General features: G+C 45.4%; 56 protein-coding genes (2 of these 56 running past the window's edge). 3 read left to right on the forward strand and 53 right to left on the reverse strand.

Annotation, left to right across the window (positions count from 1 at the left end; all coding sequences use genetic code 11):
* From QNI08_RS13320 to QNI08_RS13535, 44 genes are all read right to left on the reverse strand, one after another.
* On the reverse strand, positions 1–39 hold the 5' portion of the coding sequence (locus QNI08_RS13320) for a YwmB family TATA-box binding protein (RefSeq protein ID WP_285767910.1). Its footprint begins 711 nt before the window's first position; the window shows 39 of its 750 coding nt (coding positions 1–39); it begins with the start codon at positions 37–39; its stop codon lies off the left edge, out of view.
* Between the two features lie 161 nt (positions 40–200).
* Positions 201–443: a DUF1146 family protein gene (locus QNI08_RS13325; protein ID WP_061465671.1), complete on the reverse strand. Its 243-nt coding sequence runs from the start codon at positions 441–443 to the stop codon at positions 201–203.
* Positions 444–592: 149 nt separating this feature from the next.
* Positions 593–2,119: an NADH-quinone oxidoreductase subunit NuoN gene (nuoN, locus tag QNI08_RS13330; protein WP_285767911.1), complete on the reverse strand. Its 1,527-nt coding sequence runs from the start codon at positions 2,117–2,119 to the stop codon at positions 593–595.
* 3 nt (positions 2,120–2,122) lie between these two features.
* Positions 2,123–3,646 carry a complex I subunit 4 family protein gene (locus QNI08_RS13335; protein WP_285767912.1) on the reverse strand — a complete coding sequence of 508 codons (1,524 nt, stop codon included), beginning with the start codon at positions 3,644–3,646 and terminating at the stop codon, positions 2,123–2,125.
* Positions 3,643–5,514 carry an NADH-quinone oxidoreductase subunit L gene (gene nuoL, locus QNI08_RS13340; protein WP_285767913.1) on the reverse strand — a complete coding sequence of 624 codons (1,872 nt, stop codon included), beginning with the start codon at positions 5,512–5,514 and terminating at the stop codon, positions 3,643–3,645. The genes QNI08_RS13335 and nuoL overlap by 4 nt, the downstream gene beginning before the upstream one ends.
* A gap of 34 nt (positions 5,515–5,548) precedes the next feature.
* Positions 5,549–5,863: an NADH-quinone oxidoreductase subunit NuoK gene (gene nuoK, locus QNI08_RS13345; RefSeq protein ID WP_064467120.1), complete on the reverse strand. Its 315-nt coding sequence runs from the start codon at positions 5,861–5,863 to the stop codon at positions 5,549–5,551.
* Positions 5,860–6,378 (reverse strand): NADH-quinone oxidoreductase subunit J, encoded by a 519-nt coding sequence (locus tag QNI08_RS13350; RefSeq protein ID WP_285767914.1) that lies wholly within the window; start codon positions 6,376–6,378, stop codon positions 5,860–5,862. The genes nuoK and QNI08_RS13350 overlap by 4 nt, the downstream gene beginning before the upstream one ends.
* Positions 6,375–6,794, reverse strand: a complete 420-nt coding sequence (gene nuoI, locus QNI08_RS13355; protein ID WP_057911921.1) for an NADH-quinone oxidoreductase subunit NuoI — start codon at positions 6,792–6,794, stop codon at positions 6,375–6,377. Before nuoI ends, QNI08_RS13350 begins: the two co-directional genes overlap by 4 nt.
* A gap of 33 nt (positions 6,795–6,827) precedes the next feature.
* Complete coding sequence (nuoH, locus tag QNI08_RS13360; RefSeq protein ID WP_285767915.1) at positions 6,828–7,835, reverse strand: NADH-quinone oxidoreductase subunit NuoH; 1,008 nt, start codon at positions 7,833–7,835, stop codon at positions 6,828–6,830.
* The gene (locus tag QNI08_RS13365) at positions 7,836–8,933 is read right to left on the reverse strand and encodes an NADH-quinone oxidoreductase subunit D (protein WP_285767916.1); all 1,098 of its coding nucleotides are present in this window, start codon (positions 8,931–8,933) and stop codon (positions 7,836–7,838) included.
* A 5-nt stretch (positions 8,934–8,938) separates the two neighbouring features.
* Positions 8,939–10,063: an NADH-quinone oxidoreductase subunit C gene (locus tag QNI08_RS13370; protein ID WP_285767917.1), complete on the reverse strand. Its 1,125-nt coding sequence runs from the start codon at positions 10,061–10,063 to the stop codon at positions 8,939–8,941.
* Positions 10,064–10,540, reverse strand: coding sequence for a NuoB/complex I 20 kDa subunit family protein (locus QNI08_RS13375; protein ID WP_285768114.1), 477 nt, complete (start codon positions 10,538–10,540; stop codon positions 10,064–10,066).
* Between the two features lie 26 nt (positions 10,541–10,566).
* Positions 10,567–10,941 (reverse strand): NADH-quinone oxidoreductase subunit A, encoded by a 375-nt coding sequence (locus tag QNI08_RS13380; protein ID WP_285767918.1) that lies wholly within the window; start codon positions 10,939–10,941, stop codon positions 10,567–10,569.
* 343 nt (positions 10,942–11,284) lie between these two features.
* Entirely contained in the window at positions 11,285–11,686 is a 402-nt protein-coding gene (locus tag QNI08_RS13385) for a F0F1 ATP synthase subunit epsilon (RefSeq protein ID WP_285767919.1), read from the reverse strand.
* A 25-nt stretch (positions 11,687–11,711) separates the two neighbouring features.
* Positions 11,712–13,109, reverse strand: coding sequence for a F0F1 ATP synthase subunit beta (gene atpD / locus QNI08_RS13390; protein ID WP_061141276.1), 1,398 nt, complete (start codon positions 13,107–13,109; stop codon positions 11,712–11,714).
* A gap of 87 nt (positions 13,110–13,196) precedes the next feature.
* The gene (locus QNI08_RS13395) at positions 13,197–14,057 is read right to left on the reverse strand and encodes a F0F1 ATP synthase subunit gamma (protein WP_285767920.1); all 861 of its coding nucleotides are present in this window, start codon (positions 14,055–14,057) and stop codon (positions 13,197–13,199) included.
* Positions 14,058–14,094: 37 nt separating this feature from the next.
* Positions 14,095–15,603, reverse strand: a complete 1,509-nt coding sequence (gene atpA, locus QNI08_RS13400; RefSeq protein ID WP_061141278.1) for a F0F1 ATP synthase subunit alpha — start codon at positions 15,601–15,603, stop codon at positions 14,095–14,097.
* A 24-nt stretch (positions 15,604–15,627) separates the two neighbouring features.
* Complete coding sequence (locus QNI08_RS13405) at positions 15,628–16,164, reverse strand: F0F1 ATP synthase subunit delta (RefSeq protein WP_285767921.1); 537 nt, start codon at positions 16,162–16,164, stop codon at positions 15,628–15,630.
* Complete coding sequence (gene atpF, locus QNI08_RS13410; RefSeq protein WP_285768115.1) at positions 16,161–16,679, reverse strand: F0F1 ATP synthase subunit B; 519 nt, start codon at positions 16,677–16,679, stop codon at positions 16,161–16,163. The genes QNI08_RS13405 and atpF overlap by 4 nt, the downstream gene beginning before the upstream one ends.
* A 152-nt stretch (positions 16,680–16,831) precedes the next feature.
* Positions 16,832–17,056 (reverse strand): F0F1 ATP synthase subunit C, encoded by a 225-nt coding sequence (atpE, locus tag QNI08_RS13415; RefSeq protein ID WP_061141280.1) that lies wholly within the window; start codon positions 17,054–17,056, stop codon positions 16,832–16,834.
* A 74-nt stretch (positions 17,057–17,130) separates the two neighbouring features.
* Positions 17,131–17,847, reverse strand: a complete 717-nt coding sequence (gene atpB / locus QNI08_RS13420) for a F0F1 ATP synthase subunit A (RefSeq protein WP_285767922.1) — start codon at positions 17,845–17,847, stop codon at positions 17,131–17,133.
* 22 nt (positions 17,848–17,869) lie between these two features.
* Positions 17,870–18,238 carry an ATP synthase subunit I gene (locus QNI08_RS13425; protein WP_285767923.1) on the reverse strand — a complete coding sequence of 123 codons (369 nt, stop codon included), beginning with the start codon at positions 18,236–18,238 and terminating at the stop codon, positions 17,870–17,872.
* Positions 18,239–18,524: 286 nt separating this feature from the next.
* On the reverse strand, positions 18,525–20,762 hold the full coding sequence (locus QNI08_RS13430) for a S8 family serine peptidase (protein ID WP_285767924.1): 2,238 nt from the start codon (positions 20,760–20,762) through the stop codon (positions 18,525–18,527).
* 465 nt (positions 20,763–21,227) lie between these two features.
* The gene (gene wecB, locus QNI08_RS13435; protein WP_285767925.1) at positions 21,228–22,367 is read right to left on the reverse strand and encodes a non-hydrolyzing UDP-N-acetylglucosamine 2-epimerase; all 1,140 of its coding nucleotides are present in this window, start codon (positions 22,365–22,367) and stop codon (positions 21,228–21,230) included.
* Positions 22,368–22,391: 24 nt separating this feature from the next.
* Entirely contained in the window at positions 22,392–23,021 is a 630-nt protein-coding gene (gene upp, locus QNI08_RS13440) for a uracil phosphoribosyltransferase (RefSeq protein WP_285767926.1), read from the reverse strand.
* 234 nt (positions 23,022–23,255) lie between these two features.
* On the reverse strand, positions 23,256–24,497 hold the full coding sequence (locus QNI08_RS13445; RefSeq protein ID WP_285767927.1) for a serine hydroxymethyltransferase: 1,242 nt from the start codon (positions 24,495–24,497) through the stop codon (positions 23,256–23,258).
* Positions 24,498–24,955: 458 nt separating this feature from the next.
* Entirely contained in the window at positions 24,956–25,549 is a 594-nt protein-coding gene (locus QNI08_RS13450; protein WP_285767928.1) for a TIGR01440 family protein, read from the reverse strand.
* 55 nt (positions 25,550–25,604) lie between these two features.
* On the reverse strand, positions 25,605–26,051 hold the full coding sequence (gene rpiB / locus QNI08_RS13455; protein ID WP_285767929.1) for a ribose 5-phosphate isomerase B: 447 nt from the start codon (positions 26,049–26,051) through the stop codon (positions 25,605–25,607).
* A 126-nt stretch (positions 26,052–26,177) separates the two neighbouring features.
* Positions 26,178–27,467 carry a methyl-accepting chemotaxis protein gene (locus QNI08_RS13460; RefSeq protein ID WP_285767930.1) on the reverse strand — a complete coding sequence of 430 codons (1,290 nt, stop codon included), beginning with the start codon at positions 27,465–27,467 and terminating at the stop codon, positions 26,178–26,180.
* Between the two features lie 22 nt (positions 27,468–27,489).
* Positions 27,490–27,933 (reverse strand): low molecular weight protein arginine phosphatase, encoded by a 444-nt coding sequence (locus QNI08_RS13465; protein WP_285767931.1) that lies wholly within the window; start codon positions 27,931–27,933, stop codon positions 27,490–27,492.
* A gap of 122 nt (positions 27,934–28,055) precedes the next feature.
* A complete protein-coding gene (locus QNI08_RS13470) occupies positions 28,056–28,622 on the reverse strand; it encodes a manganese efflux pump MntP (RefSeq protein WP_285767932.1) in 567 nt (188 codons plus the stop codon).
* A 76-nt stretch (positions 28,623–28,698) separates the two neighbouring features.
* A complete protein-coding gene (locus QNI08_RS13475; RefSeq protein WP_285767933.1) occupies positions 28,699–29,751 on the reverse strand; it encodes an L-threonylcarbamoyladenylate synthase in 1,053 nt (350 codons plus the stop codon).
* Positions 29,752–30,042: 291 nt separating this feature from the next.
* Entirely contained in the window at positions 30,043–30,927 is an 885-nt protein-coding gene (gene spoIIR, locus QNI08_RS13480; RefSeq protein WP_285767934.1) for a stage II sporulation protein R, read from the reverse strand.
* 124 nt (positions 30,928–31,051) lie between these two features.
* Positions 31,052–31,921 (reverse strand): peptide chain release factor N(5)-glutamine methyltransferase, encoded by an 870-nt coding sequence (gene prmC, locus QNI08_RS13485; protein ID WP_285767935.1) that lies wholly within the window; start codon positions 31,919–31,921, stop codon positions 31,052–31,054.
* Positions 31,914–32,984, reverse strand: coding sequence for a peptide chain release factor 1 (gene prfA / locus QNI08_RS13490; RefSeq protein ID WP_285767936.1), 1,071 nt, complete (start codon positions 32,982–32,984; stop codon positions 31,914–31,916). Before prfA ends, prmC begins: the two co-directional genes overlap by 8 nt.
* A gap of 164 nt (positions 32,985–33,148) precedes the next feature.
* Positions 33,149–33,604 carry a hypothetical protein gene (locus QNI08_RS13495; RefSeq protein WP_285767937.1) on the reverse strand — a complete coding sequence of 152 codons (456 nt, stop codon included), beginning with the start codon at positions 33,602–33,604 and terminating at the stop codon, positions 33,149–33,151.
* Positions 33,605–33,794: 190 nt separating this feature from the next.
* Entirely contained in the window at positions 33,795–34,400 is a 606-nt protein-coding gene (locus QNI08_RS13500) for a thymidine kinase (RefSeq protein WP_285767938.1), read from the reverse strand.
* Positions 34,401–34,538: 138 nt separating this feature from the next.
* Entirely contained in the window at positions 34,539–34,739 is a 201-nt protein-coding gene (rpmE, locus tag QNI08_RS13505) for a 50S ribosomal protein L31 (protein ID WP_285767939.1), read from the reverse strand.
* Between the two features lie 150 nt (positions 34,740–34,889).
* A complete protein-coding gene (rho, locus tag QNI08_RS13510) occupies positions 34,890–36,179 on the reverse strand; it encodes a transcription termination factor Rho (RefSeq protein ID WP_285767940.1) in 1,290 nt (429 codons plus the stop codon).
* 324 nt (positions 36,180–36,503) lie between these two features.
* Positions 36,504–37,466: a class II fructose-bisphosphatase gene (gene glpX / locus QNI08_RS13515; protein WP_285767941.1), complete on the reverse strand. Its 963-nt coding sequence runs from the start codon at positions 37,464–37,466 to the stop codon at positions 36,504–36,506.
* A 99-nt stretch (positions 37,467–37,565) separates the two neighbouring features.
* Positions 37,566–38,849: a UDP-N-acetylglucosamine 1-carboxyvinyltransferase gene (locus tag QNI08_RS13520; RefSeq protein ID WP_285767942.1), complete on the reverse strand. Its 1,284-nt coding sequence runs from the start codon at positions 38,847–38,849 to the stop codon at positions 37,566–37,568.
* 208 nt (positions 38,850–39,057) lie between these two features.
* Positions 39,058–39,708: a fructose-6-phosphate aldolase gene (gene fsa / locus QNI08_RS13525; RefSeq protein ID WP_285767943.1), complete on the reverse strand. Its 651-nt coding sequence runs from the start codon at positions 39,706–39,708 to the stop codon at positions 39,058–39,060.
* A 186-nt stretch (positions 39,709–39,894) separates the two neighbouring features.
* Positions 39,895–40,752: a class II fructose-bisphosphate aldolase gene (locus QNI08_RS13530; protein WP_285767944.1), complete on the reverse strand. Its 858-nt coding sequence runs from the start codon at positions 40,750–40,752 to the stop codon at positions 39,895–39,897.
* Positions 40,753–40,997: 245 nt separating this feature from the next.
* Complete coding sequence (locus tag QNI08_RS13535) at positions 40,998–41,369, reverse strand: response regulator (protein WP_061465740.1); 372 nt, start codon at positions 41,367–41,369, stop codon at positions 40,998–41,000.
* A 280-nt stretch (positions 41,370–41,649) separates the two neighbouring features.
* On the opposite strand from QNI08_RS13535, the gene QNI08_RS13540 reads away from it, so the two are divergent.
* Positions 41,650–42,183 (forward strand): DUF2529 domain-containing protein, encoded by a 534-nt coding sequence (locus QNI08_RS13540; RefSeq protein WP_285767945.1) that lies wholly within the window; start codon positions 41,650–41,652, stop codon positions 42,181–42,183.
* Positions 42,184–42,421: 238 nt separating this feature from the next.
* Complete coding sequence (locus tag QNI08_RS13545; protein WP_285767946.1) at positions 42,422–42,586, forward strand: hypothetical protein; 165 nt, start codon at positions 42,422–42,424, stop codon at positions 42,584–42,586.
* A 70-nt stretch (positions 42,587–42,656) separates the two neighbouring features.
* On the opposite strand, the gene QNI08_RS13550 is transcribed toward QNI08_RS13545, so the two are convergent.
* The 9 genes from QNI08_RS13550 to QNI08_RS13590 form a co-directional block, all read right to left on the reverse strand.
* Positions 42,657–44,264: a CTP synthase gene (locus tag QNI08_RS13550; protein ID WP_285767947.1), complete on the reverse strand. Its 1,608-nt coding sequence runs from the start codon at positions 44,262–44,264 to the stop codon at positions 42,657–42,659.
* 398 nt (positions 44,265–44,662) lie between these two features.
* Positions 44,663–45,244: a DNA-directed RNA polymerase subunit delta gene (gene rpoE, locus QNI08_RS13555; protein ID WP_285767948.1), complete on the reverse strand. Its 582-nt coding sequence runs from the start codon at positions 45,242–45,244 to the stop codon at positions 44,663–44,665.
* Between the two features lie 430 nt (positions 45,245–45,674).
* Positions 45,675–48,941 (reverse strand): fused isobutyryl-CoA mutase/GTPase IcmF, encoded by a 3,267-nt coding sequence (gene icmF, locus QNI08_RS13560; protein WP_285767949.1) that lies wholly within the window; start codon positions 48,939–48,941, stop codon positions 45,675–45,677.
* 11 nt (positions 48,942–48,952) lie between these two features.
* Positions 48,953–49,603: a TetR/AcrR family transcriptional regulator gene (locus QNI08_RS13565; protein WP_285767950.1), complete on the reverse strand. Its 651-nt coding sequence runs from the start codon at positions 49,601–49,603 to the stop codon at positions 48,953–48,955.
* Between the two features lie 113 nt (positions 49,604–49,716).
* Positions 49,717–50,856: an acyl-CoA dehydrogenase gene (locus tag QNI08_RS13570; protein ID WP_285767951.1), complete on the reverse strand. Its 1,140-nt coding sequence runs from the start codon at positions 50,854–50,856 to the stop codon at positions 49,717–49,719.
* 30 nt (positions 50,857–50,886) lie between these two features.
* On the reverse strand, positions 50,887–52,017 hold the full coding sequence (locus QNI08_RS13575; RefSeq protein ID WP_285767952.1) for an acyl-CoA dehydrogenase: 1,131 nt from the start codon (positions 52,015–52,017) through the stop codon (positions 50,887–50,889).
* 37 nt (positions 52,018–52,054) lie between these two features.
* A complete protein-coding gene (locus QNI08_RS13580; RefSeq protein WP_285767953.1) occupies positions 52,055–52,906 on the reverse strand; it encodes a 3-hydroxybutyryl-CoA dehydrogenase in 852 nt (283 codons plus the stop codon).
* Between the two features lie 29 nt (positions 52,907–52,935).
* Positions 52,936–54,126 carry an acetyl-CoA C-acetyltransferase gene (locus QNI08_RS13585; RefSeq protein ID WP_285768116.1) on the reverse strand — a complete coding sequence of 397 codons (1,191 nt, stop codon included), beginning with the start codon at positions 54,124–54,126 and terminating at the stop codon, positions 52,936–52,938.
* Positions 54,127–54,300: 174 nt separating this feature from the next.
* Positions 54,301–56,430: a (Fe-S)-binding protein gene (locus QNI08_RS13590; protein WP_285768117.1), complete on the reverse strand. Its 2,130-nt coding sequence runs from the start codon at positions 56,428–56,430 to the stop codon at positions 54,301–54,303.
* 299 nt (positions 56,431–56,729) lie between these two features.
* Here QNI08_RS13590 and cls point away from each other — a divergent pair, with 299 nt between their 5' ends.
* Positions 56,730–57,671, forward strand: the 5' portion of a protein-coding gene (cls, locus tag QNI08_RS13595) for a cardiolipin synthase (protein WP_285767954.1). The gene runs 261 nt beyond the window's last position; 942 of the gene's 1,203 nt are visible here — the first part of the coding sequence; its start codon is at positions 56,730–56,732; its stop codon lies beyond the right edge, outside the window.

Here is a 57,671-nt window from a genome sequence, read left to right on the forward strand (position 1 = left end):
TACTATGTATACCAACATTTTTTTGTTTATATTATACATGTTAAATCCCTCCCCTTTTATGCATTATTGCCATAAGGAGAGAAATCATACTTCGAGTTTTCCGACAATCACTTCTGCCTTCAGCTGCCCATTGCAAGAAGAAGACTTGGCGAATAAAAGAATAGGATCATATTTTGCTATAAACAGAGTCTTACAGCTTGTCAGTCATCACTGAACATATACGGAAGTTGGTTTGCAAATCCCAGGTAGTCAAGGAAGAAATTACTCACAACCGAACCGATGGCAACCGTCAATAAAATATATAAAACCCTGGCCTTGATGACCGAATTCGATCTTAAGATTTTATCGAAATGTAATGCCTGTAAAGCCCACCAGGTAACTGCAATGAAAAACAAATGTGCAATGATCCCTGTTAAAGCCTGCTGTCCCATTGCTGAAAACATGTACATACCTCCTAAAAGACACCCGTCCTCTATTCTAACACAAAACACCCTCATATTTGGAATATAAAAGGAAGAATTGCAAATATCTTTTTAAAAACTGTAAATAGGGGCTTGATCCAATGGAACAAGCCCCTATCTATGGCATTATATCATTTACTCGAGATAAAGTCTGTAAAATCACCAAATTGTTCATGAATAAAATCGAAGGCAATATTTGGAGCAATCCCAAAAATGACGGTGCCAATCGCACAAATGATCAAAACTGCTGAAACGCCCGGGCGAATCTTTATCGCACCCTCGAAATGAATCGGCCGGAAAAAGACCTGGACCAATAGCCCGAAGTAATACACATAAGAGACGATGGTTCCGGCAATCATGATACCGGCAAGGACGAAATGGCCAGGCTCAGTAATGAACGTACCCAGGAAAATGTTCAGTTTGCCAATAAAGCCGGTCGTTCCCGGAATCCCAGCCAAGGAAAGGATATAGATGGTAAATGCAAGTGCCAGGAGAGGAGATTTCCTTCCGAGGCCCGCTAGCATCCCAATATCCTCTGTACCGCTTTGACTGGAAAGAAGCTGGATGACCGCGAATGCGCCGATGTTCATCAATACATATGCCAATAAGTAATACCAGACTGTATCGATCAGGAAATATCCTCCGCCCAATGTAGCCACAGCGACAAGGAGGTACCCTGCATGGGCAATGCTTGAGTAGGCGAATAACCGCTTTACATTTTGCTGCCTTAACGCAATCACATTTCCAATGATGATTGTCAGCCCAGCCATTGTTGCTATATAGCCATCATTTTTTTCCAAGAAGTCTAAGGCCCCGAACACATCACCCGGAGCGGTCAGGAACAAGGAAAGGAAAATGCGCAGCAGGATGACAAAACCCGCCATTTTTGAAATGACGCTCAAGAAGGACGCCACAGGTGTCGGCGCACCCTCATAAACATCCGGTGCCCACATATGAAAGGGAGCGGCGGCAATTTTAAAGGATAAACCGACAAAAACCATGAAGAAGGCGAGACCGATGATATATTGCAGCTGGCCGTCCGTCATCCCTGCCATCGTCCGGCTCATGTCGCCTAGGTTGACTGAACCTGTCACCCCATATAAATAGCTCATCCCGAACAAGGTGATAGCCGTGGAAATCCCGCCGTTTATCACATACTTCATCGAGGCTTCATTGGAAGCTCGGTCGCGTTTGCGGATTCCGACCAATATATAAGATGAAAGTGAAAGCAATTCCAGTCCGACAAACAGGGTTATCAAATCCCCGCTTGAGGACATGATCATCGCTCCAAGCAAGGCAGTCAGGAACAGATAGTAAAATTCCCCACGGTGTTCACGCAATCCTTCTTTCGGTTCATAGCCTTCGGCGAGAAGGATGATTAGCCCCGCGCCGACTAATAACAGGAGCTTGAAGGCTTTTGCAAATGAATCCAAGCGAAACGTATCGGACAGGATACTGACTGTCTCAAAGGATAATAGGCTTATCAGCGACAATCCTGCCAAAATGATGCCGGTTAACGCGAGCCACGCCAATTTCCTTCGATTAAAGTGCACCGGCCAGAACAAATCCAATATCGATAAAGCCATGGTTGTGCCAAGGATGATGAATTCAGGCATCATCGCTCCCCAATTATAAGAAAGCATCGTGTTCCAATCCATCTATCATCGCCCCCCTAGAGCAAGCATCACGGCTTCAATCGTACTTTGAATGGGCCCGCCTAACAAATTTGGATATACGCCGATCGCAATGATCAATCCGAGAAGCACCAATGCCGGTACCAACTCCCAGCCTTCAATATCCCGCTTCTCTTTCTCTTCCAAACTATCATTCTTGCCGAACGTCATCAGCATGACTGCCCGCAGTATATAGATAGCTGTGAAAATAAGCCCGATCACCGCTATTGCCGCAAGCAAGGGCTGACCTTTGAATAAGCCGAGAAATACCATGAATTCACTGATGAAGCCCGACATGCCTGGCAAACCGAGCGAGGCCAAACCGCAGGCCAGCAAAAACCCGGAAAAAACCGGCATCGACCTCGCTAACCCTCCAAGATTGGGGAGCATCGTGCTCCCTGTTCTCTCGTATAATGCACCCACCAGGAAAAATAGCAGTGCAGCGATCAAGCCGTGTGAGATGACTTGGAAGACCGCCCCCTGAAGCCCTGCTTCGTTCAAGGCCCCGAGCCCCATCATGACGATCCCCATATGTGAGATTGATGAGTAAGCCAAAACAAGCTTGAAGTCGGTTTGCACCATTGCCAGCCATGCCCCATATAAAAAGCTGATGACTCCCATCAATACAAGGGCAAGCGCCAAGCTTTCATATTGTTCAGGAAAGATCCCCATTGCAAACCTGATGATTCCGTATGCCCCGATTTTCAATAAAACACCTGCATGGACCATGACGATGGATGGATGTGCCTCTGCATGAACCCGCACCATCCAGCTATGAAACGGAAATACGGGAAGCTTTATCGCAAATGCAATCAGAAAGGCGAGGCATAAGCCATATTTCATCGAACTGGAAATCGGAGCGAACAGCGACACACCGCCCATTGTCATCATTTGTGTCAGAGCCGCAATGTTCGTTGTACCTGTTCGGGCAAACAGAATCAAAATGGCAACCAATAAAACGGCAGAACCAATGCCGTTATAGATCAAAAAATAATAAGACGCCTTTTCCCGCTCCAGAAAGCCCCATCTGCCAATTAAAAAGAAGGCGGGAACCAGCGTCATTTCAAAAAAGATGAAGAAAAGGATCAGGTTTTCTGCCGTAAAGACGCCGAGCATCCCGATCTCAAGGATCAAAAACAACAAGTAATACCCTTTCCAGCCCTGCTTTATATATATCGAGGCCATTGCCGCCAGTGAGGAAACGATGGTCGTCAGCAATATGAAGCTGAGGCTCAATCCATCCAGCCCCAACTCATAATTGACGGCAAATAGTTTTGGATCGTACATCTCCAAATTCCCGAACCGGATCCAATCCACCTTTATGCTGAAGGCGGAAAGAGCAACGCCGGAATAATATTGACTGCATAAAAAGAATGAGAGGATCAACGGGGGAAGCGTTCCGAAAAAGCCAAATTGCTTGATGGTCCTTTCCTCTTTTTTCGGCATCAGGGAAATCATCAAAATTCCCAGTAATGGTGAAAAAACTAAAAGCGAGAGCAAATAGACATTCATCTTAAATACCCCCCAGTTAAAGCAAAAATGACCAACAATACCGCAAGACCCAGAAACGCAATCATCCCATACTGCTGTACCTGCCCCGATTGCAGTTTAGATCCTATTTTCCCCAACCCTTCTATTGAACCGGTTACAGTCGTCACCAATCCACCAATAATGAACCTTTCCACATAGGATAGGAATAAGCCAATGCCTTTGATCAATTGAACTATAGTAAAATAATAAATTTCATCAATATAAAACTTATTTTCCAAAATCCGATATAACGTGGAGTCCTTTTTGACGAGCCACTCCCGAGGCAGCTTCGTTTTAGCGTATATCATATAAGCAAGGAATATCCCTGCAAGCGCTATTAGCACGGCAAGGAGCATGATCCAAACCGGCCCTTCACTGTGCCCGGAACCAAGCACGGCCTCATTCCCCTCTACAAGCCACTCACCAAGGAAGGTTCCGAACCATGGAGTCTGGATATACCCACCGACCACAGCAAGTATCCCCAAAACAAGCATCGGAAGCAGCATGATCGCAGGAGATTCCTTGACCTGTTCTGCTTGAATGCGAGATTCTCCTGCAAAGATCATGAAAAATAGCCGGAACATATAAAAGGCAGTTAAAAACGACGTGATCACTGCGAGAGAAAATAAGAAATAGTTACCATTCGCCCAGGCAGCCATCAAGATTTCATCTTTACTGAAAAAGCCCGAGAGCAAGGGAAACCCCGATATTGCCAGGGTGCCAGCCAAAAACAGCGGACCTGTCCATTTCAGCCTTCCCCATAACCCGCCCATCCTTTCTATATCCTGTGTATGTATTGCGTGAATGACACTGCCCGCAGCCAAAAACAACAGAGCCTTAAAAAAGGCATGGGTCATTAGATGAAACACACCGGCAACATAACCCGCAGTGCCCAAAGCTAGCATCATGAAACCAAGCTGGGAAATGGTCGAATAGGCCAACACCCGCTTGATATCCTTTTGCACCGTAGCGATGCTCGCGGCAAAGATGGCTGTGAATCCGCCTGTTACGGCAACAACCTGCATGGCCGCATCGCTAGCGAGGAATAACGGGAACATCGTAGCTACCAGGTATACGCCCGCGGCCACCATGGTTGCTGCATGAATCAATGCAGATACCGGCGTAGGGCCTTCCATTGCATCAGGAAGCCATGTGTGAAGCGGAAATTGCCCAGACTTCCCAACAGCACCAATGAAAATGAGGATGGCAATCAGCGTTATGCTTCCATCCGGGATCACACCCGCTTGAACGGCTTGAAAAATCTCTTCATATTCGAAGCTGCCCGTTTCCCAGAATAGGAGGATAATCCCGATCAATAGCCCTACATCCCCGATCCTGGTCATGATGAAGGCCTTTTTCGCTGCATCCTTAGCTTCCTGTCTATAGAAATAAAACCCGATCAAAAGGAAGGAGCCGACACCGACCAATTCCCAGAAAAAATAGAGCTGCACTAAATTCGGCGCCATGACCAGTCCTAGCATGGCAAAGGTGAAGAAGCCCAGATAAGCATAAAAAGTGGAGAATCGCTCTTCACCCTTCATGTATCCCAACGAATAGATTTGGACAAGCAGGCTGACAAAGGATACAATCACAAGCATCAAGGCATTGAGTTGATTGATCTCGAATCCCGCCGTAAGCTGCGTCCCTCCTATTGAAAGCCAATCCATTGTTGTTTTATAAGTGGGTGCCGTCAACCTTTCGACCAAGGCAAGCACCGATAAAACAAATGAAGCCAAAGTAAAGATTATTCCTATATATGCCCCCCGCTCCCGTAACCGGCCACCTGATAGAAGCAGAACCAAAAACGTGACGAGTGGAAAAATCGGAATGAGCCAAGCGTTCTCCATCATCGTATCAAATCCCCTTCTTCGTTCAATTAAACCTTCAATGCTTCATGATATCCATTTCATCGACATTGACCGTCTTCCGATTGCGGTAAAGGGACATTAAAATCGCCAACCCTACAGCCGCCTCGGCTGCAGCGATAGTGATCGTGAATAGTGAAAACACTTGGCCCGTAATCGATGGCGTTACCCCGAATTTACTGAAGGCAACCAAATTGATATTGGCCGCGTTCAGCATCAGTTCGATTGAAATCAAAACGATGACCGCATTCCTTTTCGTCAGAGCCCCATACAGCCCTATACAAAAAAGAACGAGTGCCAATACGAGATATGCCGACAAGGGGACTCCCGTCATGAACGATCTCCCTCCTCATTATCCTTTTTAGCCAATACGATGGCCCCGACTAAGGCCACAAGCAGGAGTACCGACATTACTTCAAACGGAATCACATACTTAGAAAAAAGCTCGATCCCTATTTGTTTAGTATTTTCCTCATGCAAGGCGGTTGGCTGTACCGGTATATCTAGATCATAGATTCCCAGATAAACCGCGACGGCAAATCCAGCAATCGCCAACAGCAAGGAGAATTTCCTCCAGCCCCCTTTTGACGGTTCATCGTTTTCCCGATGCTTCGTCAGCATGATTCCGAATAACATCACGATCGTAATGGCCCCAGAGTAAATCAGGATTTGCACAATGGCGACAAATTCCGCCGAAAGCAGCAGATAAATGCCCGCAATGCTCAAGAATGTAAAAACGAGAGCAATGACCATGTGCACCACTTTCGTTAATGTGATTAGCAGCACCCCGCCCAGTATGGCGACGAGTGCCACACCAAAAAAGGCAATCAATTCGCCGGATACACTCATACTTTATTCACCTTCCGGATATTTTCATCGTTTTCATCTAGCCACTCCAAGTTTTTAAATAAATGATCACGGCTATATTCCGCCAGTTCAAATTGATTCGTCATGACGATCGCTTCAGTAGGGCAGACCTCCGTGCATAGATCACATAAGATGCATATCTCGAAGTTAATGTCATACGTGTCGATGATCTTCCCCTTTTTGGAAGGGTCGGGATGTTTCTTTCCCGTCAACTGAATACAATCGGTTGGGCAGATCGTCACGCATTGATTGCATACGATGCACTTTTCAGGGTAAAATTTTTGGATCCCGCGGAATCGGTCAGGGAGCGGCAGCGGTTCATTCGGGTAGTCATACGTCACTTTCTTCCGGGTCAAGTTCTTTAATGTATAGCTTAAACCTTTAGCTAAACCAAGCATGTAACCCCTCACTTTCCGGTCAGCTTACCTCTTTTAAAAAAGGCTGACGATTTCTTTTATGATTGCAGTCAAGAATATATTGGCCAATGCAACCGGAAGCAGCACCTTCCAACCGAACTCCATCAATTGATCGGCCCTTATCCGCGGAAAGGTCACCCGAATCCAGACCAAAATATAGAACACCGCACTGAACTTGAGGCCGAACCAAATGGCACCCGGAATAAAATCCAAAAACGGAATTGAATTCCATCCTCCTAAAAATAATACAGTGGTTAACGTGGCCATTGCAAACATATACACATATTCCGATAACATAAAGAACGCCCAGCGAAATCCAGAATATTCAACATGATACCCTGCCACAAGCTCGGATTCCGCTTCCGGAAGGTCAAAAGGGATCCGGTTCAGCTCAGCCACCGACGCAATCATAAAGACGATGAAAGCAATCGGCTGAAGAAAAATGAACCAAACCTTCTCTTGGGCAGCCACGATATCGTTCAGGTTCAGGCTGCCTGTCAAAAGGACGATGCCCACTAACGACATCACCAAAGGAATTTCATAAGAGATCATTTGTGCGGCTGCGCGCATTCCGCCGATCAACGAATATTTATTATTGGATGCCCAGCCCGCCGTGACGATGCCGATCGTTGAAATGCCGGAAATCGCCACATAATACAGCAACCCTACACCAATATCGGCAAATTGGAACGCATCGGTGAACGGAAGGGTGGCCAGGACCATGAACGCAGGAGCAAAAGCAATGACCGGGGCCAAAATATAAAGCGGCCTGTCGGCTTTTTTCGGTATGGTATCTTCCTTGATCAGAAGTTTCAAAACATCGGCAACGGTCTGCAAAAGCCCCCACTTCCCGCCAATCTGGTTCGGGCCGATCCTCAGCTGCATGAACCCCATGATTTTCCGTTCCGAAAGGATTCCATAGGTGACGAATCCCAAGACCGCGAGTAAAAGCAGGACGGCCAAACCAAAATAGACGCCGAAGTTCAGCAGGCTTGGAGCGGAATGGAGTAAATCCTTGATCATTTATCCATCCACCTCCCCCAAAACGATATCGATGGCACCCAATATGGTTATCAGGTTCGCCATATTCTCCCCTTCCAATAGTTTGGGAAGAATTTGCAGATTATAAAATGACGGCCGGCGGAACTTCAAACGATATGGCTCCTTTTTCCCTTCACTCGCAATATAACAGCCAATTTCCCCTCTTGGTGATTCAATTCGCACGAAGGCCTCTCCCTTCGGGACCTTAATGATTTTCGGAACCTTGGCAAGCACCGGCCCTTCTGGAAATTGCTCAACTGCCTGCTCAAGGATTTTCAAAGATTCTTCGATTTCTTCCATTCTGCAGTGATACCGTGAAAAGGCATCGCCCTCGTCACGAGTGGGGACATCAAAGGTGAACCGGTCATAAATGGAATATGGTTCGTTTTTCCGCAGATCCCATTTGACCCCCGTACACCTTAAGTTGGCACCGCTAAGTGAATACTGAAGCGCTTCCTCTCTCGTATAAATGCCTACCCCTTTTACCCGGTTCACAAAAATTTCATTGCCTGTCACCAGCTCGTGGTAACCGGCAAGCTGCTCCCTCATATAAGGGATGAACTCGGCAACCTTTGCGATCCAGCCTTCGGGGGCATCCCATTTCACGCCTCCCACTCGCATATAATTGAATGTAAGCCGCGCACCTGACAATTCAGTCAATAAATTGACGATCATCTCCCGCTCGCGAAAGGCGTATAAAAAAGGGCTCGTCGCTCCTATATCAAGCAGGTACGTTCCCCACCAGACAAGATGGCTTGCCACCCTGCCCAACTCCATGACGATCACCCGCAAGTATTCAGCCCGATCGGGGATTTCCAACCCCATCATCGTTTCGACAGCATGACATAACACATAATTGTTTGTCATGGCCGCCAGATAATCAAGCCGATCGGTATATGGGATGATTTGTGTATATTGCAGGTTTTCCGCCAGCTTTTCCGTGCCCCGATGCAAGTATCCAATAACAGGGGTGGCCTTTTTTATAATTTCACCATCGATTTTGATGACGAGCCGAAAAACACCGTGTGTGCTCGGATGCTGAGGCCCGACATTGAGAAGCATTTCTTCCGTCCTTAACATTGGGGTTACACCTCCACATCATAAGGCTGATAATCTTTCCTAAGGGGATATCCTTTCCAATCATCACCGAGTAATATTCGCTTTAAATCAGGGTGATCACGGAAAACGATGCCCAATAAATCATATGCCTCACATTCCGGCCAATTGGCCCCGCTCCATAAAGGGACCAGCGAGGGAATGGCAGGAGCCTCTCTATTCAGCTTCACCTTAAGTGCAACTGATTGGTTCATGTCGAAGGAATGCAAGTGTACATAGATTTCCATATGCGTCTCAAAATCCGTGCCGTGAAGCTCCGATAAGTACGAAAAATTAAGCTGTGCATCATAACGAAACAATTCAGCTATTGAGTAGTATGTATCAGGATTTGCCACTACTGTAGGTACATCCTTTGATAGTTTATTAATATAGTGATCTAGTAGTGCATCTTGTCCTACATGCCTTTCAATAGCGGATACAATTTGATTGAGTACTGGCTGGTTTGGGGAGGGTTCGTTCTTTATGTCATTTTCCGGAATTTCCTCCGCTGGCGCTTTGGCCCTTGCAGCTGCTGCAGCTTTCGCCTTGGCCCTTGCAGCTGCCGCTGCCTTCGCCTTCGCTTGTTCAAGGTCTCCTTCATCACCTGGGGATTTCTGCTTTCGCGCGAGTGCTGCCGCTTTTGCCTTCGCCGCTGCGGCTGCCTTTTGCTTCGACAGGTCGTCTTCTCCTGACGGTTTACCCGGTCCTTCCTCCTTCGCTTGCTTTCGCGCGAGTGCTGCCGCTTTTGCCTTCGCCGCTGCGGCTGCCTTTTGCTTCGACAGGTCGTCTTCTCCTGACGGTTTACCCGGTCCTTCCTCCTTCGCCTGCTTTCGCGCGAGTGCTGCCGCTTTTGCCTTCGCCGCTGCGGCTGCCTTTTGCTTCGACAGGTCGTCTTCTCCTGACGGATTACCCGGTCCTTCCTCCTTCGCCTGCTTTCGCGCGAGCGCTGCCGCTTTTGCCTTCGCCGCTGCGGCCGCCTTTTGCTTCGACAGGTCGTCTTCTCCTGACGGATTACCCGGCCCTTCCTCCTTCGCCTGCTTTCGCGCGAGTGCTGCCGCTTTTGCCTTCGCCGCTGCGGCCGCCTTTTGCTTCGACAGGTCTTGATCCTCATCCATCTATATCACCCGCTTTCCGGTTTTTGCCTCGTAACGGATTTTTTCTTTTAGTTTGTTGATTCCATAAATAAGTGCTGCCGGGTTCGGGGGACAACCAGGGATATATACATCGACTGGCACTATTTGATCTACCCCTTTGACCACCGAGTAGGAATTCACATACGGGCCCCCAGCAGTTGCGCACGAGCCCATGGCGATGACCCATTTGGGTTCCGGCATTTGGTCATATAGTCTACTTATGATCGGTGCCATTTTCTTTGTCACCGTACCAGAAACGATCATGACATCCGATTGCCGGGGCGACGTCCTGAAAAATGAACCGAAACGGTCCAAATCATAATGTGAAGAGCCTACCCCCATCATTTCGATTGCACAGCAGGCCAAACCGAAAGTCATTGGCCAGAGCGAATTGCTTCTGGCCCAGCCTTTAATTTGTTCAAGCGTTGATAAAAATATGCTTTGCCGCATTTCTTCCATTTCGGCTGGGGTAAGATCGTCTAATTTCAATTCCACTTCAACACCTTCTTTTTCCAAGCGTAGATTAGTCCAAGCAAGAGTATAATGACGAAAAATAGCATTTCTATAAGCGCAAACAATCCTAGCTCATCATAGGCTACTGCCCAGGGATAAAGAAAAACCGTCTCCACATCAAAGATGACGAACATCAAACCGAATAAGTAATACCGAACATTGAACTGAACCCTGGAATCGGAAAAAGGATCGATTCCACTTTCATATGTCGTATATTTCATATCTGTTGGTTTATAAGGCCTAAGGAGCTTGCCTAGAAAAAGTGCGACAACCGGTAATAAAATCCCGAGACAAAGAAATACGAATACGATTAAATAATTATTTTGGTACAAATGCAGCTGTCCCATATTCATCTCCCTTTTATGGATCAATCAACAGTAAATGGGTACATGTTCTATTTGCTTGTCTTCTTTTTTGTTGGATGCTGTTTTATATATTTATGCAGAGTAGCAATCTTTTAGAAGCAACGTGACTGGAGAGGGTTTGAAGTAAAAATGTAAGCGTATACATTATAGCATTATGACTGGAAAATGTCGACGAGCCGAGGGGTAATCTGGAAAAAAGTTTATTCCATCATTCGATATATATCAGCAGGTTTTCCTAAATTACGACCTTCGTCGCAAATGGGAAAGATTAAAAAAGCACCTGATCGAACCAAGGATGGTCCGCTCAGGTGCCTTCATCATAAGCTTATCGCATTTGTGCGATTTGGATTCGGTTGAGTGCACGTTTAAGCGCTAGGTCAGCTCTTTTGACATCATTCGATCCATCATTATTTTGCAATCTTTGTTCTGCACGTGCCTTTGCTGCTTGAGCACGTGTAAGATCGATAGTTTCAGCTCTTTCAGCAGATTGAGCCAAAATGGTTACCACATCAGGGCGGACTTCCAAGAAGCCGCCATTTACAGCTACATAGTCCGTGTTGCTTCCATTCTTAAGACGGACAGCACCAATGGTGAGCGGGGCTACGGTTGGAACGTGTCCAGCCATGATTCCCATCTCACCGCTTTTAGCTTTAGTGCTTACCATTTCAACTTCTGCATCATATACTGGGCCATCGGGAGTAACAACATTGACTTTAATGGTCTTCATTTCATTCCCTCCTAGGTCCCTTTAATTAAGCCATTTCTTTTGCTTTAGCAATAACTTCTTCGATGCGGCCAACTAGACGGAAAGCATCCTCAGGAAGGTCGTCATATTTTCCAGCTAGGATATCTTTGAATCCTTGGACTGTTTCTTTAACTGGTACATAAGATCCCTTTTGACCAGTGAATTGTTCAGCCACGTGGAAGTTTTGTGACAAGAAGTTTTGGATTCTACGGGCGCGCGCAACGATTACTTTCTCGTCTTCGCTTAATTCGTCCATACCCAAGATCGCAATGATATCTTGAAGTTCTTTATATTTCTGTAAAGTCGATTGAACTTGACGTGCCACTTTATAATGCTCAGCTCCAACGATTTCCGGGCTAAGAGCACGAGAAGATGACGCCAACGGATCAACCGCTGGGTAGATACCCATTTCAGAAAGTTTACGCTCAAGGTTAGTTGTTGCATCCAAGTGAGCGAAAGTTGTAGCCGGAGCCGGATCCGTATAGTCATCGGCAGGTACATAAATCGCTTGAATGGAAGTAACGGAACCTTTATTCGTTGAAGTGATACGTTCTTGCAATTGACCCATTTCCGTTGCGAGGGTTGGTTGGTAACCTACCGCAGAAGGCATGCGGCCTAGTAGGGCAGAAACCTCGGAACCTGCTTGCGTGAAACGGAAGATGTTATCGATGAAGAAAAGAACGTCTTGTCCTTGTTCGTCACGGAAATATTCAGCCATTGTCAAACCACTTAGGGCAACACGCATACGTGCACCAGGCGGCTCGTTCATTTGTCCGAATACCATCGCCGTTTTCTTGATAACACCAGAATCAGTCATCTCGTAGAAAAGGTCATTCCCTTCACGAGTACGCTCACCTACACCAGCGAATACGGAGATACCGCCATGCTCTTGTGCGATGTTATTGATAAGTTCTTGGATAAGTACAGTTTTACCTACACCAGCTCCACCAAAGAGACCGATTTTACCACCTTTGATATAAGGGGCAAGTAAATCTACTACTTTAATACCCGTTTCAAGAATTTCAACTTGTGTTGATAGTTCCTCGAAAGTTGGTGCTTGTCTGTGAATCGGATCACGACGCACCTCTGCCGTAAGTGGTTCAAATAGGTCGATGTTTTCCCCTAAAACGTTGAAAACGCGACCTAGAGTAACTTCACCTACAGGAACGGAAATTGGAGCTCCTGTATCAAGCGTCTCTGCACCACGGGTTAACCCATCAGTGGAAGACATTGCTACAGTACGAACTGTATTATCACCTAGTTGAAGGGCCACTTCAAGAGTTAGTCCTGTACCAGACGCTGTATTTTCGATTCTTAACGCGTTATAGATCTTAGGAAGTTGTCCGTCTTCGAATTTCACGTCAACAACCGGACCCATAACTTGAGTAACGCGTCCTATATTCATCGTTTTCCCTCCTAACGTTGCTTATAACGACTATCAATATTATGGAACGGTCAAGCATAGTCCGGGCTGACCGCCCCTTTAATGATTCTATTCTAAAGCAGCTGCTCCGCCGACAATCTCGGTAATTTCCTGAGTGATTGCCGCCTGACGTGCACGGTTGTATTGTAATGAAAGTGAGTCAATCAACTCTTTTGCATTATCTGTTGCATTTTTCATTGCAGTCATACGTGCAGAGTGCTCACTTGCTTTACCATCTAACAACGCACCATAAATCAAACTTTCTGCGTACTGAGGCAATAATACCTCAAGAATTTCTTCGGCATTCGGTTCAAATTCATAAGACGTCAAAGTTGCATTGGAAGTATCAAAGTCAGATAACGGAAGGATTTGCTTTTCCGTTACTTCCTGCTGGATTGGGCTGACATAATGGTTATAGTACATATAAAGCTCATCACACAGCTCATTCAGGTATAGGTTCACTGTGGATTTTGCAAGGGAGCTAATGTCAGCAAAAGACGGCTGATCGGGAACTCCAATTACTTCAAGCTCTACATGCATATTACGGCTGACAAAGAAATCACGGCCAACCCTTCCGATTGCGATAATGACGAACTCATCATTGGATTTATGGCGTTCAAGAATGGTCTTATGAACTTGGCGAAGGATGCTGCTATTGTATGCCCCTGCCAATCCACGATCCGATGTGATAACCAAGTATCCGGTCTTCTTAACTGGACGTGAAGTAAGCATTGGATGAGAGGCATCCGTGCTTCCGTTCGCAATACTGGATACCACTTCTTGAATTTTTTCCATATATGGAACATATGCTTTTGCATTAGCTTCGGCACGGTTCATTTTAGAAGCAGATACCATCTGCATCGCTTTTGTAATTTGACTCGTCTTTTTCGTTGAAGTAATCCGAGACTTAATATCGCGTAAAGAGGCCATTCATTCTCACCACCCTTTAAAAATTAGTTAGACCTTATTATTCAGAAATAACGAAGTTCTTTTTGAATTCGTTAATGGCAGCAACGACTGCAGCATCTTCAGGAAGACCCTTAGTTGTGCGAATGTGATCTAATAATTCCGGATGAGAACGATCAAGGAACACATAGTATTCTTCTTCAAAACGAAGGATATCCGATACTGGAATATCATCTAGATGACCTTTAGTCAAAGCATAGAAAATCATGACTTGTTTTTCAACTTTAATCGGTTTGTTCAGATCTTGTTTAAGGACTTCAACTGTACGAGCACCACGGTTAAGTTTTGCTTGTGTTGCAGCATCCAGATCAGAACCGAATTGAGAGAATGCCTCCAATTCACGGTATGAAGCCAAGTCCAAACGCAATGTACCGGCAACTTTTTTCATCGCTTTAATTTGTGCAGATCCACCTACACGGGATACGGAAAGACCAGCGTTGATCGCAGGGCGTACTCCTGAGAAGAACAAATCGGATTGCAAGAAGATTTGTCCATCCGTGATGGAAATAACGTTTGTTGGAATGTAAGCAGAGATATCGCCTGCTTGTGTTTCAACAAATGGAAGCGCAGTGATTGAACCAGCACCTAGCGTGTCGTTCAATTTTGCTGCACGCTCAAGTAAACGTGAGTGCAAGTAGAATACATCCCCTGGGAATGCTTCACGGCCTGGAGGACGGCGAAGTAGCAAGGAAAGTTCACGGTATGCAGATGCTTGTTTTGATAAATCATCGTACACGACAAGAACGTGCTTACCAGCGAACATGAACTCTTCACCCATTGTCACACCAGCATAAGGAGCTAGGTATAAAAGTGGTGCAGGTTGAGAAGCGGAAGCAGATACTACGATTGTGTAGTCCAATGCACCGTTTTTACGAAGCGTTTCAACCGTTCCACGAACCGTTGATTCCTTTTGTCCGATAGCAACATAGATACAGATCATATCTTGGTCAGCTTGGTTAAGGATCGTATCGATCGCAACGGATGTTTTACCAGTTTGACGGTCACCGATGATTAACTCACGTTGTCCGCGACCGATCGGAACTAATGCATCGATTGCTTTAATTCCTGTTTGAAGTGGCTCATGAACTGATTTACGGTCCATTACACCTGTTGCAGGGCTCTCGATTGGACGAGTTTTTGTTGTAGCGATAGGACCAAGACCATCTAGTGGTTGTCCAAGCGGGTTCACGACACGCCCGATTAATTCTTCTCCTACAGGAACTTCCATGATTCTTCCCGTACGGCGAACTTCACTGCCTTCTTTAATGTCTCTGAATGGTCCAAGGATAACAACACCTACGTTATTTTGCTCCAGGTTTTGTGCCAGACCCATCGAACCATTGGAAAATTCTAAGAGCTCCCCAGACATTGCATTATCTAAACCATGAACGCGTGCGATACCATCACCAACCGTGATGACTGTACCCACATCGCTTACTTTAATTTCCGACTGATAGTTTTCAATCTGCTTTTTAATCAGCGCACTGATTTCTTCAGCTTTGATGCTCATGAATTTCACCCCTATCTGTGAATATTAACCTAATAGTTGTTTGCTAAGGCGATCTAACTTGCCGCTGATCGTCCCGTCATAAATACGGTTGCCGATTTGGAGCTTCATTCCGCCAATGATCGAGCTATCCGTAATATTGGTAATGCGTAAATTCCGTTTGCCGATTTTTGCAGCAAAAGCTGAAGACACAGCTTCCGCTTCAGCTTCAGTTAAAGGATTGACCGTATAAACAGTCGCATCCGCAACTGAATTTTCTTCATTAGCTAATTCAATGAACTCTTCTGCCATGGGAGCAACTTCAGCTGTACGATGACGCTCGACCATTAGCATTACAGTGTTTTGAACGGAAGGTGATATTCCTGCAAAGGCATTTTTCATCACTTCGCGTTTGGCATCGCCAGTCATTTTAGGATGAGCCAAGAAGCTTAACAGCTCTTTATCCTTCGTGAAAACTTCATGAACTATGCGAAGCTCTTCTTCAAGTTGGTTAATGAGATTTTGCTCTTTGGCAATTTGGAAAAGAGCTACAGCATAACGTCCTGCTACAGTTATATCGCTCATTTACCTTCTCCTGCCTCTTGAATATATTCATTTATTAATTTTTCTTGATCAGCTTGTGATAGTTCTTTTTCAATCACCTTAGATGCAATCATTACAGATAAAGATGCAACTTGCTCGCGCAATGCGGCAACTGCTTTTTCTCTCTCTTGTACGATTTCACGTTTTGCCGATTCCTTAACACGTTCAGCTTCAGCACGCGCTTGATTGATGATATCTTCGCGTTGAGCCTCACCTTGTTGTTTAGCATTCTCTATAAGCTGTCCCGCTTCTGTGCGAGATTGTTTTACGATTTCACGCTGTTCTTCCAAATACTTCAACGCTTCTTTTCTACTAACTTCAGCTGCTTCGATTTCGTTTGCGACATGCGCTTCACGCTCTTTCATGATGCCCATCAATGGACCCCATGCAAACTTCTTAAGCAACGCTAACAATACGATAAAGATGAAAAGCTGGTATATGATATCTCCACCATTAAAATGGCCTGCTTGACCAAGTACAAAATTGCTTGTTAACACGCTCGGTTCACTCCCTTCATGAGATTCACTATTGAAGTTCTGTATTTTCAATTGGCAGCACCCTGCCATGATAATCATTCACTTTAACACAGAGCAATGGCGAAGGTTCTCCTTGGATCATCTTCGCCATTATTGAACTTTTTCAAATTATCTTATTTACCTAGAACGATGAACGCGATAACTACCGCGATGATCGGTAGTGCCTCAACTAAAGCGATACCGACGAACATAGTCGTTTGAAGCATACCACGAGCTTCTGGCTGACGCGCCATTCCTTCAATTGTACGTCCAACGATAAGACCGTTACCAATACCCGCACCTAGTGCACCTAATCCAACTGCGATAGCAGCAGCTATAAGACCTAAAGAACCTGTCATGATAAATTTCCTCCTTGAAATGTTTGTTTTATTTTTTAAATCAATATAATGTTCAAAATGAACAATACTTATAATTAATGGTCGTCACTAACTTTATGGGAAAGATAAACCATTGTTAACATAGTAAAAATGAATGCTTGAATGGACCCAACAAACACACTGAACCCTTCCCAAGCCAACATTGGAATCGCCGCACCGATTGCACCAAATGCGCCGCTTGTGCCTAAGCCAGCCAGCAAGGTTAGCAGTAACTCACCTGCATAGATATTTCCGTATAGCCGCAATCCAAGAGTCAACGTATTGGCAAGCTCTTCAATAATCTTTAACGGAAACAAGAAACCCATTGGTTGGACATACGTTTTTGCATAATTCTTCATACCCCTCATCTTGATACCATAATAATGGGTCAGCCCCAATACCATGACCGCCAAGGCTAGAGTTATTGCTGGATCAGATGTAGGTGATTTCCACCAGAGCTCTCCTCCTATTACAATCGAGAAAGGCAATCCTAGCATATTCGAAACAAACACGTACAATATTAATGTCATTCCCAACATAAGGAACTGACCACCCGTACGCCAATCCATATTGCTGTTGATGATGTTTTTGACAAAATCCATAACCCATTCGATAAAGTTTTGCATTCCTGTTGGCTTCATCGCAAGTTTACGAGTTGCTGTTACAGCAATGATGAAAACGATGAGACTTGCGATCGTCATCATTAGTACATTAGACAAATTGAAATGTATCCCAGTCTCCATAAATTCCCACATAGGAGCTTCATGATTCAACAGTATTCACCTCTCTTCTTTACTACCTACGTATGTTTTGTATAAAATAATCTATCATAATGACAAAATAAACCGTCATTAATCCCACAACCACGCAGACCACTTGAAACTCATAGGGATACCTCAATGCAATAATCGCAGCTAAACCCGCCACAGACATTCTAGTTAAGCTACCAAGTGAGCGCGTTTTTTTACCTTCCGCTACTTCTTGGGCAAACTTTTTGTTTTTTTTGACCATGGACCAAAAAATAAACAGGCTGAAGGCAGTACCAAGCAACAATCCTTGGAAGACTGAATCATATGATGTGAATGCCACCCCAATCACATAAATACCCATTAGATACAGCATGAATTTCAGCTGCCTATTGAACATTTTTTCCAATTCTAGCATTTTGTCATGTAATCTCCCTAGATATATTGTAGATCTGTGGGTTAGCAAGGTAAATTTGCCCGTAATAAGTCCAAATAGAGAGTCGATGAAGCACTCCTATTTGTCACATTATTGACGTATGAAACCCCTCTCATTCTACATCCTTTGTTAGCATACAATAGGCTAGAATCATTGTCAATGAGTGGTTAGTGAAATTTGTCACAGGTTTGTAATTATTAACGAATTGTTCACAAATTATCTTTTTTATACTATTGACAACCGATTTATTTTACATATCGTCCTATCTTCACTCAATATGTAACGTCTTTTCCACCCTATCTTCCCTTCCATTCCTCCTCGCAAAGATAATCGCTTTATAAACTCCCTTCGGCGGTAAATTCTTCTGCAATACATCTTTTTTTATCAATCCGGAAGGTGCTGGCTTCGACCAGTCCAGATATCCAACGAATTTCAAGCTTTCTTCTTCGTAAAGGGCAATTCCGAATTCCTCGGCCCCCCTCGGAAGGTACATTTCGTATCGATAAGTCCCGGCTCGATCTCCTTGTCCAAAATCAAAACCCATCACTCTTGGATAATCAGGCTCTTCTTTCACATATAGGTAAGGAAGGGAGATCTTCTTCGTTCCTTCCATTATAAGCAGGTATCCATCGAAGACTCCCTTTTCCATTTCTGCGGGGTTTACCTGAAGCCCCACTTTCAGCCGTTTCTTTTCCTTCGGCTTCAATGTCAGGGATTTCGGCAATTCCCATGTGAGCCCCTTCTCCTTTAATGGCACCATGAAAGAATAGTTCCTCAACTTCGTTCCTGTATTTTCAATCCATATCGTTTCATGGTGCTCTTCGATCCCGCCCTTTTTCGTATACATCCCAAAGGATAACGAGCTTGGATTCAGAAGTGTGTCAGCCTTCAGGGCTTCGTCGAGCTGGATGCGTCCGGCACCTTGTTCGTATGTGTGATAATACTCGCCTGCAGATTTTTCTAATGGTTTAGATGTACTCATCAATGCCGATTTCACTTGATCAGGGGTCCATTCCGGATGCTTTTGCAATATTAACGCGCACGCTCCTGCAACATGCGGCGCCGACATGCTTGTACCGTCAAGCGACATATACCCACCAGGAATGGTGCTTTCGATCTCGACTCCAGGCGCCAGTACGTCCGGTTTTATTCCCCATGAAACTGTCACCGGGCCCCTTGAACTGAAATCAGCAAGTTTATCCTGTTCGGTTTTATATAAAAAGCGCACGGTTTTACTATGCTCTTGCTCCATGACTTGCTTAAGACGCAACCCGTCTCTTCTATTAATAGAAGCAACCGGGATATTCAATTCCTTTTCCAAGCTTCCGCTAAAGGTGCCGGCCGTATTATTATAGATAATCACGCCTTTCGCACCAGCCTTCGCAGCATTGGTTGCCTTCTGCTGGAATGTGAGCGTCCCGCGCTCCAGCAATACAATTGCACCACGGGCATGCTTTAGGTCTTTTTCATACCCAAGGCCTCCGTCCATCACATCTTCAGAAAATGCCAAATTCCATTTCCTTGATCCTTGAAATGAATGCAATCGTGTATAATGCTTTTTTGAGCCTAGGCCGTAAATCATGAATGGCACCTTTAAAGGAGGAGTCGACGCCCCGACGGAAATCGCTTTTTCCGACGTCCCCGGCGATCCGACAGTCCATACTTCCGGACCGGAATTTCCATTAGATGTCACGGCCACGATGCCGCTTTCGACAGCCTTATTCAATGCAAGCGATATCGGTAAATCCGGCCCATTTACGTTATTGCCGAGAGAAAGGTTCAAGACATCCATCTTATCCATCATTGCCGATTCGATAGCCGTCAAAACTTGCTCGGTATCTCCCGCGCCCCCCGGTCCCAACGCTCGATATGCATATACCTCTGCTTCCGGTGCTACACCCTTCATCTTCCCATTGGCAGCAATGATACCAGCAACGTGAGTACCATGTAATGTATTTAGCTCCCCCTGATTTTTAGTTTCCATCGGATCCTCATCACCATCAACCAGATCCTCCCCCCCCCTATAGGTCCGTTGCAAATCCGGATGTGTATAATCGATTCCCGTGTCGATTACCCCCACTTTAACTCCTTTTCCGGTAATTCGATGGTTCTCCTTATCGAAGAAAGCCCTAACTCTCTCTCCTCCTATGTATGGGACACTTTCATCTAACACAGCATGATACGTGGAAACCTCCGTAATGTCCTGGATATCATTTTCCTTTTTCAATTTTTCAATCTCCTGGATTCTCCCGCGAAGCGAAAACCCATGAAGAGCAACGGAATAAACCTTCCGTAACTGAAGCGTTGGATATTTCCCAACCAATTCATTGATTTTTTCTTGCTCGATGGCTTTATCCATCATGACAACGACCGTCACTTCCTTCGATTCAGGTAGTTTTGGCAAAGGCGGCAAGATGACGGATGCCGTCCCCGTTTCGAATGAATAAGTAAATAATAGAAGAAAAACAAATATATATATGAACAATTTCTTTTTCAGCGTCAACATAATCATCCCCTTAGCTGTTAGCTTTTCTCAACAACCTTGGAGTATGCAAACAAAAAAGGAAAAGACGTCTCGCTTTTCCTCTCCACTTACCTCATTGCCAAACCCATTCTTGAATTTGAAACAATCACAAGCAATCGCTGATTGATGCAAGTAACTCGTGTCGCACTTCCGTAAAACGAAAAAAACCGGAAGGAACGAAACGGCCGCTTAGGAAATGCATGTCTATGCGAGTCCCGCAGATGCAGCCGAGGAGGCTCCCCGACCGACCGCCGAAAGGGAACGCCTGCAATGAAATGGAATGTTCACCGTACAAGTCCTCCAATACCTGGGCTTTTAGGATGCGCCTTTCATTTTCACACACAGTAAAAGGCGACGGAACGATCCAACCATCAAAACAAAAAAACTGCAGACAAAACGAGTTTGTCTGCAGTCTAAAAGGAGAAACGGCTAAGCTTTCCTTCATTATCAATTGAATCTAGCAGGCGGTGCATCCACTTGCTTGAAATAGTAACGGATTGCTTCAGCTATCCGGGCCGAAGCATTCCCATCACCGTATGGATTTGATGCCCTGGACATTTTCTCATGTTCTTCTTCGTTCGTAAGCAACTCATGTGCCATATTGAAAACAATCTGCTCATCAGTGCCCGCCAATTTCAAAGTACCAGCCAATATCCCTTCAGGACGTTCGGTCGTATCCCTTAAAACCAGTACGGGTACGCCAAGTGACGGCGCTTCTTCCTGGATGCCCCCAGAATCGGTCATGATCAAGTAAGCCTTTGAAGCGAAGTTATGAAAATCCAGCACATCCAATGGCTCGATTAAATGGACCCTCGGTTCATCTCCAAGAACTTCATGTGCCAGCTCTTGAACAAGCGGATTTAAATGAACTGGGTATACGACTTGAATGTCATCGTGCTCGGCAATGAGTCTTTTGACGGCCCTGAAGATATTCCGCATCGGATCTCCTAAATTCTCCCTGCGATGAGCAGTCAGCAAAACGAGCCTATCTTCTCCCAAATCATTTAAAACCGGATGGGTATAAGAAGACCGTACCGTCGTTTTCAAGGCATCGGTCGCCGTATTTCCCGTCACAAAAATATTGTCCTTCTTGTTTTCATTCAATAAATTCTCTTCCGCTTTTGAAGTCGGAGCAAAATGCAAGTCCGCCATCGTCCCGGTAAGCTGACGATTCATTTCTTCCGGGTATGGTGAATACTTATTCCAAGTGCGCAGCCCCGCTTCTACATGGCCAATGACGACCTGATTGTAAAAGGCTGCAAGGCTGGCGGCAAATGTTGTAGTCGTATCGCCATGAACTAGAACGATATCAGGTTCAGCTTCCTTCATTATGGAATCAAGACCATTTAAAGCCCTTGTTGTGATATCGGCAAGTGTTTGCCTATCCTTCATGATGTTCAGATCATAATCCGGCTGGATCGAAAATAATTCGAGGACTTGATCCAGCATTTGACGGTGCTGGGCCGTTACGGCAACGATCGGCTTGAAATGTTGTGGGTGTTTTTGGAATTCCAAAACTAAGGGAGCCATTTTGACGGCTTCCGGTCTCGTCCCGAAAATTGTCATGACCTTAATCGGTTTATTCATTCGTGACACCTCAGTTTCTATCCATTATTTTGTGCCGAATAAACGATCTCCCGCGTCTCCCAGACCTGGGACGATATAACCATGTTCATTCAGTTTCTCATCAAGTCCTGCAATATAAATATCCACATCAGGATGAGCTTCTTTCAATGCATCCACTCCTTCAGGAGCTGCAATCAGACACATGAATTTAATATTGACCGCACCGCGCTTTTTGATGGAGTGGATCGCTTCGATGGCAGAACCGCCGGTAGCTAGCATCGGATCAACGACGATACATTCCCTTTCCGCCAAATCACTCGGCATTTTCGCATAGTATTCGACTGGCTTCAATGTTTCCGGATCACGGTATAGACCGACATGGCCAACCTTTGCAGCAGGAATCAGTTTAATGATTCCGTCCACCATCCCTATGCCCGCTCGCAAAATTGGTACGATTCCCACTTTTTTACCTGAAAGCATCTTCACTTTGGCCGTGCTGACCGGTGTCTGGATTTCCACCTCTTCAAGTGGCATGTCCCTAGTGATTTCAAACGCCATCAATGAAGCCACTTCATCGACTAGTTCACGGAATTCTTTTGTTCCTGTATTTACATCGCGTATATAAGCTAATTTGTGTTGTATTAACGGGTGATCGAAAACAAATACTTTTCCCATTTGGCATCTCTCCAATTCCATTGCTTAATTTTGCTCTTTTTATGATTTCCCTATTTGAATAGAAAAACTTTCGTGCGCCTTTAAATTCACTTCAACCTATTTTACAGAAAAAAGATTCAATCTTCAATAAAGGTTTAGATGTCAGACCTATTTTCATAATTCAGATTCTTCAATAATATAACCCTTTCATGAATGCCAGAAAAAAGCCGCTCCTAAATAGGAGCGGCTCCGATATTACAATGAAGGATATAATTCGAATTTTTTCGTTAGTGATTCAACACGCTGTTTTGCTTCTTCAAGTTTGGCTTCATCTTCATTATTCTTCAGAACAAGTCCGATGATGGAGGCTATTTCATCCATGTCTTCCAAACCGAATCCGCGTGATGTCACAGCAGCGGTTCCGATACGAATACCACTCGTCACGAATGGTTTTTCCGGATCGTAAGGAATTGCATTTTTGTTAACGGTGATCCCGATTTCATCAAGAACGTGTTCTGCTATTTTGCCAGTCAATCCTGTAGAGCGTACATCAAGAAGGATCAAGTGGTTGTCCGTCCCATCAGAAACGAGGGTGAACCCTTCCTTCTTCAAGCCTTCGCCCAATCTCTTGGCGTTGTCGATGATTTGCTGTGCATAGACTTTAAAATCCTCTTGAAGCGCTTCGCCGAAGGCAACAGCCTTAGCGGAGATTACATGCATCAATGGCCCGCCCTGTATTCCAGGGAAGATGGATTTGTCAATTTTCTTGCCAAACTCTTCCTTACAGATGATCATCCCGCCGCGTGGTCCGCGAAGTGTCTTGTGAGTCGTTGTCGTTACGAAATCCGCATAAGGGATCGGACTTTGATGCAATCCTGCAGCAACAAGACCAGCGATATGGGCCATATCGACCATTAAATAAGCTCCGACTTCATCCGCAATTTCGCGGAATCGCTTGAAATCAATTTCCCGTGGATATGCGCTCGCACCTGCGACGATCATTTTCGGTTTGTGCTGACGCGCCTTTTCCAATACATCATTATAATCGATAAGGTGATCCTTTTCATCAACGCCATATTCAACAAAATTATAATTGACACCACTGAAATTTACCGGGCTGCCATGCGTTAAATGTCCACCATGGGAAAGGTTCATGCCAAGCACAGTGTCGCCGGTTTCCAGCACAGTAAAGTAGACCGCCATATTAGCCTGGGCCCCAGAGTGCGGCTGTACGTTCACATACTCCCCGCCGAAGATCTCTTTTGCACGGTCGCGAGCTAGGTCTTCCACGATATCGACGTACTCGCAGCCGCCATAATAACGTTTTCCAGGATATCCTTCTGCATACTTATTGGTTAGGACAGATCCTTGAGCTTCCATGACTGCCTCACTCACGAAGTTCTCAGAAGCAATAAGCTCAATCTTGCTTCTTTGACGCCCTAATTCCAGTTGAATTGCGTTAAATACTTGCTCATCTTGCTTGGCTAAACGATTCATTCCGTAATTCCTCCTCAAATTGTGCGTGATTCGCTTTTTAGTATATATGTGCAACATGCCTTCAAAAAGGCATGAAAAAGCCTGTCCAAAATAATTAGAAAATTCTTCTCCATTTTAACATGTCTATTTTAGAAGTGATAGTGTAATTTTATCGAACGTTAGATGTTTTTATATTTAAAAATGTTCGTATTTAACTTATTATTTTTGTATAATTCCTCACTTAACCTGGATTTCATCATGAAAAATTTCTCATTCCCCTTGAAATACCGTTTGCAGACTTTATGATGATCCGCAAAAAAGCACGCCTGGATGGAGCTCGTCTATCTAAGCCGCTTTGCTATCAATTCCGTTATTCTTCATCAGGATAGGACGTACCGATGATCCCCAAATCAAAAAGGGCTCCGGAATGCGCTTTCCGAAACCCTTTTATTTATTATCCGAGCAAAGCAACCCGCCTTTTAGTGACAGCTTTTGTTGACAGAAATGTCCTGATAGACGGCCCGCTCCCCGCCGATAAGTTTGGGGCGGGTTTTTGCCATGGTCACGTGTGCGTGCCCGATTTCCTTAATCGATGATCGAAGCGGGACGGCCACATGCTTTAAGTGCATGCCAATGAAGGTATCCCCAATGTCTATGCCCGCTTCCGCTTTTATATGCTCCACGACAACGGCATCTTCCCATTGTTGAAAGGCGTATGTTGCCATGGATCCTCCCGCCTTCCTGACAGGTATGACGGAAACTTCTTCATAACCTCTTCGCACAGCTTCTTCCCTTTGCAAAACCAAGGCCCGATTAAGATGCTCGCAGCATTGATAGGCAACTTGGACACCGGTTTTTTCTTGAAAATCACTGATAACGGAAAATATCATTCCGGCAACATCAAGCGTTCCTTCCGTGCCAATCCGCTTTCCGACCACTTCACTTGTACTGCAGCCAATGACCAATAGTTGTTTCTCTTTTAATGCCGCATCTTCTTGAAACTCTTGCAAAAGCTGCCGGAACTGGTTTTCCCATCTTTCAAGCTCATTTGAAATGTTAGCTTCATTTGACATGAAAACGCATCCTTTCAATAAGAAAACTTGCTATCCGAAGAAATGTTCATTCTTTTCAGCTATGTTTAGCTTCATAGTCGGCTATCTTACCGATCCTGTTTTGGTGCCGGCCGCCTTCAAATTCCGAAGTGAGCCATGTTTGGGCGATTTCCCGGGCAAGCCCCGGTCCAATGACACGCTCTCCCATCGCCAGCATATTGGTGTCATTGTGCTGACGGGTCAATTTAGCGCTATAGACATCATGCACCAAGGCACAGCGAATCCCTTTCACTTTATTCGCTGCAATGCTCATTCCGATTCCAGTGCCACAAATCAAGATGCCCCGATCGAACTCACCGTTTGCCACTTTTTCAGCAACAGGCAGGGCATAATCCGGGTAATCGACTGACGTGCTGCATTCACAGCCAAAATCCTCAAACGGGATCTGTAACTCATTCATTAAATTCTTGATTTCTTCACGGATATGAATTCCACCATGATCCGAGGCAATCGCAACTTTCATCAAAATCCTCCCCTTGCTATTTATTGATTTCATTGTGTCACAAAATTATGAAAAGATAAAGGCTGCCATGCACACATGCCCAAAAAGAAGCAGGAAACCGAAAAGGGGTCTCCTGCGGGGAAAAAATCAAGTGTGAAAGCGTGAAATCGTACTTTTCAGCTTTTCCGCTTGGTATTTAAGTTCCAACGCCAACTTTTCGACATTTCCCATCATGTTGACTTGCTCATTTGTCGTGGCCAAGACTTCTACCGCTCCTGCAGATGTCTGCTGGGCGATGGCAGCAACTTCCTGGGACTGCCTTGATGTTTCCTCGACACTTTCCATTTGACGGTCAACAAGCTCTGTAATATCTTTTACTGCAGCAACAACATTATGTACCGTTTTTGTCATGCCTTCTATGGCAATATCCGTTTCCGTCCCCTTTTGGGCTTCTTCATTTGCCGAATTGACTTGATCGCTTATCTGTTTGACGACAGCCTGGACTTCGACTTGAATATTTTGTACCAGGTTCGAAATGCCTTGCACGGCTTTGGCACTTTGATCCGCTAATAGGCGTACTTCTTCTGCAACAACGGCAAACCCTTTTCCATGTTCCCCCGCCCGGGCAGCTTCAATGGAGGCATTCAGTGCAAGCAGGTTCGTCTGTGCCGCGATATCGCCGACAAGCCCGATGATTTGCTCCACTTTTTTCGCATGTTCCTCCAAGCGCTTGACGGTTTCCAATGACTGTTGATTTTCTTTCGCCAGCTGCTTAATGCCATCGACCAAGGAGTTGACTACCGTTTTACTCCGGATGAGTTCTGCTGCCATTTTCCCTGATAGACCGACGGAATCCTGCGCTTTCGTTTGTACCTTCTGGGCGAGAATCGTGACCTCATCTATCGATTCTGCCGTATTCATGATGGAAGCCGCTGAGGTTTCCGCCCCCCTTGAGATTTCCCCGATCGTCGTTGCCACGTTTTCCGCCTGTTCCGATGCTTTTGATGATTCTTGGGAAATATCGATGACCTTTTCGTTCGTCTCATGGAAATTCGCTTCAATATTCTGAACCATCTCTCTCAGGTTAGAGAGCATATGGTTGAAGGCAATGCCCAATGAACGGATTTCATCATCCGTCTTCGGCAGCGCCACTTCTTCCTTAATGCTGCCTTCAGCGGCACCAAGCACGGCCTTTTCCAATTTTTTCAATGGTTTGGTAATGACACCAGCTGCAAAAAACGCAAGGATCCCCGACCACAATATCCCCAACAAAAGCGTCCCTGCACCAAAACCAAGTGAATTCATTTTAGCAAAAAACATGGGATGGATCACAAAGATGAAAAACGCCGAGATCGAATAGGTAATTAGAGCGAGGACCGTGATGAAAATAACTAATTTCTTTCTCAAACCAAACTTATAACCCAAATTTTCCGCCATTCCGTTTCCCCCTGTGGACTTCTTACCCTTTCAGCTTCATGACCAATTTTTCAATTAAGTCCTGCAGCTCCTTGAACGTTTCACGATAAATGCCTTCCGAACCGCCAAATGGGTCGATTATGTCTCTATCATATGTATCGTCAAGAACGAACTCTTTTAAAGTAAAAGTCTTATCAATCAGATCGGGAAATCCCCTGATGATGACTGTTTTATGGCCTTGGGTCATGGTAAAAATATGAGTCGCCCATTCCATTTCCGCCTTGGTCAGGGGGTTCGATTGATGAGTATGTAAAATGTCATTTTCAACAAGAATATTTTTGGCATGCATGGAAGCTCCCTGCCCAGGCGAGGCATGGACGCCAGCCGACCTCACTTCCACACCGGGAATGTTCTTATTCTTTAAAATCGCTTCTGCCATCGGGCTCCTGCATGTGTTGCCTGTACATACGAATAGTATTCGAATCATTTTAAAGCCTCCCTTTTTCTCCATTATAAGCCACCGTTCATATTTTATAGGCCAGAAAGAAAAATAAAAACCGCCCCAGAAACGGAACAGTTGAGGAAGGCCCGATATGAAATTGGGTTTATTTATAATGAGAACAATAATTTCAAGCCAAACGCACAAAGGATGCTGCCGCCAAGGATCTCACTATATACTCCGAGCAATCCCTGCATTTTTCTTCCAAGCAAAAGACCGGCCCACGTCAAAAGGGTGGCCGCAATCCCAAAGCAAAGGACGGTCACAACCGTTTTCGCCCCGTAAATCCCCAGAGTGAGGCCAACTGAAAAGCTATCCAGGCTTACGCCTAAGGCGAATATCAGCAAACCTTTTCCAACAGGGGCCAGCATTTTATTCTCCCTTGAACCGGATTCATCCTTTTTACCAGGAATGAACATTTGCACTCCAAGGATTATCAACAAAAGTCCACCTGCGTACGTGGCGAAGGTCCCGAATTTTTCTGAAATGAAACGACCTGCCCCCATACCAAGCAAAGGCATCCAAATATGAAAAATGCCTACGATCAGCCCTATAGAAAATATTTGCCTCAATCTCAGCTTGAACATTCCCATACCAAGGCCGACTGAAAAGGCATCCATTCCCAACGCGAATGCCATAAGCAATAAGGTGATGATTTCTCCAGCAAATGTATTCATTCCAATCCTCCCTCGGACGTGCCTACTACATGTTATGCATGTCCGAAAAGAATTAGAAGAATAAACCCGCTCTTATTTATACATGTTTTTCGTCGATGATCTGGTGGCCTGCCGCCTTCTCAAGCCGGTTCATGACTGCAGCACCTATTCCGGATTCGGGAAAGCTTTCACTTAATATGATATCCACATCCACCTCATCAAACTGACGTAAAGCATCATATAACCCTGTGGCGACTGTGTGCAAATCCGCCAACGAACCAGGAATGACCATATGATCCGCACTATATTCACTTTCATGTTCACGGGCTGCCATGATGCCGACCTTGAACCCTTCACTTCTTTGTTCATCCGCAATCCTTTGCAGGAAAGCCGGATGACCTTTGACAACATATAGAGGGGCCTTTGGTGCATAGTGGGTGTATTTCATACCCGGTGCCTTTGGAGCCGTTTCCTGATTCTTCAACGCGACATCCTGCTGCACTTCCCCGACGACGGCCTCCAGCTGTTCCAGGGTCACCCCGCCGGGCCTTAAAATCACGGGGACCTCAACCGTACAATCAAGGACCGTGGATTCTACGCCTACACCCGTCGCGCCTCCATCGACTATTCCTGCAATCCGCCCGAATAAGTCAACCTCGACATGTTTAGCTGAGGTAGGACTTGGTTTGCCTGATGTATTCGCACTGGGAGCTGCAATAGGCAGATTACTCGCGCGAATGATGCCTAGGGCAACCTGATGATCAGGCATTCTAATCCCAACCGTATTCAAACCGGCTGTCACGAGGTTAGAAAGCTTGCCTGGTTTATGTTTCAAGATCAAAGTCAAAGGTCCCGGCCAAAATTCATCCATCAGCCTCCGCGCCTTATCAGGAATGTCTTCAACAATTTCCTCCAGCTGACCTTCAGAGGCTATATGAACGATCAAAGGATTATCACTTGGACGCCCCTTCGCTTCAAACACTTTTTTCACCGCTTCGTCACTTTTGGCATTCGCTCCTAGTCCATAAACGGTCTCTGTAGGAAAAGCAACCACTTGGCCAGCCTGTAATAATTGAGCCGGCTCTGTAATTTGGGGATAACTTTGTACATTATCCACATTTTTATCCACTGACCATATTTTCGTTTCCATTTTAAACACCATCGCCTTTTACCATTTCTTTTTTTATCCAATTGCTTCTATATTAACGATTTTTCTATTAAATCGCACAGTTTTTACTTAAAAGTACTTTGAAAGTATAAAAGAAGTATACACAGAATTCAAGTGTTATCCACAAATTGTGGATAAACATATCGAAACGGTGGATAAGTTTGTGGATATTAATCATTAATGACAGACTTTTTCGATATTTTGTTAATAACTTTGTGGATATGTTGTTTACTCCCCATATCGTAGCAAAAAATGAGGGCCATCGCCCCCATTTTAGAATAGCTCATGGATAATCTCCGCAAATAATGACTTCACTTCAACCTCAGGCTCCTTTTCCCCTTCATACAATTTTTGTTGGTTTTGGTCACCCGTTGCTGCTAGTTTGTCTTCATTTTCCACTGCCGTTACCGGTCGGTTTGCTTTTCCTTGCGGTTCTGCATCCTCCTGCTTCACCGTCTCTTCCTGTGCAGCCGGCTGTTCCGCTTCTTCCATTACCTGTTCCTCAGACGCTTTTACGTCTTCCTCAGTGACTTCCGCCTTTACCTGTTCAGCTGGTGCCGGTCTCTTTTCTTCCTTCGTTGCAGCATACACCTTTCCTGTCGATTCCGGCTCCCCTTCTTCTTCTTCGTCCGGCATCGGACTTTGGCTCACGGCGGTACCATTCGAAAAATCAAGAAAGCACAATGGTGGAAACAACACGCACCACCAATTGGCGCCTTCACCTTCACCAAGTGTAATGATCACCGCTTCATATTCCCCTGCCGGATACAAATATTGCCCGTAAAGCTTCGTCGGAAATTCCGCTTGTCCAAAATCAACCTTCACTGACTGTTGCAAACCATTCTCCCTTACGACCGCTTCCGCCGTTGCTTGAATCTCAGGCAGATGAGAGGTGATCACATCCCTCGCCTCATCCAAGGAAGTCAGCTCCCGCACCCACTCCGTGATATCCTTATTGACCTCATCCCTGATTAACCTTTTGACCGCTTGATCCTTTTCTTCATCGCTATTTGCCAGTATCCGCAGGCGTATCGCTTCATCCGGAATCACTTGGGTTTGCTCGGCACCAGCCACCTCCGCTTTCGGGATATATATACTTACGATCGTTCCTATCGTTAAGATTAATAGATAAATAATGGCTAAATGTTTAGTTTTCATCGCCTTCGCCCCCTCACATGAATCAGTCTCGCCATTTTTCATCTATCTTAAACTAGTAAAATGAAAAAATGATACGCAAACTAGATGCCACATGAATAAAAATCCGCCCCTAAGAAGGGACGGATCAACGTAATTCGGCAAAGACCATTCGATCTTTTTCATTAATGTCATTTTCAACGGATACCATGGCTGCAGGGAACGTCCTCAGCAGCATGTCGGCAACCGCCTGCCCCTGACCAGCTCCCACCTCGAATCCAATCAGACCAGGCTTGTTCATGACCAGCGGCAACTGTTCCATAAAGCGTCTGTAAAAGTCCAGACCATCTCTGCCCGCAAATAAGGCACGATGCGGTTCATGACCCGTTACCACTACCGACATCGATTTTTGATCATCAATCGGGATATATGGAGGATTCGATAAAAGGATATCGACCTTTTGGTTTTTCTCCATGCACGGCAAAAGCAAATCACCCTGCATGAACTGCACCTCTGCACCGAGCTCTCGCGCATTTTCCCTCGCCACTTCTAGGGAGGCTTCGGCTATATCGGTAGCACATACGAGCAAGCTCGTTTCTTCAAGCTTCATCGTAATCGCAATCGCACCGCTTCCAGTACCGATATCCGCTAAACGGAGCTGCCGGCCCTTTTCAAAAATGGCCGGTATCTTACGGAGTGCATGATAAATCAACTCCTCCGTTTCAGGTCTCGGGATGAGCACTTCTTCATTCACCAAAAAGGTCCGTCCATAAAATTCTTCACTGCCGATTATATATTGGATCGGCGTCCCCTTAACATGAAGCTCCACAGCCTTCTTGAAACGTCCAAAATCAGCTTCACTCAGCTCCTCATGCAGGTTCGCCAACAGCATGGAGCGGGTTTGTTTCAGGTAATGCCGCAACAGGATTTCACCGGCATTGGCATCACGATCATTCTCCTTTAAAAATGAAGAAGCCCACTTAAGGGCTTCGAACACTTTCAGCGCGGAATCACTCATCCGCATTTTCCAGTCTTGAAGATTGGTCTTCCATGATTAAAGCATCCACGACCTCATCAAGCTTGCCTTCCATGATTTGATCGAGCTTCTGGATCGTTAAACCGATACGGTGATCGGTAACGCGGTTTTGCGGGAAGTTATACGTACGAATTCGTTCAGAACGATCGCCCGTCCCGACAGCCAGCTTCCTATTTTGATCATATTCCGCCTGCACTTCACGATGGATTTTATCGTATACCCTCGCCCGCAGCACCTTCATGGCCTTTTCTTTGTTCTTGATCTGTGATTTTTCATCCTGACAAGATACAACCGTATTAGTGGGGATGTGGGTCAATCGCACCGCAGACATGGTCGTATTGACACTTTGCCCTCCGGGACCACTGGATGCGAACGTATCGACGCGGACATCCTTGTCATGGATTTCGACTTCCACTTCCTCGGCCTCCGGTAAAACGGCAACCGTGGCCGTGGAGGTGTGGATCCGGCCGCCAGACTCGGTTTCCGGAACCCGCTGAACGCGATGGGCCCCATTTTCGAATTTCAATTTGGAGTAAGCGCCATTTCCGTTAATCATGAAGATGATTTCCTTGTAGCCCCCAAGACCAGTGGGGCTTGCCTCAATGACCTCCGTACGCCAGCCCTGGACCTCGGCAAACCGGCTATACATGCGGTAAAGACTGCCCGCAAATAATGCCGCTTCATCTCCGCCTGCCGCGCCGCGAATCTCCATGATTACGTTTTTATCATCGTTCGGATCCTTCGGGATGAGCAATATTTTCAGCTTATCTTCAAGACCTTTTATCGTCTCCTCAAGCTCACTGATTTCTTCTTTTACCATATCGCGCATATCCGCATCAAGCTTATCATCAAGCATCGCCTTGGCTTCCTGGAATTGCTCACGAACCGTTTTATATTCCTTATAGGTCGATGCCGTTTCTTGAATGCCGGCTTGCTCCTTGGAGAATTCCCTTAGTTTCTTGGAGTCATTGATGATTTCCGGGTCACTTAATAGTTCATTCAATCTTTCATATCTATCTTCTACTGCTTGCAATCGATCAAACAAATCATTCACCTCATAAATTTCCCGATTCACCGACTTATCATGAATCGGAAGTAATCCATCTTTTTTTACTATAAATACACGTTTCAGTGCCCCATCTCAGTTCACTTCTAGGTCAATTATAGTATAGGTGAATAATCAACGTCAAAGAGGATTCAAGAATATGGTCATTTCTTTAATTTAACATCTATTTTGTACTGAGGAACCACACCCGTAATCAGATCTTCCAGTCGACGCTTTTCTTCTTTTCTTTCAGCATCGTTCCCGATATTCCCCTTATCATGGATCGTAACATGTATCGTATTACCGTTAATCCAGACCGCTCCCGCCTCGTAATCGGTTTCAGACTCAACGGCATCGCGAATGGCAGCAATCTCCTGTCCCATGGAAGGGGAATTGTTGGAAGTATGATCCGGTGTGTTGAGGACCTGGTCGGAAGGCCGTTCCGCCTCATTTTCCCACTCCTTATTGGACACATGCTTTAATCCGTTGCCGACAAAGTCCTTGCCATCACGGCTTTGATCGCCATATTCCGAATCATTATTTATTGCATTATGATTTTGACCGCATGCTGTCAGGGCAGAAAGCACAAAAATCGCCAGTAATAATATTTTGAATTTCATATCTTTTCCCTCCATTTAGGTTGCTAACAAGATCATTTCCTCGTTAGCCTGCCCAATATGGAGCAGTAATTAATCTTTTATTCCCCTTCCATGTATTGGACCAACCAAATCATCGGTTCCTTTTAGTCGCTCACTTCCCATTCCAATAAAAAAAGCCCTAAGATCTGATTGGATCTAGGGCACGTACGATTTAGATATGTTCTTTAATCTCAGCTTCCTGCTTCCCAGGAACTTCATGATGATGACGGCAACGGGGCTCGTATGATTCCGATGCACCGACAAGGATGACCGGCTCATCATAGGAGGCCGGTTTGCCATCAATCAAACGCTGCGTCCGGCTCGCAGGCGATCCGCACACTTCACATACAGCCTGCAGCTTGGTCACTGATTCTGCTAACGATAATAGAACTGGCATGGGACCGAATGGTTCACCTCTGAAATCTTGATCGAGTCCAGCCATAATCACTCGATAACCGCTGTCCGCAAGATGCTGGGCAACCCCGATAATTTCATGATCAAAAAATTGAACTTCATCTATTGCAATGATATCCAGGGGCTTGTCCAAAAACTTAAAAATCTCCGTTGAATGGGCGATCGGCTTTGCCATCACAGAAGAGCCATTATGTGATACGACAGCCTCTTCCGCATAGCGATTATCTATAGCTGGTTTAAAAACAGCGATTTGCTCTTTGGCAAATTGAGCACGGCTGACTCGTTTAATCAATTCCTCAGATTTACCTGAAAACATGCTTCCGCAAATAAGCTCGATCCAGCCTGTTTGTTTCATTACATACATGGAAACAGCTACTCCCTTCCACCTGTCGATCCATTGGCCAAAATTGAAGCGGATCCGGTTTTATATAAATTGTTGCTTGTTTACAGAAAAGAAAAAACAGGCAAGAAAAATGCTTGCCTGTTTTTTAAAAAGTCCGGCTTATTTAATACCGTATTTTTTGTTGAAACGATCAACACGTCCGCCAGCTTCAGCGAATTTTTGACGACCAGTATAGAATGGGTGGCACTCTGAACAAGTCTCAACTTTGATCTCTTCTTTAACTGAACCAGTTTCAAAAGTGTTTCCGCAAGAGCAAGTCACTTTTGAAAGCTTGTAATTTGGATGAATTCCAGTTTTCATTCTTTTCAGCTCCTTCTGCCCTGAATCATTCGAAACAGAGTTATATACTTCAGGTGAGTGAATAAAAACCCTCACATTTATTGTAAAAACACATGAACCCATTATATCAACTTAAAACTAGTTGTGCAACAGTTTGTTTCTTTCTCTGTTTTAAGAGCGTTTCATGCTTGCCGGTCCCTTTTTCATTTCGGACATCTCATCATCCAATTTACTGAAAAATTCTTCATTGCCTTTTGTCTGTTTTAGACGGCGCAGGAATTTCTCCGAGAAATCGGGTGAATCAGACATCGTCTTCCTGATCGCCCATAATTTATCGAGGCGGTCTTTCGGAATCAGCAGCTCTTCTTTACGCGTTCCAGAACGGCGGATATCGATTGCCGGGAAGATGCGTCTTTCGGCAAGTGCACGATCTAAATGCAGCTCCATGTTACCCGTGCCTTTGAATTCTTCATAAATGACATCGTCCATTCTTGAACCGGTATCGACCAATGCCGTGGCAAGAATCGTCAGGCTTCCGCCTTCCTCAATATTCCTCGCCGCACCGAAAAAGCGTTTGGGGCGATGGAAGGCAGCAGGGTCGATCCCCCCTGATAACGTACGTCCGCTCGGCGGGATGACAAGGTTATATGCACGTGCCAGACGGGTGATGCTGTCCATTAGGATGATGACATCCCGCTTATGCTCGACGAGGCGCATCGCCCGTTCCAACACCAATTCGGCAACCTTGATATGGTTTTCCGGGACTTCATCGAACGTTGAACTAACCACGTCACCAGCAACGGAACGCTCGATGTCTGTCACTTCCTCCGGGCGTTCATCGATCAAAAGGACAATCAATTCCGATTCAGGATGGTTCGTGGTTATCGCATTGGCGATTTCCTTGATGAGCATGGTTTTACCAGCTTTTGGCGGTGCAACGATCAGACCCCGCTGGCCAAAACCAACCGGCGCCAGGACATCCATGATCCTAGTCGATAGATTCTTCGGCGTCGTCTCCAGCTTGATTTGCCTGTTTGGATACAGCGGCGTCAAACCAGGGAAATGAACGCGTTCTTTGGCTGACTCTGGGTTATCGCCGTTGACGGCCTCGACGTGGAGCAATCCATAATAGCGCTCATTTTCCTTCGGCGGCCTTACCTTACCGGAAACCTTATCCCCATTGCGTAAATCGAATCTGCGGATTTGGGAAGCGGAAATATAAATATCCTCCGAGCTTGGAGAATAATTGATTGGCCTCAAGAAACCGAATCCCTCTGAAGGAATGATCTCAAGAACGCCCTCCATGAACAGGAGACCATCCTGCTCGGCCTGCGCCTTCAGGATAGCGAAAATAAGTTCCTTTTTTGACAGTTTGCTGTAATACGAAACTTTATATTCACGGGCATGCTCATAGAGATCCTTAAGTTTCATGTTTTCTAAATTAGAAATAGTTAAATTCATTATGACACCACACTTTTATTAATTAAACGTTTTCACCCATACAAAAAAAGAAATGGCTTGTTAGATGGAAGAAAAACCGCAATCCATGTACCCGACCAGAGTTTTCTTAGAAAGGATGATACATTTTTACATGTAAAGAAGAATATTATTTGAAGGCTGCTTGAAGTTTGGAGTGAAAGGGCAGATTTTATATATAATGAATCATTAATAGTAGACCAAGCTTTATTTTACTTTTTTTATTTTAATTATTCAACTTAAATTTTTTAAAGATAAAGCGAGCGATGAAACCGCTCGCTTTTCACTGTGGTTTTCCCCGAAACCTCTTCAGTCAATCAAGCCATTCGGTTTGATTTTTAGACTATGGCGTCCGTCAATGAAACGGACGGTTCCAGATTTGGCACGCATGACCACGGATTGCGTCTCACCATAATGTCCTTTGAATTGAACACCACGCAAAAGTTCACCATCCGTCACACCCGTTGCAGCAAAAATGGCGTCATCTCCGCGAACAAGGTCCTCCATTCTCAGGACCCGTCCTAGATCAAGGCCCATTTTCCCGCAGCGTTCGACTTCTTCATCACTTTGCGGAAGAAGCTTTCCTTGTATTTCCCCGCCGAGGCATTTCAAAGCAACGGCTGCAATGACACCCTCCGGTGCTCCGCCTGATCCGAATAAGATATCAACACCAGTGGAATCGAAGGCCGTATTGATGGCACCAGCTACATCTCCATCATTGATCAGCTTGATCCGCGCTCCAGCTTCACGAAGCTCGTGAATGATCTTCGAATGACGATCGCGATTCAATACTGTTGCCACGACATCCTGGATATCTTTATTCTTTGCCTTGGCCACGGCCTTTAGGTTGTCCAATACAGAAGCATTGATATCAATCTGGCCAACCGCCTCTGGACCAACGGCTATTTTATCCATATACATATCAGGAGCGTGAAGCAAATTCCCCTTGTCTGCTATTGCCAATACGGCTAATGCATTCCAGCCTCCTGATGCTACGATATTCGTGCCTTCCAAAGGATCGACCGCAACGTCGACTAGCGGCCCGAGGCCGGTACCAAGCTTTTCGCCAATATAAAGCATTGGCGCCTCGTCCATTTCCCCTTCACCGATTACAACCGTACCTTGCATGGGAATCGTATTGAAAACATCGCGCATGGCACTCGTTGCAGCATCATCCGCTTCATCTTTCTTTCCTCTTCCCATCCAACGTGCAGAATTCAAGGCCGCCGCTTCCGTTACGCGAACAAGCTCCATCGATAAACTTCTCTCCATTTTCCGCTCCCCCTCATGTACACTAGCATGATTTATTTATATATTAGTATAACACATTATATCATATAATGTAACACAGTGAGGCAACAAGAAAAGGGATCAGCTTTTAAGCTGCTCCACTTCTTCTTGTGTCATTTCTTCACGCCAGATCGTTGCACCTAATCCGGCAAGCTTCTCCACTAGGTTGCTATAGCCTCTGTCTATATGTTCCAGTCCTGTCACCTCGGTGATCCCTTCAGCCATCAAGCCGGCAATTACCAGAGCGGCTCCGGCGCGTAAATCACTCGCCTTCACTTTCGCACCATGAAGCTGGACAGGACCATCGATGATGGCTGTTCGGCCCTCGACCTTGATCTTTGCATTCATGCGGCGCAATTCATCTATATGCTTGAAGCGGGCCCCATATATCGTATCGGTCACCATGCTGGAGCCGCTCGCCTTTGTCAAAAGGGACGTGAACGGCTGCTGTAGATCCGTGGGAAATCCAGGATACACAAGCGTCTTGATATCAACCGATTTATATTTTTCACCAGGCGAGACGAATATCTGGTCATCGCCGGCTTCAATATTTATGCCCATCTCCCTCATTTTGGCTGTCAATGACTCCAAATGCTGGGGAATGACATTATCGATTAAGATTCCTTCACCGACTGCAGCGGCCAAGATCATGAAGGTGCCCGCTTCAATCCGGTCCGGTATGATGGTATGCCTGCAGCCATGTAAGCTATCGACACCGTCAATGCGGATGATATCCGTTCCGGCACCTTTGATTTTCGCACCCATATTGGTTAAAAGGGTGACGACATCAATGATTTCCGGTTCTTTCGCAGCATTCTCGATCACTGTACGGCCTTTGGCCAATACGGCCGCAAGCATGATATTGATGGTGGCACCGACACTGACGACATCTAAATAGATGCGCGCTCCCCGCAGTTCGTCAGCTCTAAGGTAAATGGCTCCCTGTTCATTCGTCACTTGTGCACCAAGTGCTTCAAAACCTTTGATGTGCTGATCGATTGGGCGAGGTCCCAGATGGCAGCCTCCTGGCAAGCCGATCACAGCCTTCTTGAATTTACCGAGCATTGCCCCCATTAAATAATAGGAGGCACGCAGCTTCTTCACTCTTCCATTGGGAAGAGGCATCGAAATCATCCTGCTCGGATCCACGGTCATTTCCCCATCTTCAAAGGAAACCTCGCCGCCAATTTCTTCCATTAACTTTTTGAGCATCTGTACATCCGATATATCAGGCAAGCCTTCAATCGTTACAGGAGAGTCCGCTAAAATCGTTGCAGGAATGAGGGCGACCGCACTATTTTTTGCTCCGCTGACACGAATGCTCCCCTTTAAAGGGTAACCACCGGCAATTTTAAGTTTTTCCATAATAAACTCCCTTCCACGCTAAGCACTTAGAAGCCACTTTTAAAAAGTAATATTTTTCCACACAAAAATTGCATAATCCGACAACATTCACTATCTAGGTTTTAGTTTACACAAAAGTAGAAAAATCATGTAAAAAAAATAAAAAAATTTCTAATTTATGTTATTTTCCATTCACTGCTGCAATCTATAGCGACTTAGCGGTAAGGCATTATGCTTCTGTACGGGAATTCCAATCCTTCAAGAACGCTTCAATTCCTTTGTCAGTCAACGGATGGTGGAATAATTGCATTAATACTTTATAAGGAATTGTTGCAATATGGGCACCTTTAAGAGCAGCATCCGTAATATGCATCGGATGGCGAATTGATGCGGCAATGATTTCCGCCTTGATATCATGGATCGCAAAGATGTCTGCAATGTCGGAAATCAAATGCAGGCCATTTTGACCGATATCATCCAAACGTCCTAGAAATGGCGATACATAAGTCGCGCCTGCCCTAGCAGCCAATAAGGCTTGGTTTGCACTGAAAATGAGGGTAACATTTGTTTTGACCCCTTGCTTTGTCAGTGCGGCAACAGCCTTCAAGCCATCTGGAGTCATAGGCACCTTGATCGTGATATTAGGAGCAATTGCAACAAGTTCCTTCGCTTCAGCCATCATTCCTTCAAAATCAAGCGAAATGACTTCCGCAGAAACTGAATCCTTGACAAGGCTAGTAATCTCCTTCAAACGATCATGGAAGGAAACGCCCTTTTCTCTTGCCACAAGGGACGGATTGGTCGTAACTCCTGCTAAGACGCCAAGTTCATGCGCTTGTTTGATTTCATCCATATTTGCTGTATCTATAAAGAATTTCATAATATACCCTCCGTATGTAATCATTTTACTTTCTCTAATTCCCCTTGAATTCTAATTGTTCAAAAAATAGAATCCATAATTACCTTGAATCTAAAAGAAACCATTGGGGGAAAGTTCCCGCCAATGGATTTATTGCCAGCAGCATCCTGCATATAAGGATCTTGACCCATATGTCGGATTTGATGTTTATGCTTTTCCGTTTGAACCGAATTCACGGATTTTTCCTATGACCGTTTCCTTGATCGCTTCACGGCCAGGAACCATGAATTTACGTGGATCGTAAACTTCGGAATCATTGTTCAGGACCTCACGTACAGCTTTCGTGAATACAATTTGGTTTTCGGTATTCACATTGATTTTGGATGTTCCAAGTGAAATCGCCTTTTGGATATCTTTCGTCGGAATGCCTGTCCCACCATGAAGAACAAGTGGTTTTTGCGTTAAATCACGTACCTCTTCCATTTCTTTATAACCAAGGTTCGGCTCACCTTTGTATGGTCCGTGAACAGATCCCAATGCTGGTGCGAAGCAATCAACATTCGTTTCTTTGACTAATTGTTCACATTCTTGAGGGTCTGCGTATACGACGCCATCGGCGATTATGTCATCTTCCTGACCACCAACCGTACCCACTTCAGCTTCAACGGACACATTACGGGCATGGGCGAATTCAACGACCTTCTTCGTCGTTTCGATATTTTCCTCGATCGGATGATGTGAGGCATCGATCATGACGGAAGTGAATCCAGCTTCGATCGCTTCTTTACATTTGTCATAACTTGAACCATGGTCAAGGTGAATGGCCACAGGAACTGTAATTTTCATATCTTCCAATAATCCTTGCACCATCATGACAGTCGTTTTGAAACCGCCCATATGACGGGCAGCACCTTCAGAAACACCAAGGATGACCGGAGATTTTTCTTGTTCCGCAGCAGCTAGAATAGCTTGAGTCCACTCTAGGTTATTGATGTTGAATTGACCTACTGCATACTTTTCTTCAAGAGCTTTATTGAGCATATCTTTCATAGAAACTAAAGGCATTTGATTTCCTCCTACTGGTGGGTGTAATGATCTTAAAGTTATTTCTTTCTAGATATTCCCTAAAATCGAAGTAGCATACGCATATCGATCAGAATATCTTTCCTCTTGTAGCATATCAATACATCAAAAAAACAGCAACAAATACACTATCCGTGGCCTTAAAATTTATTCCGAAAAAACGCGGCACATCTTGAAAAAGATAGCCGCGGCAATTTATGGCCAAGGGTGTTAACCGTTCAAGGCCATCAGCTTGACTGAATCGGTAAGTATTCCCGAACTGCTTTTCTAATATCATCGATATCGAAAGGCTTCGCAAAATGGGTCATTGCCCCTAAATCTTTTGCTTCCTGAATCATATCAAGTTCACCATAAGCGGTCATGATTATGACACGGATATCGGGATCGACGACTTTCATCCGTTTCAGGATTTCTATGCCATCCATTCCAGGAATCTTCATGTCGAGCAATACAAGATCCGGCGAATGATTATTCAAGACCTCCAGGGCTTGAATTCCATTTGCGGCTTGGAACGTTTCATACCCTTCTTTATGTAAAACCTCGTTTAATAAAATACGGATGCCGAATTGATCATCAACTATCAATATCTTCCCTGACATTTTATCACCTCTCCTATTTCCGTCTTATAAAAATATCAGCCTAACTGCTATATTACCCATACATGTATTTACTTTCACATTTTCATAAACTTGAATTCTTTGTTCCTATTCGATAATTGTAACAAAATTCCTGCCACATGGCTAAAAGGAATTTATATTTTTTTGGTTTTTTTGACCGATTTAGTAAAATGAACCAGTATCATCAAAAAAACCGAAGTCTGTCAATGCAGCGGAAAGTCCTTTATAATAATAGGACTAATTTCAAAAGGGGACCCTGATCATGTTAAAAATTTTTTCGACACAGATAAGCGGAATTTTCAAGAAAATGATGGACAATGAAGCCTTTGAAATGGAGGATGCCGGGCGCCTTTTGGCTCAGGCCGCGGTTGGGGATGGCGCGATTTTCATCCATGGTTTTGGTGAAATGCAAGGTGTCACGGCCGAGGCGCTGGAAGGGGCCGAGCCCTTTCCGAAAGCTAAAAGATATGAACACGGTGAAACTATTTCAAGAGAAGATCGATTCCTTATTTTCAGCCGGAATTCCAATGATGGCGAAGCCGTGAAGCTTGCCAAAGCACTTCAGGAAAAAGATATACCCTTTGTGGCGGTTTCCACCTCCGCAGCAGCCAACGAGAATTCCCTCATCGAACTCGCTGACGTACATATCGACCTACGCATCCACCGGGGATTGATTCCCGATGAAACAGGAAACCGATTTGGCTACCCTACCCTCATTGCCGCCCTTTTTGCCTATTATGGAATTAAATTCACTCTCGAGGAAATTATACAAGAATATCAAAATGAAGAAGCTTAACACAAAAAGGTATCGGAATGACATTATCCCGATACTTTTTTTTGAAGCAATTTCGTTAATTTGCTTTTACTCACGAGAGTTTGGGCTCTGCACCGATTGAAGAAGGCGATTCCTCTTATAAATTGAGCTTTTCACACGCAATGGCGGCCGGTTCTCACCGATTTCTTGCTTTACTCGCAAATTTCATGCTTTTACTCGCGAGTTTAACTTTTGCCTCAAATTCCAGGCCGATTCTCGTATGATGTGCGCTTTTCACACGCCATTGGCGGCCATTTATCGTCTATTTCTTGCTTTACTCGCGAATTTTGCCGCTTTACTCGCGAATTTCATGCTTTTACTCTCGGGTTCGGGCATCGCACCGATCCATACCGCCTACCGTCAGCTAGTATCCCATTCACATTAATACCTAACAAAAAAAAGCAGGCAAACTCAATGATTTATCGAGTTTGCCTGCGGTCTGATACAGCCGTTTATTAAAGTTTCTCGCTGCGCTTTAAAGACATTCCAATAAAGTCACGGAAAAGTGGCTGTGGACGGTTAGGGCGTGATGTGAACTCCGGGTGGAATTGAGAAGCCACAAACCAAGGATGATCCTTCAATTCAACGATTTCAACTAGACGGCCATCCGGGCTTGTTCCAGAGAAGACGAATCCAGCCTCTTCCATCGCCTGACGGTAATGATTATTGAATTCATACCGGTGACGGTGACGTTCATACACAACCTCGTCATTATAAGCTTCGTAAGCCTTGGTACCTTCAATAAGCTTACAAGGATATAAGCCAAGGCGCAGTGTGCCACCCAAGTCTTCCACATCCTTTTGCTCAGGAAGAAGATCGATGATTGGATCTGGAGTATCCGCTTGAATTTCAGCAGAATGGGCTTCTGGCAATCCTAACACATTGCGTGCATATTCAATGGATGCCAATTGCATGCCTAAACAAATTCCGAAGAATGGAGTTTTGGTCGTACGGGCATATTCCGTAGCCACAATTTTCCCTTCGATGCCGCGATCTCCAAAACCGCCAGGAACAAGGATGCCGTCTGCATCTTGAAGAAGTTCAGCAACATTTTCTCTCGTTACGTCTTCAGAATTGACCCAGTCGATTTCAACATCCGCGTCAAACGCATAGCCGGCGTGCTTAAGCGCTTCGACTACAGAAAGATAAGCATCCTGCAGTTCCACATATTTACCGACAAGAGCGATTTTCGTTTTCTTCGATAAAGAAGTAACCTTTTTGACAAGTTCCTTCCAATCTTCCATATCCGCCTCGCCGCAGTCCAATTTCAGGTGATCGCAAACGATTTGGTCCATATTTTGCGCTTGAAGGGCAAGCGGGATGGAGTAAAGTGTATCTGCATCCTGACATTCGATAACCGAATTTTTATCGATATCACAGAATAAAGCAATTTTATCCTTCATATCTTGTGAGATCGGGCTTTCGGTACGTGCAACGATGATGTTCGGCTGAATGCCAAGGCTGCGCAATTCCTTTACACTATGCTGTGTCGGTTTTGTTTTCATTTCACCAGCAGCTTTAATATAAGGAACAAGTGTACAGTGAATATACATAACATTATTGATTCCGATATCACTCTTGATTTGGCGAATCGCTTCAAGGAATGGGAGGGATTCAATATCTCCTACAGTTCCGCCGATTTCCGTGATGACGATATCCGCATTCGTTTCATTGCCTGAACGGAATACCCGCTCTTTGATTTCATTCGTAATGTGGGGGATGACTTGAACCGTTCCGCCCAAATAGTCGCCGCGGCGTTCTTTTCTTAAGACGGTTGAATAGATTTTCCCTGTTGTCACATTGCTGTGCTTACCTAGATTGATATCGATGAACCGCTCATAGTGACCCAAATCCAAGTCGGTCTCCGCGCCATCATCCGTAACGAACACCTCACCGTGTTGGTATGGACTCATCGTACCTGGATCCAAGTTGATATACGGGTCAAACTTTTGGATCGTCACATTCAATCCCCTATTTTTTAAAAGTCTTCCTAAAGAAGCGGCCGTTATCCCTTTTCCTAAGGAAGAAACTACTCCACCTGTCACAAAAATATATTTTGTCATCTCATATCCTCCTAATAGATTGTTTTTCTTCCTATCCTGTAAACAGGAACTTGCATCAATTCGCCGCCATATCGGCGTACAAAGCCCACAGACGTAAAGCCGTATGCCATTAATCACTTAAAGGTCATTAGTGAGAGTCATGCTCGATGCATGAACAAGGTTAAACTTCCGCAAATGACAGTAAAACATAAATATGTTCTCCATAGTTTTTACAATTCTACGGGAAATCATTTTTAAAAAATAAAAAAATGATGTCATTTATACATTCCATCATTAAAAACAAAAACGCTCCGCTTACAAAAAAGTAAGGGAGCGATATAATTTAATCAATGTGTCCTTTTTTAAGGAGCCCAAAAATGATTCTACAAATTTCGCCTTAAAAAGTCAAGGGCGATTATTTATTTTTCGTTCTCTTCATCTAGTTCTTCTTCGTCTTCATCCTCGTCCTCATCGTCTTCGAGGTCAAATGCTTCATCTTCGATTATTTCATCTTCCAGGTCTTCATCATCTTCCACATCATCGTCCAAAAGCACTTCATCGATAACTGGAGAACCTAGGATATCATCCTCGTCGTCATCCTCATCCTCGTCCAGATCATCCACATCTTCATCGAAATCAAGATCTTCATCATCCAGTTCATCGAAATCATCGATGACGGCAGCAGCCTTTTTCGTTTTCTTTTTCTTTTTCGGTTTAACGACATGGACGACTTCTTCTTCGATTTGGTCAACTGGGTACCATGTTTTCAATCCCCAACGGTTGTCACCAAGTGAAGTGAAACGGCCATCCACATTTAAATCCGTATAGAATTGGGCAATTCTCTTTTCCACTTCCGCTTTGGATAAGTGATGCAGCGTAGCGATCTCACTGATTAGATCCTTGAACAGGATCGGTTCATTTCTTTCGACTAACAAATCATATGCCATCTCTATTAAGGACATTTCCAATAGTTGCTCTTTTGAGTATTGTTTTAAACTCAAATTCTGCACTTCCCTTCTCTATTCAAACACTGAATTCTGTGTTTTTTCACATAAAAAAATAATCTAAAACAGTATTTCGATAAAATAACGACAATTCCTGCTAGACATATACTCCATTATAAACAATCCAAATGGGTTTATGCTAGTTCTATCTGTCACTTTCACGGATTTACCTTAATGCCCCGCTGTGACATTCACTTACTTGGAGATGAGACCCGATCGATTGCCAAACAGCTCAAATACCGGAATGATGGCTAACTAGATCCAAATCCGACCGTTTCCAGGTACATGCTTATGATCCGATGGAGCTGATTCATCATTTTTGCCCCTTTTTCGAATAATTATAACGGGGAATTAACATTTTTCCAAAAAGGATCATAGTTATTACGTGAATGGGACCCCTTCAATTAGGGATCCCATTCCTCATGACCTACATATTTCTGCGATATTGCCCGCCTACATCATATAGCGCCCGGGTTATCTGGCCAAGACTGGCCACTTTCACACAGTTCATGAGCTCGGCAAAAATATTGTCCCCATCCATGGCCGCAGCCTTCAGTCTGGTTAGCGCTTCATCAGTGAACTGCTGATTCTTGTCCTGGAATGCTTGCAGGTTTTTGATTTGCCCTTCCTTTTCTTCCTTTGTTGCACGGGCGATTTCCATGCTGTTGACCGCATCCTCGGAAGGGGGATTCGGATTAAGGTACGTATTGACCCCAATGATCGGCAATTCCCCCGTATGCTTCTTCATTTCATAATGCATGGATTCATCCTGGATTTTGCCGCGCTGATACTGGGTCTCCATTGCACCAAGGACGCCGCCTCGATCATTGATCCGGTCGAACTCCTGAAGGACCGCCGCCTCGACCATATCCGTCAATTCCTCGACAATGAAGGAACCGGAAATGGGATTTTCGTTCTTTGAAAGGCCATGCTCCTTCGTGATGATCATTTGAATCGCCATGGCACGGCGTACAGATTCTTCGGTAGGGGTCGTGATGGCTTCATCATAAGCATTGGTATGCAGGGAGTTACAGTTGTCCTGTAACGCCATCAATGCCTGAAGCGTGGTTCTGATATCATTAAAATCTATTTCTTGCGCATGAAGGGAGCGGCCGGATGTTTGTATATGATATTTCAGCTTCTGGCTGCGGTCATTCGCTCCATATTTATCCCTCATGACCGTCGCCCATATCCTTCTTGCAACCCTTCCGATGACCGTATATTCCGGATCGAGCCCATTAGAGAAGAAGAAAGACAGGTTCGGGGCGAAATCATCAATGTTCATCCCGCGGCTCAAGTAATATTCAATGTAGGTGAAGCCATTCGCCAAAGTGAATGCCAATTGCGAAATCGGATTGGCGCCTGCTTCGGCAATGTGATAGCCGGATATGGACACGGAATAGTAGTTCCTGACTTTATGATCGATGAAATAAGCTTGGATATCTCCCATTAACCTTAAAGCGAATTCCGTAGAGAAGATGCATGTATTCTGGCCTTGGTCCTCTTTCAGGATATCCGCCTGAACTGTTCCGCGTACCGTTTGAAGGGTGGCCGCCTGCACATCCTGCGCCTCCAGTTCGGTTAGGGGGCGGCCGAGCTCTTCCACCTTTCGCTGAACCTGCTGATCGATTGCCGTGTTCATGAACATGGCCAAAATGATCGGTGCCGGCCCATTAATGGTCATGGAAACGGATGTTGATGGATGGCAAAGATCGAAACCTGCATACAGTTTTTTCATGTCATCCAGCGTACAAATGCTAACGCCGCTTTCCCCCACCTTGCCATAGATATCCGGTCGATGATCGGGGTCTTCGCCATATAATGTTACGGAATCGAATGCGGTACTGAGCCGTTTAGCATGGTCATCCTTAGATAAATAATGAAAGCGGCGATTCGTCCGGTCCGGGGATCCCTCACCGGCAAATTGCCGTTTTGGATCTTCCCCTTCACGTTTGAATGGGAAGACCCCAGCTGTATACGGGAAAAAGCCCGGAACATTTTCACGGGATATCCATCCTAAGATCTCGCCATAATCAACAAATTTAGGCAATGACACTCTCGGGATCAGTAAACCTGATAAGCTTTTCGTTTTAAGCTTCGTAACGATTTCCTTATCCCTGACTTTCGTGACGAACTGCTCCCCTGCATATTTTTCTTTTAAATCATGCCATCCAGAGAGCGATGTTTTCGATTCAGGGGATAACCTGGAATGCGTTTCTTTTTTCAGTTCTTCCAAAGATGCCAGGATTTCTTCGTTATTATCCTGCTCCTTAACCGCCTCAATGGCCCCTTCAAGCTGGAAAAGCCTGCGGGCGATGCCGGCTTGCTCCTCCGTACGTTTATGATACGTTCTGACCGTATCGCTTATTTCCCGCAAATAATACCGGCGATCATTCGGGATGATGACATTTTGCTTATAAACATCCGCCTCCTTCGAAAACGAGGTGCTCCATCCCATCCCTGCTTTTTCATTGAGCTTTTCGATCAGGGCAGCGAATAATGCATTCGTGCCGGGGTCATTGAATTGGGAAGCGATCGTGCCATAAACCGGCATTTCCGAAGGATCTTGATCGAAAAGCGTCCGGCTTCGCTGATATTGCTTTTGAACTTGATTTTTTGCATCCTCGGAGCCTTTGCGCTCATATTTATTGATGACGATCAAATCTGCGTAATCGATCATATCGATTTTTTCAAGCTGGGAGGGTGCACCGAACTCACTTGTCATTACATACATGGAAACATCACAGATCTCGGCAACCTCAGCATCCCCTTGGCCAATCCCGCTCGTCTCGACGATGATCAGGTCGAAGCCGGCTGCCTTCACGACGGATATCGCATCTTTAATCGCCAAGGACAGCTCACTTTTTGAATGGCGCGTGGCCAGGCTCCGCATATACACCCGCTCAGAAAAAATCGCGTTCATCCTGATCCTGTCGCCAAGCAGGGCACCGCCCGTTTTTTGTTTGGTCGGATCGACGGATAGAATGGCCACTTTTTTATCCTTGATTTCGTTAAGGAAACGCCGGATCAGTTCATCGGTCAGTGAACTTTTACCCGCACCGCCCGTCCCTGTAATCCCAAGAACAGGCACCTTCCTTTCAGAGGTCTTGATTTGCTCAAAAATGCTTTCCACAGCTGCGGCAGATTCTTCTGTAGCCTCAAGCCTGCTTTCAGCAAAGGTGATATATTGGGCCACCGCATTCGTCCCACCTGCAATCAGATCATCAAACCGTTCCTGTAAGGACGGTTTGACAGTCGGGAAGTCACATTCCCTCATCAAGACATTGATCATGCCCTGGAGACCATATTCGCGCCCTTCATCAGGGGAGAAGATGCGGGCAATCCCATAATCATGAAGCTCCTTGATTTCCCTCGGAATGATGACCCCGCCGCCTCCGGCAAAAATCCGGATATGCTCAGCCCCCCTTTCCTTCAACAGGTCATACATATATTTAAAATATTCCACATGTCCGCCTTGGTAGGATGACATGGCAATCCCTTGAACATCCTCCTGGATGGCTGCATTCACGATCTCCTCGACAGAGCGATTATGTCCAAGGTGAATGACTTCGGCCCCGCTCGACTGCAGGATCCGCCTCATGATGTTGATCGATGCATCATGACCATCAAATAAACTCGAAGCCGTCACGAACCTGATATGGTTTTTCGGTTTATACACATCAACTGTACTCATATAGCTCCTCCTTATTGAAACGACTTGATATCCGCATTTTTATGAAAGGATGCATGTTGAATCAATAATTGGGTCTGCACATCGATATATTCCTGGAGCGTATACTCTTTATGCAAAGCCCACCTCCTAAAACTCCACATCTGTCCCTGGACAAAGATGTTGTGCGAAAGAAGGCTGATTTGTTTTTCCGTCAGCAAAAGTTCCCCGTTCTCGACACATTTCGTTATGACCTTTTCGAACATACCCACCATGCGGATCTCCTTGTTCAACACGTATGGCAGGGCATCCTTCGTCAATGCCTTCACCTCTTGATACATCACCAGCACTTCGTCCTGCATGTCATCCATCACTCTATAAAAGTAGGCGATCGTCATCTTCAAGCTTTCAAGAGTTCCATCACTTTGTTCGATTTCTTTTTGAAGCTTTTCCTGGACTTCATCATAGATGAAGTCACAAACGAGATATAATATATCTTCCTTGGTTCGGATATACTCGTATAAGGTGCCGATGCTAAAGCCAGCCGCTTTGGCAATTTCCCTCGTAGTCGCCCGATGAAATCCCTTTTCCTTGAAAAGGGTCACCGCCCCTTTGATCATTTGTGTGCGCCTCTTTTCAACCAGCCGCTCATCCTTCACAGACGCAAGAACTTCTCTTTTTTCCATTTTCAATCCCCTTTTAAAAAACGCATCATATTCTCAACGGAAAACAATCCCCCAAAATTGAAAAGGGCATTCCGGCAAGGCGGTGCCTCAAGCGGAAAACCTCATTTTCAACCCTATTTCGTAACCATCCTTGATATGACCAGCTTTTGGATTTCCTGTGTACCTTCGTAGATCTGGGTTATTTTCGCATCGCGCATATAGCGTTCGACCGGATAATCCTTTGTATATCCATAACCGCCGAATACTTGGACGGCTTCCGTGGTGACCTTCATTGCTGTGTCACCGGCGAAAAGTTTCGACATGGCCGACTCTTTTCCATATGGAAGGCCCGCCGATTCCAGCCAGGCAGCCTGATAGGTTAATAGCCTTGATGCTTCCACCCCTGTTGCCATATCCGCCAGTTTAAAGCCGATTCCCTGCTGTGCAGAGATAGGTTTGCCGAATTGGACGCGCTCTTTAGCGTAATTGACTGCGGCATCCAATGCACCCTGGGCGATCCCTACTGCTTGGGCGGCTATGCCGTTACGGCCTCCATCAAGCGTCATCATGGCGATTTTAAAGCCCTCCCCTTCCTTGCCAAGCAGGTTTTCCTTTGGCACCCGGCATTCATCAAAAATGATTTCGGTTGTCGGTGATGAACGGATTCCCAGCTTCTTCTCTTTTTTCCCAACACTGAAACCAGGGAAATCACTTTCAATGATGAAGGCACTCGTTCCTTTTTGTTTCGATTCGGGATCTGTCAAAGCGAAGACAACATAGGTATCTGCAATACCGCCATTGGTAATGAAAATTTTCGATCCGTTAATGATATATTCATCGCCGACAAGCTTTGCGGTCGTTCTCATGCCGCCCGCGTCTGAGCCGGAGCTCGGCTCAGTCAGGCCGTATGCGCCAATTTTTTCACCCTGCGCCATGGGCCGAAGGTATTTTTGCTTTTGTTCCTCTGATCCGAATTTGTAGATTGGCCAGCCTGCAAGAGAAGTATGGGCTGATAAAGTAACCCCAGTGGAAGCACAAACTCGGGAAAGTTCTTCAATCGCAATGCAATATGCCAAGTAATCGCTCCCTATTCCGCCGTATTCCTCAGGCCACGGAATTCCCGTCAAGCCAAGTTCGGCCATTTTATCAAAAATCTCACGGTCGAACCGTTCTTCTTCATCCCGCTCGGCAGCGGTAGGAGCCACTTCATTCTGGGCAAAATCGCGCACCATTTTTCTGATCATTTCATGTTCTTCCGTTAGTTTGAATTGCATGTTAACCTTCCCCTGCCTTTTTTGATGTATTTAGAGATTCTTATTGATGACCATTCTTTGGATTTCACTTGTGCCTTCATAAATTTCTGTTACCTTTGCATCCCTGAAATAGCGTTCGACTGGATATTCCGTTGTATATCCATAACCGCCGAATACTTGGACGGCTTCTATCGCCACCTCTACAGCAGTCCTCGAAGCGAACAGCTTCGCCATCGCTGCCTCCTTGCCGCACTTCAAGCCCTCTGAGCGTAAAAATGCCGCCCGGTAGACAAGTAATCTTGAAGCTTCTATGTTAGTTGCCATTTCTGCCAGCTTGAAGCCGATCCCTTGCTGTGCTGCAATCGGTTTGTTAAACTGCACCCTGTCCTTTGCATATTGGACGGCATGTTTCATCGCACCCTCAGCAATACCCAGGGCTTGGGACGCGATCCCTATCCTCCCTACATCCAGGTTGGCCATCGCAATTTTGAAGCCCTCACCTTCTTTGCCCAGCAGATTGCCCACAGGTACTTTCATATCCTCGAAGGTCACCTGCACGGTGCTCGAGCCATGGAGCCCCATTTTACGTTCATCTTTACCGATGATTAAACCTGGAGTCCCCTTTTCCACGATAAAGGCAGAGATCCCCTTGCTGCCTGCAGCAGGATCCGTCGAGGCAAAAACAATGAATACATCCGCTTCACCGCCGTTTGTGATGAATACTTTCGATCCGTTAATTCGATATTGGCCATCTTCCTTCACCGCCTTGGATTTCAAACTTGCAGCATCGGAGCCGGAGCTTTGCTCGGTCAAGCAAAAGGCGCCTAAATATTCTCCGGCGGCTAATTTAGGCACATACTTTCGCTTCTGCTCCTCGGTTCCAAAATAAACGATTGGATTCGTTCCGACAGAAGTATGGACGGAAAGTATGACACCGAGGGTGGGGCTAACTTTGGAAATTTCGTTGATGGCGATGATATAGGACATGAAATCCATCCCCGCGCCACCATATGTTTCCGGGATGGGAATTCCCATCAAGCCAAGATTGCCCATATTTTGCAGGATCGCTTTTGGGAACATGCCTTTTTCCATGGCGTCTATGTGAGGGGCAATTTCTTTCTCCGCAAAATCGCTTACCATCTTCCGCATCATTTCCTGTTCTTCTGTAAACTTGAAATCCATTCCTTCATTCCTCCCTTGCTGCAGATTCTTCGCATGATCAGTTATAGTCGTAAAAACCGCGGCCCGTTTTCTTGCCCAGCCAGCCGGCTTTTACATATTTTCTTAACAGCGGGCACGGTCGGTATTTATCGTCGCCAAGTCCTTGGTGAAGGGTTTCCATAATATATAGGCATGTGTCGAGTCCAATGAAGTCAGCTAAGGTAAGCGGCCCCATCGGATGATTCATTCCGAGCTTCATCACATCATCAATCGCCTCTTTAGTGGCGACACCCTCATATAGCGTATAGATGGCCTCGTTGATCATCGGCATCAAAATCCGATTCGCTACAAATCCGGGAAAATCATTTACCTCCACCGGTACCTTATTCAAGGTTTCAGCCATCTTTTCCACCTTTTGATAAACCTCATCCGCTGTAGCAAGGCCGCGGATGACCTCCACAAGCTTCATCACTGGTACCGGGTTCATGAAATGCATCCCAATTACATTGCCCGGCCTTTTCGTGCTTGCTGCTATTTCCGTGATCGGAAGCGAAGAAGTATTGGTAGCTAGAATGGCATGCTGCGGTGCGATTCGGTCCAGCTCGGCAAATATCTTCGTTTTTATTTCCATATTTTCCACCGCAGCTTCAATCACCAAATCCACTCCGGCTGCATTTTTCAAATCAGTCGACGGGGTCAGCCGGGAAAGGGCTGCCTCTTTATCTTCAGCCTTCATTTTTCCTTTCTCGACCTGTCGCGAAAGGTTTTTGGTGATTGTTCCTAAGCCTTTTTCCACCAATTCAGCTTTTAGATCATGCAAGAAAACCTCATAGCCCCCCATTGCACAAACCTGGGCGATGCCGGACCCCATCTGTCCCGCACCGATGACCATCACTTTTTGTATGTTCATGAAAACCCTCCTTCTTATCTATGAAACTATTACCTTTGCTTTGGCACCTCGATTAAGATTGCATCTCCCTGGCCTCCGCCGCTGCAGATTGCGGCTATGCCCAGTCCCCCGCCACGGCGTTTCAATTCATGCATGAGCGTGATGATGATGCGGGCACCGCTTGCCCCGATCGGATGCCCCAAGGCAACTGCACCGCCATTGACATTCACTTTTTCGGCATCGATGCCGGCAATCCTTCCACTTGCCAGTGCCACTGCCGCAAAGGCTTCATTCACCTCGAATAAGTCGATGTCTTCCACCGATTTCCCTGTTTTCTTCAGGATTTCATTGATGACCAAACCAGGCGTTTTCGGGAAGTCCTTCGCTTCAACGGCAACTTCGGCATGACCTAAAATGTAGGCAAACGGAGTCTTCCCTTCTTTTTCGGCACGTTCCTCGCTCATCAATACGAGTGCTCCCGCCCCATCGTTGACTCCCGGGGCATTTCCTGCCGTTATCGTTCCCTCATTATTAAAAGCTGGGCCTAATTTAGCGAGCTTCCCGGCAGATGTATCCTTTCTTGGTCCTTCATCATGCTCGAGCGTAATTGGATCCCCTTTTCTGACCGGGACCTGTACGGCAACGATTTCTTCTGCAAGTATCCCTTCATCGATTGCTTTAAGCGCCTTTTGATGGCTCTCGTAAGCCCATCCATCCTGTTCCTCACGGGAAATTTCCAGATCCTCGGCAGTGCCGTTTCCGTAAGTGCCCATATGTACCCCTGTAAAACTGCAGCTAAGTCCATCGGATATCATCGTATCCTTCATCTGTGCATCGCCCATCCTTAAGCCCCAGCGTGCCTTTGGAAGGATGTAAGGTGCATTGCTCATCGATTCCATTCCACCCGCCACAATGATATCCTCATCACCTAACCGAATGATTTGATCGGCCAGCGTGACACTGCGAAGCCCTGAAGCACATACTTTATTAATCGTTTCCGTTTTCACTTCCCAAGGAATTCCGGCATGCCGCGCTGCTTGGCGTGAAGGGATTTGCCCCTGACCTGCCTGAAGCACGTTCCCCATGATAACCTCACCCACCTGGCTGCCCTCGATCCCTGCCCGTTCAAGTGCCTCCTTGATCGCGATTCCGCCAAGCTGTGATGCCGTAAAACTGCTGAGGCCTCCGCCAAATTTCCCGAAAGGTGTTCTCACACCGCTGATTATCACTGTTTTTGCCATCATTATTTCCTCCCTTAAGTAAAATTGATTGAACGCTCGCTCAACCAAGAGCCAAACGTTTTGTAAGCGCTTAATATTATCTTACATAATTTTGTCAATAATTTAAATATTTAAATAAAAAAATCACCTGCTTCCATAAAACGATCATATAAGAAGCAGGCGATCATATTTTGATTAAGATGCGATCGGATTGTTATCTCCAATGACCGCTTTTTCGAGAAGCTCGGCTACATCATATGTTTTTACGTTTTCCTCGACTTCCTTTGCTTTCGTCCCATCCGATAGCATGGTCAAGCAGTATGGACATCCCGAGCTGATCACGGTCGGACTCACGGCAAGCGCTTGTTCCGTACGCGCCACGTTGATGCGGTTTCCTGTTTCCTCTTCCATCCACATCAAGCCGCCTCCAGCACCGCAGCACATGCCCTTTTCACGGTTGCGCTCCATCTCGATCAGCTTCACGCCATCGATCGATTGCAGGATTTCGCGCGGCGGGCTATATACCTCATTGTATCTTCCCAAGTAGCACGAATCGTGGAATGTAATCGTTTCATTCACGGAATATTGAGGCACCAGCCTGCCTTCACCTACAAGCTTTGCCAGCAGCTCAGTATGGTGGTACACTTCGGCCTCCAAGCCAAAATCAGGATACTCATTTTTAAAGATGTTGTATGCATGAGGATCGATCGTCACGATCTTCGTGATTTCGTTCTTCTGGAATTCTTCGATGTTTTTCATCGCAAGCTCCTGAAATACAAACTCATTACCCAATCGACGAGGCGTATCCCCTGAGTTTTTCTCTTTATTTCCCAGAATCGCGAATTTGACGCCCGCTTCATTCATTAACTTGGCAAAGGAAAGCGCGATCTTCTGGCTTCTGTTATCATAAGAACCCATTGAACCTACCCAGAATAAATATTCGAACTCTTCATCGGCCTTTTTCATTTCCTTCACGGTAGGCACGGTGACATCCTCCCGCAGGGTTCTCCAATCTTCCCTCTCTTTACGATTCAGTCCCCAAGGGTTTCCTTGACGCTCGATATTTGTCATCGCACGTTGGGCATCAGGGTCGAGCCTGCCTTCGGTTAGGACCAGATAGCGGCGCATATCGATGATTTTGTCGACATGTTCATTCATTACCGGGCATTGGTCTTCACAATTACGGCAAGTGGTGCATGCCCATAGTTCTTCTTCCGTAATGACTTCTCCAATCAGGCTCGGGCTGTAGCTTTCAGTCGCTGCCGCCGATTCCTGGGCACCCTCGCCGCTGCTGGCGAGAGCGATCTTGTTTCCATGCGTATTGCCGAACACAAAGGACGGCACCCATGGCTGCTTCGTTGTAACAGCAGCTCCTGTATTCGTTAAATGGTCACGCATCTTGATGATGATATCCATCGGTGATAGCATTTTCCCTGTCCCTGTTGCCGGACACATATTCGTACAGCGCCCGCATTCGACGCAGGCATAGAGGTCGACCATTTGGTATTGCGTCAAGTCCTCGATGTATTTGGAACCATAATATTGGTTGCCTTCTTTGTCCAGGATCTCTTCTTCCAAATCGACCGATTTCAATTTCCCCGGATTGTCCAGGCGATTCAGGAATACATTGATCGGACCGGCAATCAAGTGCGCATGCTTGGATTGGGGGATGTAAACAAGGAACGATAGTATGATCAATAGGTGCATCCACCAAGCTACATAAAAAACGGCAGTCGCCGCTGATGTGCCCATCCAGCCGAATAAGAAGGCTATGCTTGATGCGACTGGCTCTGACCAGGTTGCAGCATGCTCATGCCAAATCATTCCCATTCCATTCCCCAGCAGCACGGTAATCATGATTCCGGTAATGAATAAGACAACCAACCCTGCTTTGAAATCCCTTTTCAGGCGGACGAGCTTTTCTACATAACGGCGGTAACCCGCCCAAAGGATTGCCACAAGAACGGTAAGCGTCACGATTTCCTGGAAGAAGGTAAAGGCAGGATAAAGCGGTCCCAATGGCAAATGCCATCCTGGCTTTAATCCTTTAATGAAAAAGTCTAGTGCGCCAAATTGCACCAAGATGAAACCATAAAATAACATCGCATGGATGATTCCGCTCTTTTTGTCTTTGAAGAGCTTCTTCTGCCCAAACACATATACCCCTATTTTCACTAAACGATCTTTTACACGGTTATCGAATTCCACTTTTTTGCCAAGTTTTATATATGCTAAACGAGTTTTTATCAAATAGATAAATAAACCGGCTGCGTAAGCGGTTACAAGCAGAAATGCAATCAAGTTGATCCACAGTAAGCCATTCATTTCCATGCAGTCCTTCCCCCTCTTCATAAATGGTAAAATGCCAAGCAACCATTTTAATAAAATAGAAAATTTGGCATTTTTCTGAAATTTGATTACCTCCATTATATAATGAATGAGCATTCAGTCAACTTTTTTCTTCATAAAAAATAGGAATTTGCACTCTCCTTAAGTATAGTTCGACAATTCTGTCTATTTCACCTTCCCTCTCATAAAAAAAGCTTGTTCCCTGCCTGAGGTTTGACGGTTACTTACAGGTAATTTGAGCCAAACTAAACTGAAATGATGTAGGGGGGATTTTTTTGAAGATACTCACGACGCTTGCCTCCATTCTCTTATTGATCTTCACATGGTGCTTGATTGATTTAAGGCTGGGGCATAAGCGTTTTATGAAGCAGGCAGCCAACATTAAATATCCGCCTCGAAGCAGCAACATGACCGTGTTCACGTCAGGTAAAACCCTGTTTGACGATTATATGGATGAAATCAGGCGCGCCCAGGACTCCGTCCATATCCTGTTTTATATCGTGAAAAATGATCAATTCAGTAAGGACTTTTTAAAGCTGCTGCAAACAAAAGCGGAAGCGGGCGTGGAGGTAAGGCTTTTAGCCGATTGGGTCGGAAGCAAAAAAATATCACGGACAACCATCCAGCAGCTAAGAAAAAGCGGTGTTCATTTTTCTTTCAGCTTTAAACCGAAGCTCCCCTTCCTTTTTTATACGATACAAAAAAGGAATCATCGGAAAATCACGGTGATCGATGGGAAAATCGGCTATCTTGGCGGCTTTAATATCGGCAGGGAATATATAGATCAGGGGGCAAAATTGAATCCTTGGCGTGATTACCATTTGAAGATGACCGGTGAAGGGGTGCAGGATCTCCAGGAAGTCTTTCTCTTGGACTGGTACCATGATACGAATGAGGATTATCGGGGAACGCCTGCCTATTTTCCTACACTGATGCCCGGTTTCCAGGCAAATCAGGTTATCGTCACGAACGGCTGTGACCTAGAACAGACCTTGATCGGGTTGATTCGGCAGGCCAAAGAAAAAATCATCATCGGCACGCCATACTTCATTCCAAGCAAATCTTTGTTCCACGAACTAAGGGAGGCCCTTTCACGGAATGTTTCAGTGACGGTCATCGTTCCCGAAAATTCCGATCATGCACTCGTAAAAGAGGCTTCATTTCCCTATTTCCGGGTATTGTTAAAAGAAGGAGCCGCCATTATGCAATTCCAGAGA

It is taken from the genome of Peribacillus folii, assembly GCF_030271255.1.
Taxonomy (GTDB): Bacteria; Bacillota; Bacilli; order Bacillales; family DSM-1321; genus Peribacillus.

Excerpts from the sequence above, each read along its gene's own strand:
- QNI08_RS13325 (WP_061465671.1), bottom strand. The coding sequence starts at position 443 with ATGTTTTCAGCAATGGGACAGCAGGCTTTAACAGGGATCATTGCACAT.
- nuoN (WP_285767911.1), bottom strand. The coding sequence starts at position 2,119 with ATGGATTGGAACACGATGCTTTCTTATAATTGGGGAGCGATGATGCCT.
- QNI08_RS13335 (WP_285767912.1), bottom strand. The coding sequence starts at position 3,646 with ATGAATGTCTATTTGCTCTCGCTTTTAGTTTTTTCACCATTACTGGGA.
- nuoL (WP_285767913.1), bottom strand. The coding sequence starts at position 5,514 with ATGATGGAGAACGCTTGGCTCATTCCGATTTTTCCACTCGTCACGTTT.
- nuoK (WP_064467120.1), bottom strand. The coding sequence starts at position 5,863 with ATGACGGGAGTCCCCTTGTCGGCATATCTCGTATTGGCACTCGTTCTT.
- QNI08_RS13350 (WP_285767914.1), bottom strand. The coding sequence starts at position 6,378 with ATGAGTGTATCCGGCGAATTGATTGCCTTTTTTGGTGTGGCACTCGTC.
- nuoI (WP_057911921.1), bottom strand. The coding sequence starts at position 6,794 with ATGCTTGGTTTAGCTAAAGGTTTAAGCTATACATTAAAGAACTTGACC.
- nuoH (WP_285767915.1), bottom strand. The coding sequence starts at position 7,835 with ATGATCAAGGATTTACTCCATTCCGCTCCAAGCCTGCTGAACTTCGGC.
- QNI08_RS13365 (WP_285767916.1), bottom strand. The coding sequence starts at position 8,933 with ATGTTAAGGACGGAAGAAATGCTTCTCAATGTCGGGCCTCAGCATCCG.
- QNI08_RS13370 (WP_285767917.1), bottom strand. The coding sequence starts at position 10,063 with ATGGATGAGGATCAAGACCTGTCGAAGCAAAAGGCGGCCGCAGCGGCG.
- QNI08_RS13375 (WP_285768114.1), bottom strand. The coding sequence starts at position 10,540 with ATGGAAGAAATGCGGCAAAGCATATTTTTATCAACGCTTGAACAAATT.
- QNI08_RS13380 (WP_285767918.1), bottom strand. The coding sequence starts at position 10,941 with ATGGGACAGCTGCATTTGTACCAAAATAATTATTTAATCGTATTCGTA.
- QNI08_RS13385 (WP_285767919.1), bottom strand. The coding sequence starts at position 11,686 with ATGAAGACCATTAAAGTCAATGTTGTTACTCCCGATGGCCCAGTATAT.
- atpD (WP_061141276.1), bottom strand. The coding sequence starts at position 13,109 with ATGAATATAGGACGCGTTACTCAAGTTATGGGTCCGGTTGTTGACGTG.
- QNI08_RS13395 (WP_285767920.1), bottom strand. The coding sequence starts at position 14,057 with ATGGCCTCTTTACGCGATATTAAGTCTCGGATTACTTCAACGAAAAAG.
- atpA (WP_061141278.1), bottom strand. The coding sequence starts at position 15,603 with ATGAGCATCAAAGCTGAAGAAATCAGTGCGCTGATTAAAAAGCAGATT.
- QNI08_RS13405 (WP_285767921.1), bottom strand. The coding sequence starts at position 16,164 with ATGAGCGATATAACTGTAGCAGGACGTTATGCTGTAGCTCTTTTCCAA.
- atpE (WP_061141280.1), bottom strand. The coding sequence starts at position 17,056 with ATGACAGGTTCTTTAGGTCTTATAGCTGCTGCTATCGCAGTTGGATTA.
- QNI08_RS13425 (WP_285767923.1), bottom strand. The coding sequence starts at position 18,238 with ATGCTAGAATTGGAAAAAATGTTCAATAGGCAGCTGAAATTCATGCTG.
- QNI08_RS13430 (WP_285767924.1), bottom strand. The coding sequence starts at position 20,762 with ATGTTGACGCTGAAAAAGAAATTGTTCATATATATATTTGTTTTTCTT.
- wecB (WP_285767925.1), bottom strand. The coding sequence starts at position 22,367 with ATGAATAAACCGATTAAGGTCATGACAATTTTCGGGACGAGACCGGAA.
- upp (WP_285767926.1), bottom strand. The coding sequence starts at position 23,021 with ATGGGAAAAGTATTTGTTTTCGATCACCCGTTAATACAACACAAATTA.
- QNI08_RS13445 (WP_285767927.1), bottom strand. The coding sequence starts at position 24,497 with ATGAATCGTTTAGCCAAGCAAGATGAGCAAGTATTTAACGCAATTCAA.
- QNI08_RS13450 (WP_285767928.1), bottom strand. The coding sequence starts at position 25,549 with ATGTCAAATGAAGCTAACATTTCAAATGAGCTTGAAAGATGGGAAAAC.
- rpiB (WP_285767929.1), bottom strand. The coding sequence starts at position 26,051 with ATGAAAGTTGCGATTGCCTCGGATCATGGTGGAATTCATATCCGTGAA.
- QNI08_RS13460 (WP_285767930.1), bottom strand. The coding sequence starts at position 27,467 with ATGGCGGAAAATTTGGGTTATAAGTTTGGTTTGAGAAAGAAATTAGTT.
- QNI08_RS13465 (WP_285767931.1), bottom strand. The coding sequence starts at position 27,933 with ATGATTCGAATACTATTCGTATGTACAGGCAACACATGCAGGAGCCCG.
- QNI08_RS13470 (WP_285767932.1), bottom strand. The coding sequence starts at position 28,622 with ATGAATACATTTGCTGGAGAAATCATCACCTTATTGCTTATGGCATTC.
- QNI08_RS13475 (WP_285767933.1), bottom strand. The coding sequence starts at position 29,751 with ATGGAAACGAAAATATGGTCAGTGGATAAAAATGTGGATAATGTACAA.
- spoIIR (WP_285767934.1), bottom strand. The coding sequence starts at position 30,927 with ATGAAAACTAAACATTTAGCCATTATTTATCTATTAATCTTAACGATA.
- prmC (WP_285767935.1), bottom strand. The coding sequence starts at position 31,921 with ATGAGTGATTCCGCGCTGAAAGTGTTCGAAGCCCTTAAGTGGGCTTCT.
- QNI08_RS13495 (WP_285767937.1), bottom strand. The coding sequence starts at position 33,604 with ATGAAATTCAAAATATTATTACTGGCGATTTTTGTGCTTTCTGCCCTG.
- QNI08_RS13500 (WP_285767938.1), bottom strand. The coding sequence starts at position 34,400 with ATGTATGTAATGAAACAAACAGGCTGGATCGAGCTTATTTGCGGAAGC.
- rpmE (WP_285767939.1), bottom strand. The coding sequence starts at position 34,739 with ATGAAAACTGGAATTCATCCAAATTACAAGCTTTCAAAAGTGACTTGC.
- rho (WP_285767940.1), bottom strand. The coding sequence starts at position 36,179 with ATGAATTTAACTATTTCTAATTTAGAAAACATGAAACTTAAGGATCTC.
- glpX (WP_285767941.1), bottom strand. The coding sequence starts at position 37,466 with ATGGAGAGAAGTTTATCGATGGAGCTTGTTCGCGTAACGGAAGCGGCG.
- QNI08_RS13520 (WP_285767942.1), bottom strand. The coding sequence starts at position 38,849 with ATGGAAAAACTTAAAATTGCCGGTGGTTACCCTTTAAAGGGGAGCATT.
- fsa (WP_285767943.1), bottom strand. The coding sequence starts at position 39,708 with ATGAAATTCTTTATAGATACAGCAAATATGGATGAAATCAAACAAGCG.
- QNI08_RS13530 (WP_285767944.1), bottom strand. The coding sequence starts at position 40,752 with ATGCCTTTAGTTTCTATGAAAGATATGCTCAATAAAGCTCTTGAAGAA.
- QNI08_RS13535 (WP_061465740.1), bottom strand. The coding sequence starts at position 41,369 with ATGTCAGGGAAGATATTGATAGTTGATGATCAATTCGGCATCCGTATT.
- QNI08_RS13540 (WP_285767945.1), top strand. The coding sequence starts at position 41,650 with ATGTTAAAAATTTTTTCGACACAGATAAGCGGAATTTTCAAGAAAATG.
- QNI08_RS13545 (WP_285767946.1), top strand. The coding sequence starts at position 42,422 with ATGATGTGCGCTTTTCACACGCCATTGGCGGCCATTTATCGTCTATTT.
- QNI08_RS13550 (WP_285767947.1), bottom strand. The coding sequence starts at position 44,264 with ATGACAAAATATATTTTTGTGACAGGTGGAGTAGTTTCTTCCTTAGGA.
- icmF (WP_285767949.1), bottom strand. The coding sequence starts at position 48,941 with ATGAGTACAGTTGATGTGTATAAACCGAAAAACCATATCAGGTTCGTG.
- QNI08_RS13565 (WP_285767950.1), bottom strand. The coding sequence starts at position 49,603 with ATGGAAAAAAGAGAAGTTCTTGCGTCTGTGAAGGATGAGCGGCTGGTT.
- QNI08_RS13570 (WP_285767951.1), bottom strand. The coding sequence starts at position 50,856 with ATGCAATTCAAACTAACGGAAGAACATGAAATGATCAGAAAAATGGTG.
- QNI08_RS13575 (WP_285767952.1), bottom strand. The coding sequence starts at position 52,017 with ATGGATTTCAAGTTTACAGAAGAACAGGAAATGATGCGGAAGATGGTA.
- QNI08_RS13580 (WP_285767953.1), bottom strand. The coding sequence starts at position 52,906 with ATGAACATACAAAAAGTGATGGTCATCGGTGCGGGACAGATGGGGTCC.
- QNI08_RS13585 (WP_285768116.1), bottom strand. The coding sequence starts at position 54,126 with ATGGCAAAAACAGTGATAATCAGCGGTGTGAGAACACCTTTCGGGAAA.
- QNI08_RS13590 (WP_285768117.1), bottom strand. The coding sequence starts at position 56,430 with ATGAATGGCTTACTGTGGATCAACTTGATTGCATTTCTGCTTGTAACC.